46 protein-coding genes (1 of these 46 only partly in view) are annotated in these 57,671 nt (G+C 56.4%); 22 read left to right on the top strand and 24 right to left on the bottom strand.

Features of this window, described 5'->3' with window-relative positions:
• A protein-coding gene (locus tag AABO57_16290; GenBank protein MEK6287301.1) for a fumarate reductase/succinate dehydrogenase flavoprotein subunit crosses the window boundary here: on the bottom strand, positions 1 to 1,676 show its 5' portion. The gene continues 238 nt to the left of window position 1, outside the view; only the first 1,676 of its 1,914 coding nucleotides appear in the window; it begins with the start codon at positions 1,674 to 1,676; the stop codon falls past the left edge of the window.
• A gap of 83 nt (positions 1,677 to 1,759) precedes the next feature.
• The gene (locus AABO57_16285; GenBank protein MEK6287300.1) at positions 1,760 to 2,434 is read right to left on the bottom strand and encodes a succinate dehydrogenase cytochrome b subunit; all 675 of its coding nucleotides are present in this window, start codon (positions 2,432 to 2,434) and stop codon (positions 1,760 to 1,762) included.
• A gap of 490 nt (positions 2,435 to 2,924) precedes the next feature.
• Between AABO57_16285 and AABO57_16280 the strand changes: the two genes are divergently transcribed.
• The 3 genes from AABO57_16280 to AABO57_16270 are packed head-to-tail and all read left to right on the top strand — an operon-like array spanning position 2,925 to position 4,452.
• Positions 2,925 to 3,665, top strand: coding sequence for a Calx-beta domain-containing protein (locus tag AABO57_16280; protein MEK6287299.1), 741 nt, complete (start codon positions 2,925 to 2,927; stop codon positions 3,663 to 3,665).
• A 13-nt stretch (positions 3,666 to 3,678) separates the two neighbouring features.
• On the top strand, positions 3,679 to 4,197 hold the full coding sequence (locus tag AABO57_16275) for a hypothetical protein (protein ID MEK6287298.1): 519 nt from the start codon (positions 3,679 to 3,681) through the stop codon (positions 4,195 to 4,197).
• Positions 4,198 to 4,215: 18 nt separating this feature from the next.
• Positions 4,216 to 4,452, top strand: coding sequence for a hypothetical protein (locus AABO57_16270; GenBank protein MEK6287297.1), 237 nt, complete (start codon positions 4,216 to 4,218; stop codon positions 4,450 to 4,452).
• Positions 4,453 to 4,753: 301 nt separating this feature from the next.
• Here the strand turns inward: AABO57_16270 and AABO57_16265 are convergent, their stop codons facing one another.
• A complete protein-coding gene (locus AABO57_16265; GenBank protein ID MEK6287296.1) occupies positions 4,754 to 5,563 on the bottom strand; it encodes a hypothetical protein in 810 nt (269 codons plus the stop codon).
• A 293-nt stretch (positions 5,564 to 5,856) separates the two neighbouring features.
• On the opposite strand from AABO57_16265, the gene AABO57_16260 reads away from it, so the two are divergent.
• Positions 5,857 to 6,756, top strand: a complete 900-nt coding sequence (locus tag AABO57_16260; GenBank protein ID MEK6287295.1) for a DNA-formamidopyrimidine glycosylase family protein — start codon at positions 5,857 to 5,859, stop codon at positions 6,754 to 6,756.
• Positions 6,757 to 6,999: 243 nt separating this feature from the next.
• Positions 7,000 to 8,796: a serine hydrolase gene (locus tag AABO57_16255; GenBank protein ID MEK6287294.1), complete on the top strand. Its 1,797-nt coding sequence runs from the start codon at positions 7,000 to 7,002 to the stop codon at positions 8,794 to 8,796.
• A gap of 54 nt (positions 8,797 to 8,850) precedes the next feature.
• On the opposite strand, the gene AABO57_16250 is transcribed toward AABO57_16255, so the two are convergent.
• Positions 8,851 to 9,225, bottom strand: a complete 375-nt coding sequence (locus AABO57_16250) for a hypothetical protein (protein ID MEK6287293.1) — start codon at positions 9,223 to 9,225, stop codon at positions 8,851 to 8,853.
• A gap of 174 nt (positions 9,226 to 9,399) precedes the next feature.
• On the opposite strand from AABO57_16250, the gene AABO57_16245 reads away from it, so the two are divergent.
• Positions 9,400 to 10,260: a YihY/virulence factor BrkB family protein gene (locus AABO57_16245; protein MEK6287292.1), complete on the top strand. Its 861-nt coding sequence runs from the start codon at positions 9,400 to 9,402 to the stop codon at positions 10,258 to 10,260.
• A gap of 10 nt (positions 10,261 to 10,270) precedes the next feature.
• On the opposite strand, the gene AABO57_16240 is transcribed toward AABO57_16245, so the two are convergent.
• Entirely contained in the window at positions 10,271 to 11,044 is a 774-nt protein-coding gene (locus AABO57_16240) for a DUF2461 family protein (protein MEK6287291.1), read from the bottom strand.
• Between the two features lie 184 nt (positions 11,045 to 11,228).
• Between AABO57_16240 and AABO57_16235 the strand changes: the two genes are divergently transcribed.
• On the top strand, positions 11,229 to 12,242 hold the full coding sequence (locus AABO57_16235) for a radical SAM protein (protein MEK6287290.1): 1,014 nt from the start codon (positions 11,229 to 11,231) through the stop codon (positions 12,240 to 12,242).
• Positions 12,243 to 12,254: 12 nt separating this feature from the next.
• On the opposite strand, the gene AABO57_16230 is transcribed toward AABO57_16235, so the two are convergent.
• The 3 genes from AABO57_16230 to AABO57_16220 all read right to left on the bottom strand — a co-directional run bounded on the left by AABO57_16230 (position 12,255) and on the right by AABO57_16220 (position 14,893).
• The gene (locus tag AABO57_16230; GenBank protein MEK6287289.1) at positions 12,255 to 12,728 is read right to left on the bottom strand and encodes a rhodanese-like domain-containing protein; all 474 of its coding nucleotides are present in this window, start codon (positions 12,726 to 12,728) and stop codon (positions 12,255 to 12,257) included.
• Positions 12,729 to 12,749: 21 nt separating this feature from the next.
• On the bottom strand, positions 12,750 to 13,373 hold the full coding sequence (locus AABO57_16225; GenBank protein ID MEK6287288.1) for a hypothetical protein: 624 nt from the start codon (positions 13,371 to 13,373) through the stop codon (positions 12,750 to 12,752).
• A 254-nt stretch (positions 13,374 to 13,627) separates the two neighbouring features.
• The gene (locus AABO57_16220; GenBank protein MEK6287287.1) at positions 13,628 to 14,893 is read right to left on the bottom strand and encodes a di-heme oxidoredictase family protein; all 1,266 of its coding nucleotides are present in this window, start codon (positions 14,891 to 14,893) and stop codon (positions 13,628 to 13,630) included.
• Positions 14,894 to 16,396: 1,503 nt separating this feature from the next.
• Here AABO57_16220 and AABO57_16215 point away from each other — a divergent pair.
• A complete protein-coding gene (locus tag AABO57_16215) occupies positions 16,397 to 17,812 on the top strand; it encodes a tetratricopeptide repeat protein (protein ID MEK6287286.1) in 1,416 nt (471 codons plus the stop codon).
• Here AABO57_16215 and AABO57_16210 read toward each other — a convergent pair.
• The 6 genes from AABO57_16210 to AABO57_16185 all read right to left on the bottom strand — a co-directional run bounded on the left by AABO57_16210 (position 17,809) and on the right by AABO57_16185 (position 25,050).
• On the bottom strand, positions 17,809 to 19,536 hold the full coding sequence (locus AABO57_16210; GenBank protein MEK6287285.1) for a hypothetical protein: 1,728 nt from the start codon (positions 19,534 to 19,536) through the stop codon (positions 17,809 to 17,811). The two genes, AABO57_16215 and AABO57_16210, sit on opposite strands and share 4 nt — an antisense overlap.
• Before the next feature lie 203 nt (positions 19,537 to 19,739).
• The gene (locus AABO57_16205) at positions 19,740 to 20,978 is read right to left on the bottom strand and encodes a competence/damage-inducible protein A (GenBank protein MEK6287284.1); all 1,239 of its coding nucleotides are present in this window, start codon (positions 20,976 to 20,978) and stop codon (positions 19,740 to 19,742) included.
• Between the two features lie 64 nt (positions 20,979 to 21,042).
• Positions 21,043 to 21,792: a nicotinate-nicotinamide nucleotide adenylyltransferase gene (locus tag AABO57_16200; protein MEK6287283.1), complete on the bottom strand. Its 750-nt coding sequence runs from the start codon at positions 21,790 to 21,792 to the stop codon at positions 21,043 to 21,045.
• A gap of 10 nt (positions 21,793 to 21,802) precedes the next feature.
• Positions 21,803 to 22,336 carry a phosphatidylglycerophosphatase A gene (locus AABO57_16195; protein ID MEK6287282.1) on the bottom strand — a complete coding sequence of 178 codons (534 nt, stop codon included), beginning with the start codon at positions 22,334 to 22,336 and terminating at the stop codon, positions 21,803 to 21,805.
• A 45-nt stretch (positions 22,337 to 22,381) separates the two neighbouring features.
• Positions 22,382 to 23,740 (bottom strand): 30S ribosomal protein S12 methylthiotransferase RimO, encoded by a 1,359-nt coding sequence (gene rimO, locus AABO57_16190; GenBank protein MEK6287281.1) that lies wholly within the window; start codon positions 23,738 to 23,740, stop codon positions 22,382 to 22,384.
• A 488-nt stretch (positions 23,741 to 24,228) separates the two neighbouring features.
• Positions 24,229 to 25,050, bottom strand: coding sequence for an IS1 family transposase (locus AABO57_16185; GenBank protein ID MEK6287280.1), 822 nt, complete (start codon positions 25,048 to 25,050; stop codon positions 24,229 to 24,231).
• Positions 25,051 to 25,073: 23 nt separating this feature from the next.
• Here AABO57_16185 and AABO57_16180 point away from each other — a divergent pair, with 23 nt between their 5' ends.
• Entirely contained in the window at positions 25,074 to 25,460 is a 387-nt protein-coding gene (locus AABO57_16180) for a type II toxin-antitoxin system RelE/ParE family toxin (protein MEK6287279.1), read from the top strand.
• Positions 25,461 to 25,476: 16 nt separating this feature from the next.
• Positions 25,477 to 26,715 (top strand): XRE family transcriptional regulator, encoded by a 1,239-nt coding sequence (locus AABO57_16175; protein ID MEK6287278.1) that lies wholly within the window; start codon positions 25,477 to 25,479, stop codon positions 26,713 to 26,715.
• A 265-nt stretch (positions 26,716 to 26,980) separates the two neighbouring features.
• Here AABO57_16175 and AABO57_16170 read toward each other — a convergent pair whose 3' ends face one another.
• From AABO57_16170 to AABO57_16160, 3 genes are all read right to left on the bottom strand, one after another.
• Positions 26,981 to 27,205 (bottom strand): hypothetical protein, encoded by a 225-nt coding sequence (locus tag AABO57_16170; GenBank protein MEK6287277.1) that lies wholly within the window; start codon positions 27,203 to 27,205, stop codon positions 26,981 to 26,983.
• Positions 27,206 to 27,390: 185 nt separating this feature from the next.
• Positions 27,391 to 28,350: a VWA domain-containing protein gene (locus AABO57_16165; protein ID MEK6287276.1), complete on the bottom strand. Its 960-nt coding sequence runs from the start codon at positions 28,348 to 28,350 to the stop codon at positions 27,391 to 27,393.
• Positions 28,351 to 29,001: 651 nt separating this feature from the next.
• On the bottom strand, positions 29,002 to 29,679 hold the full coding sequence (locus AABO57_16160) for a hypothetical protein (GenBank protein MEK6287275.1): 678 nt from the start codon (positions 29,677 to 29,679) through the stop codon (positions 29,002 to 29,004).
• Positions 29,680 to 29,916: 237 nt separating this feature from the next.
• On the opposite strand from AABO57_16160, the gene AABO57_16155 reads away from it, so the two are divergent.
• Positions 29,917 to 30,432 (top strand): GNAT family N-acetyltransferase, encoded by a 516-nt coding sequence (locus AABO57_16155; protein MEK6287274.1) that lies wholly within the window; start codon positions 29,917 to 29,919, stop codon positions 30,430 to 30,432.
• An 86-nt stretch (positions 30,433 to 30,518) separates the two neighbouring features.
• Here AABO57_16155 and AABO57_16150 read toward each other — a convergent pair whose 3' ends face one another.
• Complete coding sequence (locus tag AABO57_16150; GenBank protein ID MEK6287273.1) at positions 30,519 to 31,250, bottom strand: TRAP transporter TatT component family protein; 732 nt, start codon at positions 31,248 to 31,250, stop codon at positions 30,519 to 30,521.
• A gap of 2 nt (positions 31,251 to 31,252) precedes the next feature.
• Entirely contained in the window at positions 31,253 to 33,058 is a 1,806-nt protein-coding gene (locus tag AABO57_16145) for a glycosyltransferase family 39 protein (protein ID MEK6287272.1), read from the bottom strand.
• A gap of 421 nt (positions 33,059 to 33,479) precedes the next feature.
• Between AABO57_16145 and AABO57_16140 the strand changes: the two genes are divergently transcribed.
• The 10 genes from AABO57_16140 to AABO57_16095 all read left to right on the top strand — a co-directional run bounded on the left by AABO57_16140 (position 33,480) and on the right by AABO57_16095 (position 45,726).
• Positions 33,480 to 35,879, top strand: coding sequence for a TonB-dependent receptor (locus AABO57_16140; GenBank protein MEK6287271.1), 2,400 nt, complete (start codon positions 33,480 to 33,482; stop codon positions 35,877 to 35,879).
• Between the two features lie 97 nt (positions 35,880 to 35,976).
• Complete coding sequence (locus AABO57_16135; GenBank protein ID MEK6287270.1) at positions 35,977 to 37,635, top strand: hypothetical protein; 1,659 nt, start codon at positions 35,977 to 35,979, stop codon at positions 37,633 to 37,635.
• 191 nt (positions 37,636 to 37,826) lie between these two features.
• Entirely contained in the window at positions 37,827 to 38,198 is a 372-nt protein-coding gene (locus AABO57_16130; GenBank protein MEK6287269.1) for an RNA-binding protein, read from the top strand.
• 170 nt (positions 38,199 to 38,368) lie between these two features.
• Complete coding sequence (locus AABO57_16125; GenBank protein ID MEK6287268.1) at positions 38,369 to 38,911, top strand: hypothetical protein; 543 nt, start codon at positions 38,369 to 38,371, stop codon at positions 38,909 to 38,911.
• Between the two features lie 68 nt (positions 38,912 to 38,979).
• A complete protein-coding gene (locus AABO57_16120) occupies positions 38,980 to 39,192 on the top strand; it encodes a hypothetical protein (protein ID MEK6287267.1) in 213 nt (70 codons plus the stop codon).
• Positions 39,193 to 39,444: 252 nt separating this feature from the next.
• A complete protein-coding gene (xdh, locus tag AABO57_16115; GenBank protein ID MEK6287266.1) occupies positions 39,445 to 42,066 on the top strand; it encodes a selenium-dependent xanthine dehydrogenase in 2,622 nt (873 codons plus the stop codon).
• Complete coding sequence (locus tag AABO57_16110; protein MEK6287265.1) at positions 42,056 to 42,262, top strand: hypothetical protein; 207 nt, start codon at positions 42,056 to 42,058, stop codon at positions 42,260 to 42,262. The genes xdh and AABO57_16110 overlap by 11 nt, the downstream gene beginning before the upstream one ends.
• A gap of 251 nt (positions 42,263 to 42,513) precedes the next feature.
• The gene (locus AABO57_16105) at positions 42,514 to 43,692 is read left to right on the top strand and encodes a PilZ domain-containing protein (protein ID MEK6287264.1); all 1,179 of its coding nucleotides are present in this window, start codon (positions 42,514 to 42,516) and stop codon (positions 43,690 to 43,692) included.
• Positions 43,693 to 43,904: 212 nt separating this feature from the next.
• Positions 43,905 to 44,288 (top strand): nuclear transport factor 2 family protein, encoded by a 384-nt coding sequence (locus tag AABO57_16100; GenBank protein ID MEK6287263.1) that lies wholly within the window; start codon positions 43,905 to 43,907, stop codon positions 44,286 to 44,288.
• A gap of 100 nt (positions 44,289 to 44,388) precedes the next feature.
• The gene (locus tag AABO57_16095) at positions 44,389 to 45,726 is read left to right on the top strand and encodes a 5'-deoxyadenosine deaminase (GenBank protein ID MEK6287262.1); all 1,338 of its coding nucleotides are present in this window, start codon (positions 44,389 to 44,391) and stop codon (positions 45,724 to 45,726) included.
• A 36-nt stretch (positions 45,727 to 45,762) separates the two neighbouring features.
• On the opposite strand, the gene AABO57_16090 is transcribed toward AABO57_16095, so the two are convergent.
• Genes AABO57_16090 through AABO57_16070 form a run of 5 tightly spaced genes read right to left on the bottom strand, consistent with a single transcriptional unit; the run spans position 45,763 to position 53,479 of the window.
• Positions 45,763 to 47,478, bottom strand: a complete 1,716-nt coding sequence (locus AABO57_16090) for a hypothetical protein (protein ID MEK6287261.1) — start codon at positions 47,476 to 47,478, stop codon at positions 45,763 to 45,765.
• 12 nt (positions 47,479 to 47,490) lie between these two features.
• Positions 47,491 to 49,395, bottom strand: a complete 1,905-nt coding sequence (locus AABO57_16085) for a pentapeptide repeat-containing protein (GenBank protein ID MEK6287260.1) — start codon at positions 49,393 to 49,395, stop codon at positions 47,491 to 47,493.
• A gap of 10 nt (positions 49,396 to 49,405) precedes the next feature.
• The gene (locus AABO57_16080; protein MEK6287259.1) at positions 49,406 to 50,983 is read right to left on the bottom strand and encodes a hypothetical protein; all 1,578 of its coding nucleotides are present in this window, start codon (positions 50,981 to 50,983) and stop codon (positions 49,406 to 49,408) included.
• Positions 50,984 to 50,995: 12 nt separating this feature from the next.
• Positions 50,996 to 53,224, bottom strand: a complete 2,229-nt coding sequence (locus AABO57_16075) for a TIR domain-containing protein (protein MEK6287258.1) — start codon at positions 53,222 to 53,224, stop codon at positions 50,996 to 50,998.
• 3 nt (positions 53,225 to 53,227) lie between these two features.
• A complete protein-coding gene (locus tag AABO57_16070) occupies positions 53,228 to 53,479 on the bottom strand; it encodes a hypothetical protein (protein ID MEK6287257.1) in 252 nt (83 codons plus the stop codon).
• Positions 53,480 to 53,911: 432 nt separating this feature from the next.
• On the opposite strand from AABO57_16070, the gene AABO57_16065 reads away from it, so the two are divergent.
• The coding region (locus AABO57_16065) for a HEAT repeat domain-containing protein (GenBank protein MEK6287256.1) at positions 53,912 to 57,671 on the top strand (3,760 nt) is incomplete at its 3' end.

Raw genomic sequence — 57,671 nt, 5'->3', positions numbered from 1 at the left:
ACCCGGCCGGCGTACTCGAGCGACTGGTTCAACTCATTTCCATCGCCAAGCACGTTCAAGTCTTCCCAGAACTCCCGCCTCATCGCCGGAATCGTATCTAAAGCCTCTTTCAATCCCGCTTCGTTGCGAGCCATCCCGCATTTGTCCCACATCAGCTTTCCGAGCTCTCGATGAAACTCTGTAACCGTTCGGCGGCCCCTAATGGACAGCAACTTCTTCGTGCGCTCGGCAACCTCCGATTCGACCTTTTTGAATTCGGGATCATCGACTGATGGTTTGGCCGGCCGTTCAGCCGCAAAGTAGTCGCCGATTGTGTAGGGCAAAATGAAGTAGCCGTCGGCCAGCCCTTGCATCAACGCGCTTGCCCCGAGCCGATTCGCGCCGTGGTCTGAGAAGTTCGCTTCGCCAATCACGTAAAGGCCGGGGATGTTGCTCATCAAGTTGTAATCGACCCATAACCCGCCCATCGTGTAGTGGCTCGCGGGATAGATCCGCATCGGAATCTTGTAAGCGTCTTCGCCGGTTATGCGTTCGTACATCTCGAACAGATTGCCGTAGCGCTCGCGAATCACGTTCAGGCCAAGCCGCTCGATCGCGTCGGCAAAGTCGAGGTACACACCTCGGCCGCCCGGCCCCACTCCTCTGCCTTCGTCGCAGACTTCTTTAGCGGCTCTGGATGATATGTCGCGCGGCGCGAGATTCCCGTAAGCTGGATACTTGCGCTCGAGGAAGTAGTCGCGCTCTTCCTTCGGGATCTCGTTAGGCGGGCGGTTATCACCCTTTGTCTTCGGCACCCACACGCGGCCATCGTTCCGCAGGGACTCCGACATTAGTGTCAGCTTCGATTGATGTTCGCCGGTTACCGGAATGCAGGTTGGATGAATCTGGGTGAAACAAGGATTGGCCATCAGCGCGCCCCGTTTGTAGGCGCGCCAGATCGCGGTCACGTTGCAGCCCTTGGCGTTGGTTGAAAGAAAGAACACGTTGCCGTAGCCGCCGGTCGCCAGCACCACCGCATCCGCCGCGTGCGAGCTGATCTCGCCGGTCACCAGATCGCGGACCACGATTCCTTTCGCCTGTCCGTTGATCAGCACCAGGTCGAGCATCTCGGTGCGCGGATACATCTTCACTCCGCCGGCCTCGATCTGCTTTGCGAGCGCTTGATAAGCGCCAAGCAACAACTGCTGGCCCGTCTGACCCCGCGCGTAAAAAGTACGCGAAACCTGAGCTCCACCAAATGACCGGTTCGCGAGGTAGCCGGAGTACTCGCGCGCAAACGGAACTCCTTGCGCTACGCACTGGTCGATGATGTTGACGCTGACCTCGGCCAGCCGGTAGACGTTAGCTTCACGCGAGCGAAAGTCACCGCCCTTGATCGTGTCGTAGAACAAGCGGTAGACGCTATCGCCGTCGTTCTGATAATTCTTCGCGGCGTTGATACCGCCCTGCGCCGCGATCGAGTGTGCGCGCCGAGGGCTGTCCTGAAAGCAAAAGCATTCCACCTTATAGCCCAGTTCCGACAGCGTCGCCGCGGCAGACCCGCCCGCAAGCCCCGAGCCAACCACGATCACATCAAACTTCCGCTTGTTGGCCGGGTTGATCAGCTTGATGTCGTGGCGATGCTTGCTCCACTTCTGAGCGAGCGGCCCCGAAGGTATTTTGGCATCGAGTTTCATAGTGATTGTTTTTCAGAAGTATCTCTGCGCTCCTCCGCGTCCTCTGCGGTTAGTCTCCCGGTCTTCTGCGGTTAACCCATCTCTTACTTCACGACTCCCGCGAGAATCGATATGGGAATCGAACAATTGCCGATGAAAATCACGATCGCCGAAATCCGTGCGAAGCGATTGAACGCGGCGACCGTCGCCTTGCGTCTGATTCCCAGCGACTGGAACAGGCTCGATACACCGTGGCTAAGGTGCAAAAAGAGCAGGCCCATCGAAATGATGTAGAAAGCGGAAACCCATGGATTGCGGAAGCCCTCGACCGTCATCCGGTAGACATCATGCTGTCCCAACGGATCGTGCAGCTCCATGAAATCGGGATTCGTGACTCCCAGCGTGAAATGCATGAGGTGATAGATGATGAAGGCGAAGATAATCAAACCACTGACCAGTATCGTACGAGATGCAAGAGTCGCGATGGGCTTGCCTTCGTCATAGGGCTCGGGCCGCGCAGCTCGATTCTCGGCGGCGAGCTGAAGGGCCGACCAGATATGCAGCACACCGGTGATGAACAGTCCCACGCGCGCGGTCCACAGCAGCGCCGGCTTAGACTTGAGCAGCGCCGCGTAAGCATTCATCGGCTCGGGCCCAAGATAGACCTGAAGATTGCCTAGCATGTGAACGATCACGAATAAGAACAGAAGGAACCCGGTGATCGCCATGATGTATTTTTTGCCGAGTGAAGAACGGTAAGCGCGAGCAAGCAGGTTCATCGAAAGATCCTTGAGATATTCCCAACGCAATTATTAGAAGGTGACAATAACAAGGAGGGGTCGAGATGTAAAATTCAAAAGATTCACGATCGTCATAAGCAGACCTTCACACCTGACGCGAAAGCCTGTTGGCTGGTTGTCACCCGTTATCACGCGGCGAAGTTCATTCGCGTGAATGCTCGCTCAATGCGCCGCCCGACCGAGGTATGTCACCTTGCGCTGACCCAAAGCGGGTAAGCAATTCGTGATGTTGAATTCATTGACATGAGTTGAGCTCCATCTGTACTCTTCGATCGACGCTCTTTGGGTCGTTGCGCTCTACAAAAAGCGTTTCTAGACAGGAAGAGGAACTTCAAGATTAGCTGCCTTTGTGCAAAGCTAGTTGCCTGTCAGATTCTTGACACTAATAGGATTCGCTAGAATGGCTTGGCGGACTTGCAACCGCAACCAGCTGTCTCCGTGGCGCTTGCTCGTCATTTAGAGGGAATCAGTGACTTCAACTCCTTCCAAAATAGCGTTCAGCTCACCTGACTATTGCGTCCGCTACAGCACCAAGGCAGCCAGCACGGTAACCGTTGCTGTAAATCGATTAGAAAACCTGACTGAGGCCGTAACAGCGGACTACACGATAACTGATCAGACAGCAGTCGCGGGAACTGATTACGCCCCGCTGCCAACAGGAACGCTGAGCTTCGCTGCTCTCGAGACCACTAAGACATTCGACGTCTCAATCCTCCATAGAGTCAGGTCCCGGGAAAACAAGGTCGCCATCCTCGAGCTGAGCAACGCCGCGCCAGTGGGCAAATGCGAGCTGGGTAGCCCACAAAAGGCAGCGCTTATCATCAGTCCGCCTAAAATCAGTATGCCTCCGAGAGTCCATTTGGCCATTGGGCTTGTAGCCCTTGGGGTCGTTGGACTCGCACTAATTTTCTGGATTGCCGCCAAGAGCCCACTACATTTGGATGGTAAAACCGTGGTGGCAACGACTGACTCTACAGTTGACCATCAATGCACTAGAATACGCGCCAGCTTTGACAAGGAGAAGGTACTGATCTTTACCGAAGATGCGCCCTTGAGGCTACGGGACGACCTCGTGATTCAGCCACATAGCTTTATCACTACCGTTCTCGCTAACCGAACCATCGATAATCGAGAGTGTATTCCTGTTTTAGAAACGCAGCATAATGCTTTTCTATGCTTGAATGTAGTAAGAACCGATTGCCCGGAATGAGGAGAACCACATCATGCCTACCGATTACAAGTTAACGATAGATTCCATACCTCCGATTGTGGTCAAAGAGGGAGACGCGGCAACGCCTGAGGACACGCGAAACAAGTTATTCGAGCACAACCTGAACGTCGAAGAACATGCCGATAAATTCTTCGAGATGAAACATAAGATTACTTTCTTTCTGATAACTGCGGCGGCAGGAAGTATCGCGTACACCTTGAATTTCGCGATAGGAAGACTGGCAGAGATCGCAAGTTTTCCGGAGCGCAAAGTTTGTCTAATCGTTGCGGCAGTCGCAGCGCTGATTACAGTCGCTTTTTCCCTACTATCAATGCACTATGATGTTGGCCTAAATGCGCTCAATCTTAGCGCATATTTTGATCGTAAGTTGTATACCGAACTCGACCCTGACACGCAGGCGAGTTGGGAGTCAAAGGGCAAGAGAGGAGCCGACTGCCAAGTTTTAGCCTTCACCTTTCTCGGAATCAGCATAGCCTATCAAGCCGCTCTCTTTGTGCTTTTCATAATCTAGACAGGAGGACTTACTACAATGCATCACGTTCGCAAGTATCGGATACTCGAAAAACCGGATGGGTTTGATGTGATCTACTCGGTCGATTCATCACGCGAAAAAATCACATTGAACATTCCTCGCCGGGGCGTTTTGGAGGACCCGGAGAGGACCGTCAATCGCGAGCAAGTAGAGAATGTGGCCCGTAAGATCGGCGAAACACTGAGCCACGATCTTACCTCCGAATTAGACCTACTCGGACTGACAAATTCGTAAGTGTCACTTTCCGAGCAGCAGTCCAAGATCACCAGCATTGGAAGTCGTGCGCGGCCGGCTCGAAGTCGGCCCGGCGCGGAAGAGCGGTGTAGCTGTAATCCTATTCGGCTAGTTGGCATTGCCTTGCATCGAGAGATCGCCGGCAGTTCGCATAGGTTGGAACGAGAGCGAGCTTCAGAAGATATTTGGGAAAGGTTCTCGCCTCAGGGCTTTGGCTCGGAACGCTTTGATAATGGTCACATCACGCATCCCCAGCCTCTTGAGCGTAATAGCGTTTCGTCGGGACTCGGGACTTGCGAGACTATCGGTTGATAATCCGGTAATACGGTTCGGGAACTATGCGCCATTCGCCTTTCACTCTCCGAAGCTGAAACACCATCTCGAATGGACCATACAGCCCGACCATCACGACTTCATCTCCCGTAGCGCTCTTCTTCACCAGCCTGCCCGACAAGAGCAGGTAGACTTCGTCCGCTTCCGCCTCCACTAACGGCATCTCGATCGCAAGCGAGGGGAGCACATCAGACGGTTCGGGGACCCGGGGGGCGCCCTCAAAAGCGATGTCGATGTCAGCGGCGGGAACGAGACTCTCACTGACCGCGCGTCGATTCAGACGCAAGAGATTCAGGAAGAATTTCTTGATGACTAACTCTTTCTCGTCCGGCCGGGTTTTCTCATCCCGCAACGACATCTCCCTGAGCTTGAGCCACCAGCGCACGTCAACAAGCCAGCGGCCTTCCTTCTTCACCAGGCTTATCACGGTGTGGTCGGTCTCGAAGGAAGTCTTATAACGAGTCGTGGTCCCCTCCGGATACGCCCCGCCCGGTCCAGGGGTGACGACAACGCCTCGTTGTCGAAACGGCTGAAGCTGCTTTGGCTGGAGCGCCTTTGCCGCAGTCTCTATCTCCTTGAGCCTCTCTTTGGAGACCTGCTCCTTGCCTAAGAGCACGCTGGCGCCGCTGGCCGGGAAGGTCAAAGCATTGAACTGTGTTGCATCGTGGGAGTAGGCCGCGACGACGAACGCTCTTACAACAGCTTCAGGGTCGTCGCCAGCCATCGGGGAGCCTGACAGGACCAACATCAGTACAAGTACAGCCGTCGTGTTAATCATCGGTCGCTCCTAACAGAACTAAAACTGCTGAGATTCTCCCGTGAAAAGACCATAATACCACCAAGGCAGTTTGATGGATGGTCACTCCAGAGGAGTGACCTGTTCTATGAACACGACGCAGACGATTCGTCCCAACTCCGGAGGAGCGACCTTAGCCTTTCGGTCTCAGATAACAGGTCGCTCCTGACGAGCTACGGCATAACTCACCAACTCGCGTTCTATAAACATGTCACTCCGCTGGAGTGAGCCAGGTCAGATAATGGCTTGCTCGCGCCCTCTGCTAAAATACTCTCGTGCCTGAACTGCCTGACATAGTCGCTTACATCGAAGCGCTCGAACCCAGAGTCCTAAACCAGCCAATCCAGGACATTCGCCTTTCAAGTCCATTTGTTCTCCGTTCCGTGGATCCACCCCTGGACCAGGCAACAGGAAAAAAAGTTACCAATCTCCGCCGGCTTGGAAAGCGAATCGTGTTTGGCCTCGAAGACGAACTCTTTCTGATCATTCACTTGATGATTGCCGGCCGCTTTCACTGGAAGGAGAATCGTGCCAAACCCAACCGGCAGACGCTGGCTAGCTTTGTCTTTCCTTCGGGAACGTTGATGCTGACCGAAGCCGGCTCGAAGAAGCGCGCTTCAATTTATTTTGTGCGAGGAGAATCGGCCTTAGCCGGGCATGACCCGGGAGGTCTCGAAGTCCTCGAGGCTGATCTCAAGAGTTTCGAAGGTCGCTTGACCGCGGAGAATCACACGCTCAAGCGCGCCTTGACCGATCCGCATTTTTTCAGCGGGATCGGCAATGCTTATTCAGATGAGATACTGCACGCGGCGGGACTGTCCCCGCTAAAACTAACCAAACGGCTTGACGACTCAGAAGTGCGGCGTCTGTATGAAGCCACCCAGGGAACGCTGCGGTTCTGGATGGAGAAACTGCGCCGCGAAGCCAGGGAGAGTTTTCCTGAGAAGGTTACTGCCTTCAGAAAGGAGATGTCTGTCCACGGCCGCTACGGCCAACCCTGTCCAAGATGCGGGACGCCGGTCCAGCGAATTGTTTATGCGCAGAACGAGGCCAATTACTGCCCCGCGTGTCAGACAGGCGGGCGGCTCCTCGCTGACCGCGCGCTTTCCCGCCTCCTCAAACAAGACTGGCCGCGTACCCTCGAGGAAATGGAGCAGAGACTTTCGGATAGTTGAGCGGTTGACTAAAGAGACCGGTGGATACCGCCGGGCTTTTGGCTGATGGGGCCCCGGCTGGTTTTGCATACCTCGTCGGCGCGTTAACCGATCCTGCGCAAGGCCCTGGAGTGCCAGGAATCGCTTTGATATTCTTGAGCGGCGCGGTTTGATCACAAGCTGAGCAACTTCTTTGGCGAGTGGTCGTATTCTGTTTCGCGAACGCATGTGCCCAACTTCTTTGCCTGCTGACTTGGAGTAATAATGAAAAGAACCTCGGCCAGAATACTCTTGTTGGTGCTTGTTCTCTCGCAAGGCGCGCTCGGACAGTCGCCTGTTGGATCTCGTATTGAGCGCGTAGAAAGAGGATTGCTTCCCTCCGTGCTTTTGAAAGGCGTTCCGGGTTGGACCATTCAAGAGCGAATGAAGCAATACAAAGTGCCGGGCGTCAGCATCGCGGTCATCAATGACTTCAAGATCGATTGGGCGAAAGCCTACGGCGTGAAAGATATCGAGACCAACGAACCTGCCGGCATGGAAACTCTCTTTCAAGCCGGGTCGATCAGCAAGCCGGTGGCGGCGATGGTGGCTCTCAAAAAGGTCGAGCAGGGAAAGATCGCGCTCGATGAGAACATCAACAATAAGCTGACCTCGTGGAAGCTGCCCGACAATGATTTTACCGCCAAACGAAAAGTCACACTCGCCAATCTGCTTAGTCACACGGGCGGGCTGACTGTTCACGGATTCCCGGGTTATGCAATCGGCGAAAAGATACCGACCCTGCCTCAGGTGCTCGATGGAACTGTCCCCGCGAATACGGCCGCGGTTCGAGTCGATATGGAGCCGGGCACGAAACACAGATATTCGGGCGGCGGCACAACCATCGCTCAGCTCGCGATAATGGACATCGAGAAGAAGCCCTATCCTCAGATCGCACAGGAAACAGTTTTGGGACCGCTCGGCATGACCAACAGCAGCTACAATCAGCCGCTGCCCGATCAGACCAGGAAGAAAGCGGCTTCAGGACACAAAACCGGCGGGAGGCTGGTTGAAGGTAAGATCCATGTCTATCCGGAGATGGCCGCCGCCGGGCTTTGGACGAACCCGACGGACCTTGCGAAGTTCGCGATTGAAGTACAGCTCTCGCTGGTTGGCAAATCCAACAAAGTCCTTTCGAAAGAGACGACGGCAAAGATGGTCACGCCTTTCATAGCAGACTTCGTTGGACTCGGCTTCTTTATCGAGAAACATGGCGCGGCGACGTATTTCGGGCACGGCGGCGCGGATGAAGGATTCAGAGCGCTGCTCCTGGTGCATAAAGAGAAGGGCTACGGAGCGGCCATCATGGTGAACTCGGACAACGGGCAGATCATGAACGAAATCCTCAGAGGCATCGCCAGAGAGTATCAGTGGGAGGACTTCCTGCCGCAGCCCGTCGACGTGGTTTCGGTCGATTCGAAGAAGCTTGATGATTATGTTGGCCGCTTTCAAGTGAACCCGGACAGGGTGCTGACGATAATCAAAGAGAACGGTAAGCTCTACGCCCAGCCAACGCAGTCTCCGAGACTCGACCTGTTTCCCATCTCTGAAACCGAGTTTTTGAGAACCGATGCAAATGTCCGCTATACCTTCGTCAGGAGCGCTGAAGGAAATGTCGATCTGGTACGCATACGCTTCGATGGAGGCGGATCGGAAGCACCTCGAATCTCGAAGGACGTGATGATTCCGTATGAGTTATTGATGGCGGGAAAAGTTGCCGAAGCAATCGAAGCGTATAAAAAGATAAAGAGGGAACAGCCGGCCAACGTCGCGGTAGCGGAGGCTCGACTCAACGACCTGGGCTACTCTCTACTGCGGGAGAAAAAGCTGGTTGAGGCAATTGCAGTCTTAAAGGTCAACGCGGAGCTTTATCCACAATCGTCAAACGCCTATGACAGTCTTGGCGAAGCTTATATGGAAAACGGAGACAAAGAGCTGGCCAAAGCTAACTACAAGAAGTCGCTCGAGCTCAATCCGGGTAACAAGAATGCGGTTGGTATGCTCGAAAAGCTTCAGCGATGAGCGAGGTACGCGTCACCAATTGGCGGCGCCGGTTTCAGTCGCTAACGACGAAGATCAAAAAGTGAAATCTATGCTGCCTCCCGAGAGCTTCCGGGCGAGAGCTACACCTACCCCGACGATTTGCTCTGAGGCTTCAAGCGGACGCTTTCCAGACCGGGTCTCCAGAAAACCGGGTTCTGCAAGCACCCCGAGTCTCACGCGGCCTTCCTGTTCGATCAGGACGATGTCGCCTGCAAGTGGCACACGGCCTTCGGCGCAGAGAACAATGTCTCCTTCAAGCAGGCTCTTCTCCGCCCAAGAGCCGTTGACCGTCACGCATTCGTAGTCTGCTTCGGGAATGCTCAGCACTCTTACGAGCACGTCTTCATCATCGGCGTAAAACCGCACGCGGCGCTTCTCGTGCGCCGGTATGTTTTCGTCTTTTTCCATTGCGCTATTTCCTGGCCACCCGAGCAGCGCAATACGCGAAAGCACGGCGGCTCCCTCGAGTGGGAGTGTCAATTGAATCGAGCAGCGTTGCAGTTGTCAATCTCGCGCAGGCGAGGGTTGTTTGTTGCGACTTCAGTGCAAAGGAGTTTAACCTGAACATCGAGGGAAGCGGCGATGAAAGCGAGCAACAAAGACAGCAAGAAGGGGAGACGACTTACTGTTGGTGAGCTCGCGCCGAGAGTCTGGCGCGAATCGCTTGACGACAATGTGCTTGGCACCGCCGCCGAGCTCTCTTACTACTTCTTGCTGGCGCTGTTCCCGCTGCTGATCTTCATGACGAGCATCATCGGATTCCTTCCGGGGGCGGATAACAGCCTTCTCATCGGACTCCAGAGAGCACTGCCGCCGGACGCGATGAAGCTTGTGCGCGAGGTGTTGGACGATGTGGTGAGTCATCGAAGCGGCGGTCTTCTCTCTTTCGCTTTGATCGGAACTGTGTGGGCGGCATCGAGCGGAGTGGGTTCGCTGATGGACGCGCTCAACAAAGCATACGAAACCACCGAGAATCGACCGTTTTGGAAACAGCGGCTGGTGGCGATCGCGTTGACTCTCATATTCGCGTTGCTGGTCGTCGGCGGATCAGGGCTGATAATGATTGGCCACCGGCTGGGCGGGTGGCTTGATCGCGCTCTTGAGCTTAGCGCTGCGCTCAAATTTGCCTCAACGGTACTGGGCTACGTTACGGGGCTCGGTCTTCTGCTGGCGGGAATAGCGGCGCTCTACTACTTCGGTCCAAACATCAAGCCGGCGGAGCGGCGAGTTTTGCCGGGCGCGCTATTTGCCTCGATGGGCGTCGTAATCGGCTCGCTGTTGTTTTCTGTGTATCTGCGCGTGGCCCCGAGCGCGAGCGCAACGTACGGGAGCCTGGGCGCTGTAGTTACGTTGATGCTATGGCTGTACCTTATAGGACTGCTGCTACTGGTCGGAGGAGAAATCAATTCAGAAGTGGCGCGGGCTGCGAAGCCTGATGCTTGATCCGAAGAGTTCACTTCACAGCGGCCTTCGTGAGTGGACGAGCGAGCAACTCCGCGTTCTCGCGATAAAGTTCCAGATCAGCTTTGAGGTCGCCCTTGAGGTCAGCGCTCGCAGCAAACCGCCACAGCGGGTACAGGTCAAGAAAGATTTCTTGCGCGACATCCAGGAAGGAACGCCTCGAAAGGGCTCGGTCGGTAGCCGGGAAGTACTCGCCGACCGTAAAGCCATCGAGATTCACCCATCGCCGGGCGGTCTTTGGAAGCGGCCATTTGGTTACCTTGCCATCTTCTCCGCCAGCCAATTCCCAATACGAGTCAGGTATGCCGCGTTCGTCCAGATAGCGCTGAAACAGCCGCGAGTTTCTCTTTATCGTTTCCTGAATGGGCCCGGTTCGCAGTTCCTTGTGGCCGCCCGAATAGAACCCGATTGAGACACCGCTTGGATAGATGCCGGCGTAGAGCAAAGCGGAGTTCCACCACTTCTGGCCGCGGCGCGAAAAACCAACGTAGATAACCGGGCGATACGGCGGACGATTCTTGTGGAAGCGCATGTCATTGCTGATCCGGCTCAGGGTGCGGCCCACACGCGGTTCGGTCTCGAATTCTTCGTTGAGCATATGCAGGATCGGACCCAGTTCTGCGACGAAGGCCTTCACCGGCGCGAGCACTGCCGATTCGTACTCACGGCGGTGGTCATCGAACCAGGGTTTATTGTTGTTTTCAGCAAGTCCCGATAGGAATCGGAACAACTCAGCCGAGAAGCCTTCAAAACGGACGCGATTCATGCTGCGCCTCTTAAGTCGCAAAAACTACACTGATGGAGATTTGCCGTCTTCGGGCTGAGCTTAAGGGCTGAATACGGCGACTGTCAACCGGCCTCGCCCGGCCTGGTTTTTATCCAGCCAAAGTCTTGCAGACCAAGGCCTTGCGTCTTGCGTTTCCGTCCGGCCGTTGCGTACACTGCATCGCATGCGCGAGCCTTCCTACCTCAAGCTACTCGAAACGGGAGAACTCGACTCGCGAGTCGAGCAATTGATGGAGATGCTTCGCGTGTGCCGAATATGCCCGCGCGACTGCGACGTCGATCGGCTCAACAATGAGGTCGCCGCGTGCTACTCGGGCCTCCTGCCCATCGTTTCCAGCTATACGGCTCACTTCGGAGAAGAGCCCGCGCTTGTTGGCGTTCGCGGAGCAGGCAACGTCTTTCTGGGCTTGTGCAATCTGCGGTGCGTTTACTGCCAGAACTACCAGATCAGTCAAACATTCAAAGAACAACGCCGTAACGAAATCTCATTCGAGCGGCTGGCGGAAATCTTTCTCGAGCTTCAAGAGCAAGGCTGCCATAACATCAACTGGGTTTCGCCGACTCACTTCGCTCCCCAGTTGGCGAAGTCGCTGCTGATCGCCGCGCGCGGCGGGCTGCGCTTGCCCGTCGTCTACAACACCAACGCGTACGATTCGGTTGAAGTATTGAAGCTGCTCGACGGGGTCGTCGACGTCTATCTGCCCGATCTCAAGTACAGCGATGAAGAAGCCGGCCGCGAGTACTCAAAGGTGACCGAGTATGTGCGTCACTCCCGGACTGCTATCACTGAGATGTACCGGCAGACGGGCGGCGAGCTTGAGTACGACCAGAGCGGGTTGCTGCAGCGCGGCTTGATCATTCGATTGCTGGTGCTGCCCAATGACATCGCGGGCATACTCGAGTCGCTGCGCTGGATAAGCAGTGAGTTATCGCCGAAAGTGGCCGTTAGCTTGATGGCGCAGTACTTCCCGACAAACAAAGTCGCGCTGGAGCGCTATCCGCTGATCTCACGCAAGATTCGCTGGAGCGAATGGCTGACGGCGATCGAACAAATGGAGTCGTTGGGGATGGATGAAGGCTGGCAGCAGGATTTCGACTCGGCTGCTGAATACTACCGTCCTGACTTTGGCGACGCGAAGGTGCCGTTTAACGACATCGAAGATTTTATCAGTCCTTAACGGGGAAGGGTTCTAACTTTTTCCAATACCTGGTCTCGGTTGAACCTGGCCGCCCACCTGGAGCCAGGCATTCCATCCGCCCTTTAGCACCCGGACCCGTCTAAAACCATTGGCTAGAAGGGCCCGAGCAGCGATAATCGCGGCTTCATCGGCCGGGCAAGCGCAGTAGGTTATGACTTCCCTATCGCGAGGGATCTCTCTTAGTCGGTGGGCAACTCGGCGAACTTTGGTGTGTACCGAACCCTTGATCGTCTTGTCGCTTTCCGCGTACAGATTCGAGGCGCGTAAATCAACGATAGCCATGGGCTCGTTCTTCGTGATCTTTGTCTTCAACTCGTCGGGGGTTATGAATTCTACCTGGACGAGCTGCTCCTGTTTAGTTTGCGGCTTAGTCGCCGGGACGTCGGCTTTCTGATACGCGAAGGTCATGGTCTCCGAGGCTGCAAGAACCGCTGCGAGAACAGTAATCCACTTCTTGAATTTCATAAGCATACCTTGGAGTTCGCGCTATCTCATCCCGGACATCCCTGCGTGGGCCGGCGCGGATACGGCCCTGTAGTTCTTGGGATCATACCAACCGTACATTCCCCCAGTGAAATGCAGAAACCCCGATTGCCCAATGAGCGTTTGTTGGATCAAATCCCCATAGATGTTGGGGAACGGTTTGATTCCTTTGTAAGCCTTAACCGCACTCTTGAACGGCAGTATTGTCATGTGAGCGCCTACGACGTCTCTGAGCAGGTGTGTCTGGGTGGCCTCGGGATCGCGCCAACCATTAGGCCCATACCCGTGGATAATGGCCAGCAATACATCGCTTTGTTCGAAGCGTATGGTTTGCCCTGCCGCCGGATTCGCTGAGGGTCTTGCGGCGACAGGATGAGCCAACATTTTAGATTTGGGCAGCAGCACCTCCTTCAACGGCTCACGGGCTAACCAGTTTGGGAATTCCTGATTGAGCTCTGAAAGTTTCCCTTCCGCCGGTTTCACAACAATCGCTAGATCTTGTGACAGGTCGCCGTTGAAATCGCCCACTAGAAAACTGGGGTTGCGGCTCGGATCGATCACCACGGCGTCTTTGAAGATGCGTTTGACGGCTATTTGAACTTCTTCCAACTTTGGCGGAGGAAGCACCGGCAATTCCGCCGGCTGCGGTGGTGGGGTTGTCGCTGCGCTTGCTTGAGGTGGCGGCGGCTGCTCTACATTTGGCTGGGCGGGCGGTTTTGCGCATCCGGATAGAGCCCCAGAGCCTATGACTACAACTAGCCATGATGATGCTAGGACTGCTTTTCTGGTCAACATCTCAGCCCCCTCAACGTGAAAGCAGAGACTCGTCAGGCAGTTGCCTGACGAGTCTCTGAACTGGTTCGGAAACTCCCAGATACAGTTTACAGCGACAACACGAACGCAATGAGCTGATTCTTCTGAGTAGTGCTCAGCCCGTTGAAGTTGTTCCTTGACGTTGCTCCCTGCCCTCCGTGGACCTGAATGCTGTCGAAGATGGTCATCGTGTTACCCTGCATCATGAAGCGGTTTTTGGTACGCACACCCCACAGGGCTATCGTGGTTGTCGCGAACCTGTCGTTGACCCCGGCTTCGCCGCCGATTCCCGCGCTGGTTCCGATATTGTGCAGCGCGAAGTCGCTGAACGGACGGATGATCTTGTTGCCAAGCGCCGCTGGCACGGTGAACGCTCCGCCGTTGATTACCGTCCCTGTTGCCGAGGTTGTGAATTGGGGAGTGTGGCAAACAGCGCAGCCGATCGAAGTGAAGAGCGTCTCTCCAGCGGTGACAGTGGAGTTGATCGGCCCGCGGCCAGGAACCCTCAAAGCCCTCTGGAAAGCGGCGAAGGCTTCGACGTCAAGTCCATCGTCCTCGGGATCGGCTACCGTGTCAAACGGAGCGGCTGACTGCCCCAGAATGTTATTCTCGTTGGGCTGCAACGGGCTGGTTATACCCATCTCGTTGAGATAAGCATCAGCCGAAAATGACACCAGACTGGCGTGTTGGGATTTGTGGCCAAAGCGGCCGATCCGAGTAGCGGGGGCAGCCTCCAGCACAACCACGGTACGGAGCTGACCGCGCTGGGCTGCGGGCTGAGCGTTGACAGTGGCGACGAGCGTGTTGCTGTTTATGGCTTCGACAAAGCCATCACCCAGTAAGGTCCGGGTGGAGCGGAATTCGTGGAGGTTTAGACCCGTGTTGATGTGTTCCTGTGCCTCGGCATCGATCGCCCGGTCCTGGATCAGCGTTTGCCCACCCGGCGGGGCAACAAAGTTGCCGAAGCCGTCGGTACCCCCGGCCCTGAACTCGTTGATCTGACTAATGTGTCCGGTGACCGGGGCCTGGTGGCAGGCCACGCAAGCGACATCGTTATAGGTGGGCCCGAGACCGTCGTCTACTACCTCCCGTTCCTCGAATATGAATTTGTTGTCGCGGAACGAGCGTAAAGGTACCGGCGGGTTGTCGCACTCATCGACGACAGCGCCAAGCGTCCCGAAATTGTTGAACAGATCGGTGTCCGGCAGGCGACCGTCCATCTGAGTTGCTAGAGCTGCGGTTGCAGCTTGACCTTCGACGGTACTCGTAAAGGTGAAAGGCAAAACGAGAGCCGCCGCGAACAACAGCAGTGCTGAAATCTTCAGGGTTTTCATCTCAAAGGTTCTCCTTTTACGGCTTGGATCGTAGACCCAAGACTCTGTTCAAGTTATCTGCCCACGCAGATGTTTTGCTTTACCCTAAAACCCGATTGGCTCGTTCTCTCCAGCCTTCGACTGGCCAGAGCTACCGCATAGTGAGGTCGCGCACGTTGGAACTTCGAGCAAAAGAAAAGGCGAGGCCTCAAAGTAACTGACCATCCCACCGTGGCAACTTCTTTGAAGCAGCGCGACTGTATGCTGGATCGTTTTCAATGTCAACAAAAAAATCGCCCGCCGGAAGAAAAAACACAAGTCCGGTGTACGATGATCTCAAGATTCATGGGAGCGCAACCTTTCTTAGATTGAGCACGCGCTCCATTCGACGACCGTCGATGTCATCGGAGCGAGAAACGCCTACGTATTTTGAGCCGCTAAGAAGTCATCGAAGGCGATCGGCCGGCTGTAACAGAACCAGCTTCCAGGCCGCTAGAGGCATACACACCGCAATTGAGCCCGCGGTCAGATGGAGCGATAGCACGACGACCGTACCCGGGGTAAACCTTACCTAACCAATTCCCGGGATCATATCGCCGACTGACCCGCGGAAACGGGGAAATCGCATATAAAAAACCCCCACAGAATCCAAAACCCATGCTAGAATACGGTTATGAAATGCCCAAAGTGCTTTAACCCCCTCCGACGGGTAGCCTCCACCGAGGACTCGGTGTGGTTCACTTGCCCGTTAGGTCATAGGTTCCATTCAGAGACAGGCAGCGGCATAAGCGATTCAGAAGGCCACCGCTACGCTGTCTCAGAGTAAGAAGAGCGGCTACCCCCGGCCTCAGAACCGGGGGTAACCGTAGGGAATGCGTCGTTAATCGAACCCCAGTCTGTACCCGCCTCGTCTTGATGTCGCTGTTCTGATGTACCGAGTAGTGATTCTTCTATCTTTTGCCTCGGCAGCAAAAAGGTTTTCGGTGTCGGCCTGAACTCCAAAGTAGACTTGCCAAACGAACCGCTACCATCGGTCCTGTGACGGTTCCCTAAGCCTCGGGGCTGGCGGCAAGAGAAGAGTCTCGAGCGTTGCTTTCGTCGGGGAGAGTCAAGAACAATGAACAGCCTTGGTCGCTCCACCAATGACGGCAACACACTTCTCGCTCTAAGAGACCCCATCGAGTTCGAGCCTAGAAGATCATAGTCAATATATTCAGCTTAAACGGAACGGATTAGACCTGTTGTTGCTTGGAATCCCAGCTGGCGACTCCAAGATGAGCTTACTCTCAACTTTTTGTTCCAGATCCGCTTTTCGCTCTGTGAAATAACTGTTAGAATTCCGTCAACCCGACGAAGGGGGTGGATTCGGTTTAAAACTTCGCCGGGTTGCGATTCAGGCAAGAATTAGAAAAGTGGGAAGGATAGCGGCGGTCATTGTGCTGGACCACAGAGGTCATGTGTACCCCTGTGCGATTGCTGCGCACCAATTGGCACAACGTGCAACGCCAGGTAAGGGGTTAAAAAATGGAAAGGCGAGCATCGCAAGAGAGTCTGGTTGAGCTGATCGATAGTGGTCAGTTCCTGGCAGCAGAGGAAATATTCTCCGAACGACGGACCAATGAACCGATGGAGATGGTAGTTCGCTCAGAGGTCGCGATGTACTTCGATAGGCTTGAGGACGCATCAGCCTTGCTGGAAGAGGTCGCCCCGCGAATTGCCGACATCAACGTTGCCGCGCGTTTCTCACTCACGAAAGGACGGCTGGCACATTGGCGCGGAGACAACCAGCAAGCGGAGACGCAGCTTCAATCGGCCTACCACTTCTACTTGTTCCTAAACGACACCTTTGGCATCAGCCGGGCTTTGCTCAACCTGGCCCGATTTGCTCGTCGACGAGGCGAGTTGGACGATGCCGCGATCAAACTCGAAGCAGCCCAGAATGGAATCAAGGGACGCACCAGCAAACGTACCGAGTATCTGCGCGGGATAATCTTAACCGAGCAGGCGGCGCTGGCCGCAGAACGTGGGGAGATCGAACCAGCCACCGAGATGTATTCAGAAGCGATGCGGCTGCTCAAGAATAGTGAGCGCGGTCGCTTCTACGCACGCGCGTTGATGGGGATGGCCGACCTCAAATGCTCTCTGGGCAATTTCCAGGACTCCCTGGAAATCTACAAGGAAGCCGACACCGTCCTCGAGCGGTACGACCTCAAAAAAGATCTCGCAGACGGCCAGCTTAAACTCGCGCGCGCACTAATAAAACTGAAGCGTTTCGAGCGGGCGGAAAAGCTCGCCGAGGAGAGCCGCGAGCTGCGCCGTGGAGATCCTTCAGGTGAGAGCGAAGCGATGTCTACCCTTGCCCTGATCGTGCTTCAGCGAGACGAGCCCGAGGTTAGCGCTGAACACGCGAGGATCGCCGTCGAGCTTAGCGACCAGGGTTCCGCAACAGAAACTCGCGTGCGCGCGCGCATCGCGCTCGGCCTCGTGAAACTGGCCGCGCGCGAGTTTAAGGAGGCGACCGAGGTGCTTGGTGAGGCGGCAGAACTGGCTCAGGCCTGTGTTGGATCTTCCGCACGGCGGGTCGAGCTCGAGGCCACAATTTACCTGGCTGAGGCGTTTCATAGCTTGGACACGCGCGCGGGAAGAACGCAGCTTGTCCGAGCGAGCGAGTTACTCAACCGGATCGAGGATGCCTTCCTTGGCGAGGAGTTCAACCGAGTGTCCGCGAAGTATGAAGAGCAGATAATCTTCACGGATGACAATCGCCTCGTCTTTGACGGCAATCAGTTGCCGCGGTGGCAAGAGGCGAAGCGCACGCTTGAAGGGTTCCTGCTTCGCAACGCGTTGCGCCAGACGAACAATAGCCTCACGCGGGCAGCCCGCAAGCTGGGCGTGTCAAAGGTTCACGTGCACAACCTGAAAAAGAAACACGGCCTTTAGAACGGCTTTTCCTCTGGCTCACCTAAGCCGATAAGTGCAGCCCGCAGCTTTGCATGACGCTGAAGCAACCGCGCGTACCGGGATTCATCCGCGCCCATCTTTGCGCGAATTGTCTGAACGACTTTTCTTTTTTCAGGCTCGGTCCATTGAGCGAGATCAGGGATCAAGGCCAGCACTAGCGCAAGGTCTTGGAATGCCTGGCGCTCCGATCCGCTTAAGCTCTTCGGCGTCATTCCGAGAGATCGAGCGACTTCATTGGCGGACATGGTTCGAATCATCTCAGCGTCGCCGTTGAACTCCCCGGCCATGCGCCGCTGAACGGCTAGCCCGAGGTTGCGAATTGCAAACCGGTCCCAGTCGCCGCGCGGCGACCCTGGCGCCTCGTAAACAACATTTCCCGCCGACAGCTTCCGCAGCACCCGCGCGGGTGTGCGGTACTCCGGATCCGCCGCGATCTTCTTCTCTTCTGATTCCATCAGCCTGGCCAACTCACGCCGCGTCGGTCTGAAGCCCAGCTTCCGATAGAACCAGAATGCGCCCGACTCGATCGCCTCGTCGTTGTTGAAGCCGATCTGATATGGGTCGATCGATATACAGGTCACCCCCACGACCTGATGCAGCAGCCTGAGCACCGTCGCATACACCCACGCCGACTCTCCCTCGCGAAACGTGTAGAACGTGTTGAAACCAATCTCCATCCGATCGCAGATCGTGATGCCTTCGATATAGTTGATCGGAACGCCGTTCTTCAACGTGAACCCGGCGTGATAAGCACGCAGCGGCAAGCGGCGCTCGGGCGGCAGGCCCCAAAGAAACATTTCGACCCCTCGGCCCACGTCGGCTCGCACCACGCCGTCGGGATCGCCGTGGGTGATCCCGTACAATTCCCTGTAGCGGACCGTCGTTGTGTCGCGAAGCATGTCTTGCATCGCTTTGCCCTGCTTGCGAGAAAGCTTTTTCAGCTCGATCGGCGGGGCCTGAAACTCTTTGTCGAGAGAAACCTCGCTGCGTCGAATAAGCGGGCCGGTGTGATAGACGACTTTCCCGACCCGCCGCATGTTTCTCGTGCGAGAAGCTCGCGAGTCGCCGAGATCCCATTGAGTGCGGATCTCTAGCGAATCGAAGAGCTCCGCCTTTTGCCTTTCAGAAATCTCTAATCGCTCGAATCGACGTACAAGCCACTCCAGATCTCGCCGCTTCTTGCGGCCCATTGCCGCGTGAAGCGCCGCGCGAAGCCAAGCCAGGTACGGAATGTTCGCTTCAACCAGAGACTCCTCGTAAAGCAGCGGGAGGAATCGCGGCAGCGTTGCGCCCAGCCGCTCGGACTTCTTGTACCCGTTCCAGTCCCCTTCGACGCTTGTAGGATGGCGGTCAACGAGGAAGCGGTTGATGTCATAGCTGAAGGCCCCGGATATCACCGTACCGGCAATGCCGGAATACTCGATGTAGTCGAAGGGTGTCAGGTCCGCGCCCGACGATTGAAGCTCGCGTACTCGGCCGGAAAAAGTTGAAAGAAGCTGGTTGGAAATGCGGTACGCGGCCTCGCTCTGAGGATGGGAGCGGACGAACAGAAGCGCTTCGTGAAAGCGAATAAGAGAATCGACATCCCGAAACCGCCGTTGGCCGAGCAAAGCAAGAAGCTTTTCCGTGCGCCCTCCGTTGTCCGCGCCAAATTGGCGCTTCGATTCTTCGAGTCGAAATAGAAGATGGTTGAGTGAGGGCATGGTTAGAGTTTCTGGTTTCTGGCTTCTGGTTTCTGGCCTGTTGGATGCTCAGAGTTCCTTGTTTCTGGTTTCTGGTTTCTGGTTTCTAGTTCTGTTGGACGAGAATTTTTCATCAGTCAACCAGGGACTCGAGGACCAGAAACCAGAAACGTCCAACCACGGACTCGGGGACCAGAAACAAGAAACCAGAAACAAAAAACTTACTAAAGGAGGTATCGGCGCCGTACCATCTCGAGCGCGGCTGTTGAAGCTCTCCAGCGAACGAGGTGACGATCTCCCGGCAGCACCAGCCGCCTGTTCGAAGTCACCACGTCGTCGGCCAATCCAATATAGACCGTTCCGACCGGCACGGCGTCCGTACCGCCGCCCGGGCCAGCGGTGCCGGTTACGCTGACGCCGATGGTCGCGCCGACTCGCGCTTTGACGCCTCGCGCCATCGCCTCGGCAACCTCGCCACTCACCGGCCCGAGACGCTCGAGCATCTCTTCGGGTACATCGAGAAGCCGGGCCTTCGCCTCGTTGGTGTAGCTGATGACGCTTCCGGCAAAGTAGTCGCTCGAACCTGGCACGCGAGTCAAGCGTTCGGCGACCAGACCGCCGGTGCAGCTTTCGGCTGTGGCGATGGTGAACTGCTTCACTCGAAGCCGGTGACCAACCACTTCTTCAAGCGACTCACCCGTGGTCGAGTAAACATAGTACCCGAGCTTCTCTTCAAGTTTGCCGGTCAGCTCTTCGGCGATTTCTTCAGCTCGAGCGGCGGTCTCGGCCGTTGCAGTCAGATGTATTTCTATCTCCGAATCCGTGAACAGAATGGTAGTGGAGGGGTTCGTGTACTCCTTATAGATAGGCGCGATCATATCGTCGAGCGCCGATTCACCGAGCCCGGTAACTTTCAGCACTCGCTTGGCAATGCGCACCCCGCGGGACATCCGTTCGAGGTCGGACATCACGTAGTCATCGAACATTGGCTGGTTCTCGCGCGGCGGCCCGGGAAGCAAAACCATCAGCTTGCCCTCCTGCTCGATCTTTATTCCGGGCGCGGTGCCGTTCGGATTTGGCAGCACCTTGGCGCCCTGTGGAATGAGCGCTTGCCGTTCGTTGTTCGGGGTCATTTGATGACCGCGGCTCAAGAAGCGCTCGCGTATACCCTTGAGCACTTCGTAATCGAGCGTGAGTTGCCGGCCGGTGACTCTTGCGAAGACTTTTCGCGTGATGTCGTCTTCGGTCGGCCCCAGCCCCCCGGTCGAGATTATTACCTCTGAACGCTTAAGAGCGTCGCGCACGCTTTCTTCGAGAATGGCTTCATCGTCACCGACAATTGTCTTGAGCTGAACTTCGATGCCGACGGAGTTCAACCGTTCGGTCAGCCACAACGAGTTCGTGTCCGTGCGATAAGGCGTCAGCAACTCGGATCCGATGGCTATTATTTCGGCTCTCAGCATAAATGTCCGTTCGACTCGAAGGGCGAACACACGCGCGCCGAGGCTGACAGACGCGCAGGTCTGCTTACGTCGTATAGAGTCCGTGCTTCTTTATGTACTCCTCCACCTCTTCCGGCACTAGCTCTTTGATCGGCCTGCGTAAGCGTTGGCGGTTGCGCACATCGGTCGCCGAAAGCTCGCCGAGGTCAGCCGGAAAATCCAGATACAAGACTCGCTCGGATGGCACATCCGGCTCGCGCTCGACCAGCGCCGCGATGCTGTCCAATCCCGTTCCCGCCCGCCCTGCTACGATAAAACGGCTCCGGGCAAACAGATACTGAAGCGCTTCAATTCGGCTGTTGAATGCCCGGTAGTATCTCTGCGTGTAGCGGTTGTCCGGATCAAGCACGCGCTCGAATGTATCGAAGCCGACGATGAAGTGCAAATCGGTTTCCGGCGGATAGACACGCTCCAGAGCGTCAATCATGTCCGCGTAGAAGCCGTGCGACGATAAGCCGATCGATGTGCGAGGCTGGTCTGCAAACGCGAGCGTAAGCATCGCAAGCCGCTCTTCAAGAGTGCATTCGTAATCAACCTTGTCGGCGTTGGTCTTACCCGCAAGCGCAATGATTTCGTCGAGTGAGAAGGCTTCAGCGGATCGTTGCATCAATTCGACGTGCGCGATAGTTGGCGGGTTGAATGACGAGGCGAACGCCCCGAGGCGCTTGCCCCTTCGTTCTGCTCGCTTGATTATCTCGATGCGAGGCTCGCCGCTCGAATCACCGCGCTGGACGATCTCTTTGAGCCGCTCAAGATCCATGTCAAACTGAATCATTCACGCAAGATTAGGCAGAGAACATCAAATCGACCAGAAGCCCGAGGCATATCAGCGTAGCCGCGTAGACTCCCGCGAGTGCGTCGTCAGCCATCACCCCGAGTCCGCCATGAAGCCGCTCGAGCTTGCGGATCGGATATGGCTTGAAGATATCGAACAAGCGAAAGAGCAAGAACCCGAAGACGACCGCTTTGATCGAGAATGGCGCCCAGAATGCGAGCGGCGTTAGCGAGATCAACTGACCGCTTACTTCGTCGATTACTATCAAGCGCGGGTCTTTGAGTTGAGTGATTTCGCAAGTCCTGCTCGAAGCCCACACTCCAACGGCAAAGAGCACGATGTTCAGAATCACCAACACGAACACCGAGGGCCATTCTCCTAAACGCAGCGCCAGGACCGCGAGAAAAATCGCCACACCTTCGGCGGCGCCGGCAGTCCCGGGGGCAACAGGCACGAAGCCCGCTCCCAGTCCCGTCGCTATCGCATATGCGACGCGGTCGCTCGCCGTGATGCGTTCTTTTTTGATGGGTGAAGAGGGATTCAAGCGATGAGATCCCGCAAGGCTCTTGTGTCTTACCGGCCTGGGCGATCAGACAACGCGGCCAATTAGATCGTACTCATGCGCCTCGGTTATTTCGACGGTTACGAAATCACCGGGTCGCGGCTCAACGCCGTCAGGCACGTCGTTTATCAACACAGACCCGTCGATCTCCGGAGCTTGCGATTGCATGCGGCCTTCAAGCAGCAAGTCGCTTTCTTTGGACTTGCCCTCGAGCAACACTCTTACGCGGCTGCCGACCAGGCGGCGATTCTTACGATGTGATATTCGAGCCTGCGCTTTCATCAACCGGCTCTCGCGTTTCTTCGCAACGGCGCCGTCGACTTTTTCGTCAAGCTCGAACGCCGCGGAGTTCTCTTCATCCGAGTAAGTGAATACGCCAACCCGATCGAACTCCGCGGCGCGCACAAAGTCCAGAAGCTCCTCGAAGTCTTCTTCGCGCTCGCCAGGGAATCCAACTATGAAGGTCGTGCGAAGGGCGACGCCGGGCACTCGCGCACGTATGCGCTCGATCATCCGTTCATAAGCCGCCCGGCCGCCACCTCGCCGCATACGACCGAGCACCCGGCGGCTCGCATGTTGAAGCGGGATGTCGAAATACTTGCAGACGTTTGGGCGCTCGGCCACTACGCGCAGTAACTCGTCGGTAATCGCCGTCGGATAACAGTAAAGAAACCTCACCCACTCGACGCTTGGAACACCCGCTATCGAATCCACAAGCCGGGCGAGGCCGTCCTTGAGCCCAAGATCCGAGCCGTAAGTCGTCGTGTCTTGCGAGATCAACACGAACTCTTTCACGCCCTGCGCCGCAAGCATTTCGACTTCCCTTAAGATGGACTCGGGTGAACGGCTGCGAAAGACGCCGCGCAATTTTGGGATAATGCAGAACGCGCAAGTATGGTCGCAGCCCTCGGCGATCTTCACGTAAGAAGTGTACGGGGCCGTGGCGCGCAAACGCGGAGTGGTCTCATCGTACAGATAAAGCTCAGGCGCGGAGGCGCCGTCGCTATAAACCGGCAAGACCCGGTGGCCGTTAGGCTCGACGACCGATTCGATTTCCTTTAGCTGATTGACTCCGATGCAAGCGTCGATCTCCGGTATCTCGCGCTGAAGCTCATCGCGGTAGCGCTCGACCAAACAGCCGGCGACTATCAAGCGCTTCAGATTGCCCGACTGTTTGAGTTGGGCCATTTCGAGAATAGTCTCGACCGACTCTTGCCTCGCGGAGTCGATGAAGCCGCAGGTGTTGACCACAAGCACGTCGGCCGCGCGCGAGTCAGTAGTCAACTCGTAACCCTGTCGCGCGAGCAGGCCCATCATCACCTCGCTGTCCACGAGGTTCTTAGGACAGCCCAGGCTCACCATTCCGACTTTTTTCTTCTCGATCATTAAATCCCTGGCAATCCCTGGTTCTCTCAGGCGTCTATCCGCATGCAAGCGTAAACCGTGATGTTAGCGGATGGATGGGGTTTTTACTAGCGAGTCCGCGGCTCGGTAGTGGGTCAGTTTGAGATTTCCCAATTAAAAAAGGCGACCGAAGTCGCCTTTTGCCCAACCGGGCACTTACCATTTTAATTTTCCACTTTTACAGATTCATAAGAAGTATCATTAGGTGTGCAATCGCTAGGATCAAATAGCCGCTAATGTGCAATCGTTTTGACCGCCTTACGGTGGCAACTACCAAGATGAAATAGGCAAATACAATTAAGCATTCTAATGCATCGTGCATTTAACCTCCTCTCATTAAATTTGCAAAGAGCAGCATCCCGGTTTCATTTTCTCGCCGGGCCAATCCTAGTAAATTGTGATTTGAGCCCTAGGCACTCATAAGAATATTCGCACGGGTTGGATTGATCGTCAACTCTCCTAGCGCAGCGTTAGTCCAGCAGCGCCACTATATCTTCAATCTCCCAAAGCTTGCTGGTGATTCCGGCTTCTTGTGCAGGACTGCATCGCAGCGTCTTGTGAATCCGAGCGAAATTGTAATGCATATAATGCAACGAAACCGAATGACGCAGGTTATCAAGCTTCTTACTGAAAGCGTTAGTTAGGCGGGTGAAACGCCTCATGCTCATTCTCATTGTGAGGTTCTGGCGCTCGATGTAGCTAGTTGAGATATGGTCAGCATCCGGGTTGCCCGTGATCGTCTTAACCTCACACCCGATGCAATCGCCAGGGCTGTATCCTCGGTCATCCGGGGGGTTCCCGTAGAGCTTAATAAGCATCGCATAATCAACCTCGCAGCCGAACGCACCTTCAATCGCCTGTAAGTAGGGTCGGTGGACGTCAGTCGTAAGCTGTACGCGATGACTGAGCCGACTAGCAAGGTCATTGATGAACTGCGAAGCCGCGATAGCATCGCGCCTTCCGTGATGCCAGCAGGGAACGAGTTTCGTGTCTGCGTCGATTGCAACCCAAGTCCAAACATCACCGTAACCAAAAACACCGCGTTTTTCTTCAGGAACGTTCTTGTCCTTGGCATAGCAGAACGACCAAATCTCATCGCACTGAATACGCCGACAAGGCAAATTGTGCAGTGCCCCATCCTGATACTGTGCGCAAGCCTCACCAAGATCAGCTAGTAACTTGAGAATGGTGTTCTTTGAAACCCCCGTCATCAGAACCGTAGCGTTGATGCCGGTTCCTTCCACCAGAGCCCGTACTATCTGAGCGCGCCTTTCTGTGTTCAATTTATTTATATTGACACTATGCTTGAGCGACTATGTACTTGTCAAGCTTAAACTGTCGCCCGATGACGTTTTCTGGAAATTGTACTTTACATATTTTTAGTGCTGTAGTAAAGTACCAAATCATGGAGGTTCGCTTCGGGGACAAGTCGCTAGATAGGTTGGAGACCGACCCGAAGTACGATGGAGGATTTGCTCAAGCCATAGTCACAGCGTTTAGGAAGCGAATGCAGATAATCCGAGCAGCACCGGACGAACGGACGTTCTACGCTTTGAAGTCACTACGATTTGAAAAGCTGAAGGGAAAGCGAAGTCATCAGTGTTCGATGAAACTGAACGATCAATGGCGGCTAATCGTGGAGCTTCAGGGACAAACGCCGAACAAAGTAGTACTCGTTGTTGGCATTGAAGATTATCACTGAAAGCTGAGGGGACGTTATGACAAACAGAAAGGTCGCAGAGGTGTTTTCTCCCGGTGAGATACTGAAGGAGGAGCTTGAGGCCAGGGGGTGGACTCAAAGTGATTTAGCTGAGATCCTTGGCAGGCCCGTCAACCTGGTGAATGACATTATTTCAGGCAAGCGCGGGGTTACGCCCGAAACCGCGCGGGGGCTAGGGGATGCATTTCCGGGAACTAGTGCACAGTTCTGGCTCAACCTAGAGAGCACATATCGGCTCTCGCGTACTGAACCCAAAGACGACACTGTTGCGAGACGATCAAAGCTATACGAGCGGTACCCCGTGAAGGAAATGATCCGTCGTCATTGGATTCACGCAACCGACAGCATTGATGACTTGGAAAGAAGGTTCTTGGAGTTTTTTGAACTCCCCTTCATTGATAGCGAGCCGACTTTTGCGCACGCCGCTAGGAAGTCCACGTCGTATGAAACCGTAACTTGGCCGCAGAGGGCGTGGATGTCTCGCGCCAAGCAACTTTCGCGAGCGCTATCTGTAAAAAAGTTTTCAGATAAGTCCTTCGTCGCTGCGGTCGATCGCTTGCGGCTGCTATTACCCAACGTCGAAGATACCAGACTAGTACCAAGGATTCTCGCGGAAGCTGGTATTCGATTCGTGGTCATCGAACCGCTATCACACACGAGGATTGATGGCGTGTGTTTCTGGCTCGATAAGACATCTCCGGTAATTGCTCTCTCACTGCGTTATGATCGTATCGATTGGTTCTGGCATACCCTCTGGCATGAACTTGGTCACATTAAGAACCGAGACGGGCTTCAGAATCCAGAGATTCTTGATACAGACATCGTAGGCGAGCAGGAGGAGTCAATGAAGGATAAGCCGGAAAACGAGCGAACGGCCGACCGTTTTGCTTGCGAATGTTCTATCGCTAGTTCAGAGCTTGAACGCTTTGTTGCAAGGGTGCGCCCGTTGTATTCAAAGCAGCAAATCAAAGGTTTCGCTAGTCGCATTGGTGTTCATCCAGGAATAGTCGTTGGACAACTACAGCATCGGGGGGAAATTCCGTATGCCCATAGCCGCGAGATGCTTATGAAGGTGCGACACGTTGTTACCTCATCGGCCCTGACGGACGGGTATGGGTATGCACCAGTCGCCTCAAAGGCTTCCAAGCTTTTGAGCAACCCTAATCCTAAGAGCGTCAAGAGCGTGGCGGGTTCGGCTTTGACCCAGAGGCCGGATAAGCCGAACCGGAAGCGCTAGACGTTCTCTTGATCAGCGGGGGGCATGGCGATGCTCAAATCAGCAATTCGCAAGATGGCAGATGAGGGTATCGTCATGTCGCCGCATCCCTGTTGCGATGTGGTCGGATGATCTGGCTGCGAGATGTGCGGAACGATGACCTTGCAACGCTCGTCATCATGTACTAACCAACCGACAGACTGACACACCATAAGCTCTGGTTCACAATTACTAAGATTCTGCTACGTAGCCGATGCCCCGTAGGAATCCACCCACGCTATGAGCACTAGTCGGCGCTCTTGTTCTTCCATCGTGCTTGAGCCGCCTTTGTAGCAATCTCTTTTCGCTTCTTGGCTGACAGCTTCTCTGCTCGACTCTTGCCGCCCTTTGAACCGCCCAACTTGCCTAGCGCGACAGCCGCAGGGTTCTTTTCGGGGACTTCTTCCGGCTCTATAGCGCCGGTGGTAAGATCGACAATCGCTTTCCCTAGTTGATTCCAGTCACGGGGCATTCGTTTCAGCCGCTTCGCCATGAGCCCACTATACTCGATGAACCTTTGCGGGTTAAAGCAGAATCGACCGCTGGCTGAAGTCAAATTGAACCACTACCCGCGGCTCGCAGGATAAAGCAGTCGCGTATGGATTCTAGCGCGTACATCGCCGCGGCGGGGTACGCAAAGTCCAACTCTCGTGACGCTCAACTTTGTTTGCCTTCCTTCGGCGCGTGATAGCTAGTGCGATTTGTCCTGATGATTGCGCCCGTCTGGCGAACCTCGACACGTATCTGATGAACGCGCCCGTCGCGGCGTTTTTTTTCCGGATAGTAGGCGAGCGTGTAGCTGGACCTGATCTCTTCGGCGATGGCTTTGAACACCGGCGTGAAGTCCTTCGCGTCGGCGGAAAAATCCGAACCGCCGGTCATCGGAACGATGCGTGAGACGTCCAACAGCGTCATGCTTCTGCCGCTTACGGACCCGGCCATGTACGAAGGCAGCGTGATCGAATAGACCGTCACCTCCGCATCGTTAGCGCGGCGTATCAAGTCCTGCTGGTCGGTCGAGTCCAGGTTGTCGAAGCCGTCGGTTATCACAATGACAACACGACGGAGTCGGCGTCCGCCTCGAAAACGAGGCGCGCGTTTGAGCATCGAGACTGCGCGGTCAATTGTGCCGAATATCCGCGACAAGCCTGTGGCCTCGCCGATCTTTCGGAAAGCCCGGCTGATTTTTTGTGGCTCACTGGTGAAATCCTGAAGCACTTCCATTTCGCTGCTGAAGGTGACGACTGCAAACAGCGATTCAGGCCGGACTAACTTAACGAAACTCTCGGTTGCCTCGCGTTGCTTGGCGATTTCTTCCGGCTTGATGCTGCCTGACCTGTCGAGCGCAAAGACGACCGCCACCGAGCGGGTGAGCGCGGCTTCCTCGTTGGCTTCGAAGAACTCGAACTTCTGGGGCTGATTGTCTTCATAGACGACGAAGTCTTCCGCCTTGAGCTTGCGTATGAAGTTGCCGTTCTTGTCGGTGACCGTCGCGTCAATTGTGACCAGATCGGCTTCGAGTTTGATCACTTGATCGGCTTGCTGTGCGAGCGCCGGCGCGATGAGCGCCGTTGCCAAAACGATGCATAGCAAAGCTATCGCGAACCTGGTTGTCACAGCTTGGCTCCGTCTGGGTCGGTCACCTTCTTACAAGGAGAGGCTAGCACGCGAGATGGGGCGTTTCAATTGGTGAAGACCTGGCTTGACGGAACGGAGGGCTTCAAATCCATTGCGCACCCGCAGCGCCCGCGACGTTAACGTCTCAACCCCCTTTGCCGCTTGACGCTCATACCCGGATCTCCGTGGGTCGCAGCATTATTTTGAGGCTAGCCCGTCAAAATACTGTTTGACACCGTGTTTCATCTTAAACTACTATCACCGGCGGCGATAATCGCAATCTTGTTTTTTTGAGCACAGCGCTGAGCTACCGAGTTTGTTTAGCGTGTGGCCCGCTCTCTCATCCGCCGGACGTCTTGGAAGCGGGGGCGTTGCGAGATATGAGCGGGCGCCGGTTCAGCGCTTCAATCGAATCCATCACGACGATCGGGTTTTGTAGTGCACTGAGGTTTGATTTCTCCTTTAGCGGCTAAGAAGGGTGCGTTTGCAGTGAGGTTTGAACGACCCAGGGATAACCGACTTGCAGCGTGCCCTCTTTTTTTTGGTTCCCGCCCTTTGATAACGAGATCGAATACTACATAGCAAAATTCAAGAGACAGGCATTAGGAATGAACCTGACGCCTGCCCCTCATCGAATGCGTCACGTCAGTCTTAACTCGAGATCTCGCCAGATGCGCGGCCGCGACGCGATCGGGCAACGAAACCGATCGTAAACACGGACGCACCCATCCCAGCCAGGAGCAAAGTGATCGGCGAGAGGATAGAGCTATTCTCTTCGCCCGGCGCCTGGCTGGTGATACCGGCCGCTGTCTGAAGCGCCGAGTCGATGTCCGCGGCAATCCACTTTCTTCGTGCTCCTTTCGCGTGCACACCTTTCAGATTCCCTTCTTCGAGCCTCGTGCCTGGGAGTACTTTTCCGTTCGGTCCCAGTTCAACGAGCACGCTGCTTGTCATTCCGTTGTAAGCGCCGGTGAGCGCAAGCACCCAGTTCCCTTCAGACGGCCACTGTTGCTTGATCGCATAGACTCCCGATCCGATCGAGCGCAACTCCAGCGGCAGCGACTGGCGCTTGCTGTTGACGAATCCCTCAGCGGTCGCCGACAGCCTCGCGTCCGCCGGCTGATGGCAGCCGTAGGTGCGCGCGATCAGCACAGCATCTTTCAATTGAGGGTCGGCCGACCCGGCGGGCGTCTCTACTGAAAGCTGGAAACCTCCCGCAAGCGCAGGCGACGCGATCGCCAGCAGCAGCGCGCTGCCGAGCGATACAAGTGTTATCAACGTTCTGGCCGACTTCCGGCTCAATCGCTTCACTAATGATCTTTGTGACATTGTAGACTCCTTCCTTTGCACGGTTGCTCAATGGTTATGGTGTTTGACCTCTCCGACTCTTCATCGCCAAATTCGTTAGTTAGACGGCGGTGGCTACGGCTTTCTTCCATCGCTCTCATTGGTGTCCTCGAAATCACTTAAGCCGTATAATCCTGCATAAAGCACAGCGCTGGTGAAGGAAGAAGTTGCTTTCGATAGTTGCGCCGAAAACTCTTCGCCATTAGCCGTGGAGGCACTATGGAGCTCAAGCTGAGCAAGTTCACGCTTCGACCGTGGATGCCCAGAGACGAGGAGGCCCTCGTTCGGCATGCGAATAGCAGGAAGATCTGGCTCAACCTTCGAGATGCGTTCCCGCATCCGTACACACCTGCGGATGCGATGCACTGGATTCAGATCGCAAACCCAACGACTCCCATAACCAATTTCGCCATCGTTGTCGATGGCGCCGCCGTCGGGGGGATCGGACTAGTCTTGAAAGACGACGTGTTCAGGCGATCGGCCGAGATCGGCTACTGGCTGGGTGAAGAGTTTTGGGGGCGAGGGATCGTGACAGAAGCTGTGCGCGCAGTGACCGATTACGCGTTCGCCACGTTCGATCTGTGCAGAGTCTATGCCGGTGTGTTCGAGTGGAATCCAGCGTCAATGCGAGTGCTGGAGAAAGCCGGCTACGAGTTTGAATGTCGAATGCGGAAAAGCGTCACGAAGGACGGTCAAACCATCGATGAGCTGATCTATGCGATCGTTCGTCTCTGAGCAGCATAGACTTCAGTGCTGATATTTCCCTCAGCGGAAGGTCCGCGCTTCGCGGACGTGATCTACGCAGTTAGCCGCACACGTCTCTATTTCAACTTATCGAGTAATGTGCGAGCCTTGGCTCTCAACTCCTCCATTTCGATGGGACTTCGCGCCTGATCATTCACGCTCAACACGCTTTCGACCAACCTCTTCGCTTCGTCTCTTCTCCCCTTCTTCAGGTAGATCTCCGCCAGTGTCACCTTTAGCTCGGCGTTGTTGGGCCCTACTTTCAAGCCTTCTTCCAACCTTTCGATGCCGCGCCGTTCATTTCCGCCAAGCAGTCGCGGTAGATTCCAGTCGATCTGACCAAGCGCCGAATAGATTGCGCCGTTTTCGTAAGCCGGATTGATCGCAAGCGCCGCCTCGAACTCCTTGCGGATGGTTTTCACCAGACCAAGGCTCTGAAGCGCGCCTTTGAGATCGGCGTACTCGCCTTCATTGGCTGCGAACCAGAAATGTCCCTCGACGCGTGTGCCATCGAGCGCGACTGCCTTCTTCCCGGCGTCGACTCCAGCCTGAAACAGCCTGGTCTTCTTGGTCTGATCTTTCTCGCGGTCTCCTAAGTAGTATCTGAGCCTTGCCAGCCGCCACCACGCTTCGTAGTTCGAAGGCTCGCGCGCGGTGAGTTGTTCCATCAGCGAGACGCCTTGCTTCAAATTGTCCGCGTAGTCGCGCGCGGCAAACAACTCATCGGCTCGCGAGGCCGGGTCTTTCTGCGCCGAGTACGCCAGGACCGGCGAAAGAAAAAGCATTAAGACCAGGATCAGGTTTCTCATAGTCATTTTGATTGTTGGTTCGTCAGTATGAGTTTGCCTCCGCTTTCGGCCAACCCATAAATCGGACCTCTCGCGGCGCGAGTCACCTCCTCCAGCGTTGATGAATCCGTGAAAAGGAAAACGCGGTTTGTACCGCCCCACATCTTAGCAAGCCCTTCATCGTCGATGAAAATCATGGGCGCGTCTTCGAAGTAGGAGCCGTACTCCAGATTCGCGGAGCGGCCGTTAAGAATGTAGACCATCTTCCCGGTGTAGAAGTTTATCGACGATCCGCCCTCATATTGGCCGTTGATCACTATCAGATCGCCTTCCTTGTGCTCGCGATCAATCTCTTCGGCCAGCGAGCGCGAGGAGAGGTAAGGGCCGAATGCGGCAAGGCTCATGTGAGCAAAGAAAAAGAATGCTGACATCATCAACGCCAGCGACACGTTGGACGTCAGATGCTTGCCCCGCTTCCTTAGATACAGCGCCCCCACGGTCCCCAGCAGAAACGTCAACGCTGTCCCCACTATCGGAGTACGAAGCGCGGCAAGCGAGCGCGGTGTCAAATCAAGCACGTGGCCGAGCGACAACGCATACGCTTCCGGGTTGCGAGTCAGCGTCGAGGAGATGCCGCCTTCAACGGCAATGTCTCTGGTCAACCAGACCGCAATCGCGCCGGCTACGAACACAACCAGCCCCAGGCCCGTGAGCGCAATCTGCGTCGTGTTCAACAGCGACTTGCCCTTACTTTCCCGCCATGTTCTTTCCGCCTTCGCCAGCGCGCAACCGATCAACAGCGCGAACGCCGGATACGACGGCATCGTGTAATACTCTTGTGTAGTCGAGAAGCAAAAGAAGACGATAACCAGCACGGCCCAGACTGCGAAGAAGAGTGTGGCTCGCTCCTCGCGATTCAAGTTCCTTACGCGCCTCGGGATCTCTTTGATCGCCAGCGGCAGGAAGAAGCTCCACGGAAAGAGCCACACAACGTGCAAGCCTAGAAACAACGGCAGCGGTACCGTGTCGTAATCAGCCGGATAGCGCTTGCCGATGTAGCGCAGCAGATGCTCGTTCATGAAGTAGAACCAGAAGAACCCGCGGCCCTGACCGGGAGCCGGCGTGCCCACCATCATGCTTCCGGGATTGCTCAACCCGGCCGCGATGTGCCAGGGGGCAGCGACCGCCAGGAAAAGCAGTGTCCCGGTGAAAAGCTTCAGCCGAGCAAGCTTTCGAGCCTCTCCGGTGACCAGCAAGTAAGCAAAAATGATGATCGCCGGGAACGCAGCTCCGATCAGTCCTTTCGTCAGCACCCCCAGCGCGCCGAAAAAGTAGATGCCGTAAGCGTAACGCGAAGAGCCCGGATCCTCGGTCGCACGGAGAAAGCAGTAGAAGGCCATCGTGATGAACAACGTCAATATCACGTCCGGCCACAGGACGCGCGTGAATAGATAAATGCCAACGCACGTGCCGATGCATAACGCCGAATAGAATCCGGCCTTCTCACCGAAGGCGAAGTTGCCCAACATCATCGTCGCCAGCATCAGACCGAGAGCCGCCAGCGCTATTGGAAGCCGCGACGAGAACTCGCTCACGCCGAATAGCTTGTATGAAAGCGCTACCGACCAGTACATCAGCGGAGCCTTTTCAAGATAGCGCATCTTGTTAACATTGAGCGTGACCCAATCACCCGACTCAGCCATTTCCCGGGCGGCCTCTGCATGAACGGTGTCGGCGTCATCAAGCAGGGCGGGAGGAAAGCCGCAACTCGCCACGTAGATGATTCCCCACAGCCCAACCAGCGCGAGAATTTGTTTCCGGTTTCGCATCGAAGGACTTGTTATAACAAAGTGCTTTCGGCTAACTCCAATTGTTTTTCTCGGCGAGCGACGAGGCTCTTGCCTTGTTCGTAATACTTTGCGGGAAAAAACACGACATTCAAACGGTCTTGAAGCAAATCCAAGTTGAGGAGAGGACGTAATAGGTAGGTCACGCTTCAGCCTCTCGGAACACGGCGAGCAAGTTTGAAGCGTTGTCAACGGTAGTAAATTCAGGTTGGCTGAGATATCATTAACGAGGGTTTTGGAGCAGCAACCAAATAAGGAAAGAACCAGGATTATGCAGTGGACTTGTGGACCCCGCCGAATCAGAAACCTCCTGCCGCTATCGGCTATCGCTTTAACATTGCTCTTAACAATGAGTATTTCGGCCAGTGTTCCTGCTCAGATAGGACGCTCTGCCGTTATTCGAGTGAGTGCGTTTGACGAGTCTGACAAGCCCGTCTCTGGTGTGCTCGTCGAGGCAAAACTCAAAGGCTCGGTCGTAGCGGCGGCGGCTACGAACGAAAAGGGAGAAGCGGAGCTCGCCAAACTCGCGCCCGGGACCTACGAGATTGTCGTCTCCAAAGAATCCTTCGAGCCGTTGACTCAAGGGGACGTGGTACTGACAGCCGGGGCTCCCGTCGAGATCAGGTTCACGATGATTCCGAAGGTCCAGCTCAAGGACGTCGTCGTAAACGTGCAAGCAGGCGCGGACACGTCAATCGAGAAAGGCGCTTCCCCTGCGGCCGCGCTCAGGCGCGGGGAGATCAAAGACATTCCAGCCAGGCCTGCGACCGTCAAGGATACGCTGCCGTTGGTACCCGGCGTTGTGCGCTCAACTGAGGGAGAGATAAAGATCGCCGGCACCGGAGAGCACCGGAGCGCGCTTGTCGTCAACGCGGCCGACGTCACCGATCCGGCTACCGGCCAATTCGGCGTGACCGTTCCCGTCGATAGCGTCGAGACGATTGAAGTTTTCAAGACGCCTTACCTAGCTCAGTTCGGACGTTTCACCGCAGGAGTGGTTTCTGTCGAAACGCGGCGCGGCGGCGACAAGTGGAATTTCGAGCTCAACGACCCGCTGCCTGAGTTTCGTATTCGCAGCGGCCATCTACGCGGAATACGTGAAGCTTCGCCGCGCGTGACGTTCAATGGACCGTTGATCGCGAACAAGTTTTACTTCTCTGAAGGCCTCGAGTACGACCTTCAGAAGCGGCCGGATCGAACGCTGCCGTTTCCGTTCAACGAGAGCAAGCAACAGTCAGTGAATTCGTTTACGCAGTTTGACTATGTTTTGTCACCGGTGAACCAGCTGACGGGGACGTTCCACATTGCGCCGCGACAGATGGAATTCGTCAACCTCAACTTCTTCGACCCGCAGCCGGTCACGCCCACTTTTAGCGCTCATGACTACACCGGAACCGTGATTAACCGCTGGACGATAGGCAGCAGCTTGCTTGAAAGCACTCTGGCGATCAAGCGCTTCAGTGGGAATGTCTGGGGGCAGGGCGAGCAGGACATGGTCCTTACCCCGACCGGCAATTCAGGGAATTATTTCAGCAGCCAGAGCCGCCGTGCTTCGCGCGCCGAGTGGCTCGAAACATATTCGCTTCCCCCGATCGCTTTCTACGGCGCTCACAATTTGAAGTTCGGCTCGTCCATCGCGCACACCGGCAATCGCGGCGAGTTCGCGGCGCGGCCGGTGTTGATCGAGGACAATGAAGGGCGATTAGTGAAGCGAATAGATTGGGTCGGAGGGGAAACCTTCGATCGTACCGATCTCGAGACGGCGTTCTTCGGGCAGGACCATTGGGTCATCACGCCGAAGCTCGCAATGGATGTAGGCACGCGCTTCGAGCGGCAAGGTATCACCGATACGATTCGGGTAGCCCCCCGTGTTGGCCTGGCGTGGACCCCTTTTGCCAATCAACAGACGACACTCCGCGGCGGCTTCGGTCTGTTCTACGATCGGGTGCCCCTAAGCGTCTTCGCTTTCAACGGCTATCCGGAGCAAGTCGTTACTACCTTTGGTCCAAAGGGTGAAATCATCGACGGCCCGCGCCATTTTATCAACATAACCGATCGCGCGATATCGACGTTCCCGCTCCTCTTTAGCAGGAATGTCATAGGCAATTTCTCGCCCTACAGCGAAACGTGGAACGTCGAGATCGAGCATCCAGTCACAAAGATGCTTCGCGTCCGGGCGAACTACCTTCAGAGCAACTCCTTCGGTCTGGTGATCTTCACGCCAAGGGTCTTGCAGGGACAGGATGCGCTGGTGCTGGGGGGCAGCGGCAGGTCGGGCTACAACCAATTGGAGCTGACCGCGCGGCTTTCGCTGAGGGACAATCAGCAATTGTTCTTTTCCTACGTGCACAGCCGTTCGCGCGGGGACCTGAACGAGTTCAACAACTACCTCGGGAACTTTCCGTTTCCGGTTGTGAGGCCAAACACGTTCACGAACCTTTCGGGCGATTTGCCGAACCGTTTTCTGGCCTGGGGTCTGGTGCGCCTGCCGTGGAAGATGCGAATCGCTCCGATGATCGAATGGCGGAACGGCTTTCCTTACGCGTCAACCGATGTAACCCAGAACTACGCCGGGATACCCAACCAGAATCGCTTCAGGAACTTCTTCTCGCTGGACTCGCGAATCTCCAAGGATTTCAAGCTGAGCGACAAGTACACGGTGCGCTTCTCGGTGAGCGGGTTCAACGTGACCAATCATTTCAATCCGCTTCAGGTGCATTCCAACATTGAAGACCCGGCTTACGGCGTGTTCTTCGGGAATCACAAGCGTCGCTTCCGGCTTGATTTCGACGTTATCTTCTAGCATCTTAGCTTTCATCGCTCACAGTCAACTTCTGCCGAATCAAACCACGGACGAAGAACTGTGCCGACGATCCTTATACGAAAACCACGAGGTCAATATGAAACTCTCATTTGCGCTCACTCTCTTGTTGTTGGCGACCAGTACGGCGGCGCAGCACGTGCACACTCCTGCCAGTGAAGCGAAGCCGGCCACGCTGATCCCGGGCCTGGGCGACGTTCATCATCCGGTTTCAACCAGCAATCCCGACGCTCAGCGATTCTTCGATCAAGGCCTCGCGCTCGTCTACGGATTCAATCACGATGAAGCAATCCGTTCATTCAAGCGCGCGGCCGAGCTCGATCCTCAACTGGCGATGGCTCATTGGGGAATCGCGTTGGCCCTTGGTCCGAACATCAACATGGACATCGATGCTCAACGCGAGAAAGCCGCCTTTGAGGCCGTGCAGAAAGCCCTGTCGATGGCTTCGAAAGCTTCCGAGCCCGAGCGCGCTTATATAGACGCTCTGGCGACGAGATATTCGAACGATCCGAAAGCCGACTTGAAGAAGCTCGGCGTGAATTACAAGAACGCGATGGCTGATGTAGCCCGGCGCTTCCCCGATGATCTGGACGCGGCGACGCTTTACGCGGAAAGCATAATGGTCCTGCGGCCGTGGCAATTCTGGACAAGCGACGGGAAACCAGCCGAAGGCACCGAAGAAATCGTTTCAGTTCTCGAGTCGGTTCTGCGGCGCGACCCTCAACACACGGGCGCGAACCACTACTACATTCACGCGGTCGAGGCGTCTCCTCACCCCGAGTGGGCGCTGCCCAGCGCTCAAAGGCTCAAGGTATTGGCGCCGGCTGCCGGCCACCTGGTGCACATGCCCGCTCACATTGACATCCGATCCGGTAACTACGAGGCTGCTGCGCGTAGCAATGCCTACGCGGCCGAAGCGGACCGCGAGTATTTCAAGACTACGGGCCAGCAAGGTATGTATCCGATGATGTACTACAGCCACAATCTGCATTTTCTGGCTGTAGCCCATAGCATGCAGGGACGGTATCAAGATGCGAAGAGAGCGGGCGATCAACTGTATGCGCACCTCAGCCAGTTCCTTCAAGGGGATGGTCCGATGCTCGAAGCTGTCTTGCCGATACTCGATGCGTTTATGCCGACCCCAACGCTCTTAATGGTCCGCTTCGGCAAGTGGGATGACATTCTGAAAGCGCCCGCGCCTGATCAGAAGCTAGTCATCACAACCGCTCTATGGCATTTCGGTCGCGCGATGGCTTATGCATCGACGGGCAAGCTTGATAGCGCGGGGAAGGAGCGGAGTCTTTTGGTCACTGCCACTAAGGCAGTTCCTGCCGACAGGCCGTACGGTTTCAACACCCCCGGCAGCGTCTTTAGCATAGCCGACAACGTTCTGAGTGCAAGGATCGCGATGGCCAGGAAAGACAAGCGGGCCGCCATCGAGTTCCTGAAAAAAGCGGTCGAGCTTGAAGACTCCTTGAACTACGATGAGCCAGAGGACTGGTACATTCCGGTCAGAGAGTCGCTCGGTGGCATTCTGATTCTGAACGGCGAATATCCCGAGGCTGAACGAGTGTTCAGGGCGGAGCTCAAGAAGCACCCTCGCAACGGGCGCGCGCTATTCGGATTGCTGGAAAGCCTGAAATCGCAGGGCAAAACGGCGGCCGCGAAGTTTGTTCAGCGAGAGTTTGAAGCTGCCTGGAAGAACGCCGACATCAAGCTTCGTGTAGAAGATCTGTGAAGCCAAATGACATTCTGGACTTGGATAGCCTCACCTGATAGACTCAACACGTTCTGTGGCAGCCCGAGCGCTGCCATTCGGTTTTGTTTTTTCGGGAGCGTCTTGTCTTAGCTCGGAGAGCGTTTGATTCTGCTTTTCACCCTCTTCCCGCAAGGTCTTGGAAGTTCCTCTTAGCCAATTTCAGGAGAGATATGGGTAAAAGAATGTACGTAGGAAACCTGTCGTACCAGACGACAGAGGCGGATCTGACTAACCTGTTCGAACAGGTTGGACCGGTCGAGTCGGCTAATATCATCACGGATCGTGACACTGGACGTTCGAAGGGCTTCGGCTTTGTGGAAATGAGCAACGAGGATGCTGAGAAGGCAATCGCGCAGTTCAACGGAACCGAAATGAACGGCCGTGCGCTTACGGTCAATGAAGCGCGTCCCCGTGAGGAGCGTTCTGGCGGCGGCGGTCGCGGCGGCTACGGCGGAGGTGGCGGCGGTGGCCGCGGCGGTCGTGGTGGTGGCGGCGGCGGCGGCGGCGGCGGCCGCGGGGGATACGGCGGAAACCGATACTGAATCGGCGAGGGACCTGCCACGGCGACTCTGCTCGCCGTGGCTCCCCAAAAGCGACACCAGGCCAGCGTTTTGAGCGGTGGTCGATGGGTCGTTTTTTTAGTTAACGAATAGAGCCCTCCGGGCGAACTCGCAATTTGTTCCAGGTTAGCAACTGAGAACTGAGGGATTGGATGGCTGTCCGTCTTTTTGTTGGAAACCTCCCCTACAGCGCGACTGAGGCGGCGCTGCGTGAGCTGTTCTCGGCAATCGCTCCTCTTTCATACATCTACTTTCCAATTGATCGCGAGTCAGGCAAGCCGCGCGGCTTTGCGTTTGTCGAATTCAACGAACGCTCTCAAGCCGAAGAGGCGATTCGGAGATTCAACAACCAGCTTTTCATGGGTCGACCGCTTGCAGTCAATGAAGCTCGCGAGCGCGAAGATCGACCGCAATCAGCTGGGCCCCCCAGGTCCCCGTCCTTGGGCCGTATGTCGCCCGAGCCGCCGGGCACGACCGAAAGAGGCGGCCGAAGCTTTGGGCCCGACGCGGCGCCGCGTCGAAGCCGCAAGCCCGGAGGACGCGGCGGCAAGTCGTCAGACCGCAACGCGCCGAAACAGCCGATACGTGAACGGCCGGGAGGCCGGTTCTTTGGCGACGACAGCGAAGAGAGCGCCGAGGACGATCTGAGCGGCGACAATTTCGCTAGCCGCGTTGATGAGTTGGAAGACGAGTAGGGTTAACTTTCCGGTTTACTGCTGAACGAACCCGAAACCGAAGCTGGGCGACAACCAAGGAGAAATCAATGGCGAAGAAATCAAGGCCGACTTTTCAGAAACGCGAAAAGGAAAAGGCTCGTCAGCAGAAACAGAAAGAAAAGGAGCAGCGACGCATCGAATCAAAAGAGCGGCCGCGCGCCCCGCGAATCGAAGGCGAAGACCCGGATATCGCCGGCATTCGTCCCGGTCCGCAAGCTTTGCCAGAGCAGTGGGAGTATTCCAACAGCAGCAACGAATAAAATACCTGCCGCATCCGCGAACCTGCCGCGCTGAACCTATACATCCGGACAACACGCTTAATAAAGTTCCCGTGAGGCGAACCTTTTTGACAGGGCGTGCGCCCGTCGTTGAATCGGCACGCGATGAGATTACTAATTATCTACAACCTCGGACGTGCTAAAATATCGCCGCTACAGATGCGAACTCAGAGCATGAACGAGACCGTTGCCGCCTCAGGGATCGCAGGCTCTCGCATTTCGAGGTAATAGGCCATGGCTAACCGAATCGAGTTCACCTTGAACGCAAGCGCGCGCGCGGTCGAGGTTGAAGACGGAACGTCGCTACTGGAAGTATTGCGTGAGCGCTGCGGAGTAATCTCGCCGAAGGATGGCTGCAGTCCCCAAGGTCAGTGCGGATGCTGCACGGTGATCGTCGACGGCAAAGCGCTCGTCGCGTGCGCGGTGCCCGCCAAAAGCGTCGCCGGCAAGACCGTGCTGACCCTCGAAGGGTTCAGCGAGCTCGAGCGTGACACCTTCGCTGACAGTTTCATCGCTGCCGGCGGATTGCAGTGCGGATTCTGCACGCCCGGCATCGTAGTCCGAGCCAAGAACCTGATCGATAAGACCCCAGATCCGAGTGACGATCAAATCAATCGCATCTTGAGCATGCATCACTGCCGGTGTACCGGCTACGTGAAGATCGTCGACTCAATCAAGCTGGCGGCGAAAGGGCTGAGAGGCGAAGCCGTCGCGCAGTCGAATGGCCATCACGGGCGAATCGGAACCAGCACGCCGCGCTACGAAGCTCGCGAGCTTGCGTTGGGCGACCGGCCGTATATCGACGACATGAGCTTCCCGGGAATGCTTCACGGCGCCGTCCTGTTGTCCGAGCATCCGCGCGCGCTTGTAAAACGCATCGACACCAGCAAGGCGAAAGAGATCTCCGGGGTCGCTGCGATAGTCACCGCCGCCGACACGCCGGGGCAGAGACATCAGGGGCTGATCTATAACGACTGGCCAATGTTCGTCGCCGAAGGCGAAGAAACCCGCTACGTCGGCGACGTAATCGCCGCCGTTGCTGCAATCGATAGACGAACGGCTCGAATGGCGGCTCAGGCAATTGAGGTCGATTATGAAGTGCGCGAGCCGATTACGGACCCGGAAGCCGCGCTGAAACCCGGCGCGCCGAAGCTTCACAAGAAGGGTAACCTGCTCAGCAGGTCTGAAATCAATCGCGGCAACGTGGACGAGGCGCTGAAGAGTTCTGCTCACGTCGCGACGCACACATTTCAAACGCAATTCATCGAGCATATGTACCTCGAACCCGAGTCGTGCATCGCTATGCCGGAAGGCGACGGTCTGAGAGTGTACACACAGGGCCAGGGAGTCTTTGACGACCGGCGACAGATCGCCTCGTTCCTCGGGATGCCTGAAAGCAAGATCTTTGTCGCGCTGGTTTCAAACGGCGGCGCATTCGGCGGCAAGGAAGACATGAGCGTTCAAGCTCAGACCGCGCTGCTCGCCCGGATCACCGGCAGTCCCGTGAAGCTCACGCTGAGCCGCGAGGAAAGCCTGCGCCTTCACCCCAAGCGCCATCCTATTAAAATGACCTACACGGTTGGCTGCGACGCCGAGGGACGGCTTACCGCGGTGAAAGCCGACATGATCGGCGACAAAGGCGCCTATGCATCGGTCGGGTCAAAAGTCCTCGAGCGAGCCGCGGGTCACTGCACCGGGCCCTACAAGGTCGACAACGTACATGTCGTCTCGCTTGCGGCCTACACAAACAATCCGCCGTGCGGGGCGATGCGCGGGTTCGGCGCCAATCAAGCCGCATTCGCGATCGACTCGATGATCGACATCCTTGCCGAGAAGGTCGGCATCGACGGATGGGAAATTCGTTACCTCAACGCCCTGGATGTGGGCGGAACATTCTGTACCGGCCAGGTGATGGAATCGAGCGTCGGCTTGAAGAAGACTCTCGAGGCAGTGAAGGACATTTACAAGAGCGCGAAGTACGCGGGGATCGCTTGCGGCATCAAGAACGTGGGCATCGGCAACGGCATGCCGGAATACGGCAGGGCGATGCTCGAAGTGCGCGACGACGAAACGGTCGGCATATACACGGGATTCACCGAGATGGGGCAGGGGCTGTTCACCGTACTGCAGCAGACCGCTTGCGAAGAGACCGGGCTTTCACCGGGCGTTTTCAATTTTGTGTCGGCCGACACGAAGTACGAGTTGGATTGCGGGCAAACGACCGGGTCGCGCGGGACCTTCCTTGGTTGCCGAGGGGTGCAGGAAGCCGCGCGCAAGCTCAAGGCTGACCTCGATCAGCAGAAGACGTTGAGGGACCTGGCGGGCAAGACTTACTACGGCGAGGTTCTGATAGACGACACGGTCTCACTCGAAACGAAAGTTGAAAAGCCCAGGACGCATTTCGCATACGGCTTTGCGACACAGGTTGTGATTCTGGACGACGACGGCCGCGTCAAGAAAGTCGTCGCGGCGCATGACGTCGGCAAAGTGATGAACCCCGCGCTGCTCGAAGGCCAGATAGAAGGTTCCATACACATGGGTCTGGGCTACGCGCTGACCGAGGAGTTCAGAGTTGAGAACGGAATACCGCAGACGTTGACCGTTAACTCGCAAGGCTTGCTGCGCGCGAGACACATGCCCGAAGTGCAGTTAATCATGATTGAAGATACACATCCGCAGGGACCGTTCGGCGCGAAGGGCGTTGGCGAGATCGGACTCGTACCCACAGCTCCTGCGGTCGCCGGAGCACTGTACAAGTACGATGGCATTCGCAGGTACACGCTTCCGATGAAGGATTCTCCGGCGGCGCGATTCATTCGCGGCGCCGCCAGAAAGGAAAGAACCGATGCTGAGTAAGAGGCAAGTTGAAGAGATAATAAGCGCTCTTAGTGCTCTCCCCCCGGAGAGAGTATCTGAAGCGCAGGATTTCATCTTCTTTTTGAAGGAACGTTATGGCTACGATAAGTCGACCGACGACAGTGAGGCTTGGAGCGACGAAGATCTGAATGATCTGACCAGTGCGGTATTGGTAAACGCCGATCAGTCGCTCTAATGCAAAGCGGAATGGTCAAGCCAGGCGATGTCGTAACAGTTAATTTCCCTAGAAGAGACTCTCTGACCTTATGGCTGCGCACGATCTGGATTAGTGACGCCGTGTGCGTGCCCGCACGGGGCAGCGTACTCCGTTCGCCCCAACAAAACCGTTGACGAATAGGACAATGCGTTCATAATGGCTTCATCTTCCAAGTAATCTTGGCTTCTACCCCCGCAGAAGAAACTCACTTTTACCGATCTGAGACGCGGATGAGCAACTCCGGCGGACTAATCCATCGGTCGGCGCCGTTGAACACCGGCAAGCTGATTAGTGCTTACTACCTCGAGATCGAATACCTGCTCGAGCGAGTCGAAGGCGCGAACACTCTCTATCAAACACTAGGCCTCGAACGCTCGGCCAACAACGAAGAAGTGATTCTGGCTTATCAGAAGGCGGTCACGGTACTTCATCCGTCTTACCACAAAGTCAGAGCCGCAGTGCCCGATGAGATGCTGGTGAGGGTCGATCAGGCATTTAAGAAAGTGTCGCAAGCATTCTCGGTGCTGACCAACACCGACAAGCGCGCGCAATACGACGGGCAGCGCAGTCCCCGCGCGTATGCAACACTGCCGCTCAACGCCGCCGAAGCGCAGACTCAAAAACGCGCCGGCGCGGCACAACCGGGAGACGGCGAATCGGTTCGCACTCCCAAAGTGAAAGCCGAGGCCGTGGAGATCAATGTCTCGCCCGAGATGCGCCCGGTTTTCACCAAGGCGCACGCTTCCGAGGCTCCCGTCGAACGACGGCGCTGTGAACGTTTCAAACTCTCCGTCCCGGTGCTTGTGGCCGGCTACGACGGCACGGGCGGAAAATGGCAAGAGGTAAGCAAGACCATTGATGTCAGCCGCATGGGTGTTGCGGTTCGAATGCGCAGCCGCGTCAAACACGGGCTGGTCGTCCACATAACCTTACCGTTGCCTACCAAACTGCGCAGCCATGGTTTTTCGGAGGCCGGCTACAATATGTACGCGATCGTGCGTCGAGTCGAGCCTCTCATCGATGGCTTTCGCGTTGTTGGACTCGAGTTTATCGGCGCCCATCCGCCTACCGACTATCTTTACAAGCCGTGGGCGACATTTCGGACTCAGAAGTGGAACGGCGCCGATCGTCGCAGAGAGCCGCGTGAGGAACGAACCGAGCCCGTCGCCGTGGAATATCTCGATGGGTCGATGCAACGAGTCGCGCGTGAAGCAGCGGTCACCGAAAACGTCAGCCCGAGCGGCGCTCGAGTATGCGTCAGGGCCGCGCCGCCTGAGTTTGAATTCGTTAGAATCACCAGCCCGAATCGCAGCTTTAATAGCATCGCATTGGTGCGCAACCAATGGACTGGCACTGACGGCTTCGAGCGCCTGTGCCTGCAGTTTGTCGACAATAAGTGGCCGATGTAGACCCGCCGCGACTCCAACAAGAAGGGTTTCTCCCCAAACGGCATCCGCTTCTCAAGCGTTCTCGGCTCTCGTTTCTCTTTCAATCTACCTTTGGCATAAGTAAAATCGCTGAACGGATACGGACAGCGCGAGGCTTTCCAGCAAACGGATGACGCGCCGTTGTTGCGGGGAAGTTCGTCGCAGGCGACACTTTGCCGAAAAGGAGTCCGACGATGGCGGCCACCGATAGCAAGATCGAACACGACCTTAGGCGAATGAACACCGAGTGGGTCGCCGCGTTGCTCCAGCGCGACACTGCGACGCTCGCGCGCATCATGGCTCCGGACTGCACCTTCACCTATCCGCTTGAAGGCGACGGCACGGACCAGTTTATCGCGGACGTAGGGTCCGGCGATCTCACCATGGAGTCTATGACCCGCGACAACGTTGAAGTGCGTATCTTCGGACAAACGGCTGTGCTGACGGCCGTCGATACTGCGAAGTGGATATACAACGGCCACGTCATCGAAGGATACTATCGAACGATTCACGTCTATGCCGAGCGGGACGGCCGATGGCAACTCGTCGCCATTCAAGCGTGCCCGATAGCGCAATGACCAGCTCGTAGCTGACAACGCTGAGGCTGTTCACGGGCGCGCAACAGTTCCTGGCGCCGCGGATGCGGGATAAAATCGGCCTCGAGTATTCTCGATACTAATGAACGATTCATTGCTCATAAAAGGGGCTACCGTCATAACACTCGACGGCGAGAACAACATCTTCGACGGAGATGTGTTTGTCGAGCACGGCCGCATCGTTGCTTTGGGCCGCTTCCTTACTGCCGGCGGGTACAAAGCCGCCGAGGTGATTGATGGCCGCGGCTGCGTGTTGTTGCCGGGGTTTGTCCAGACTCACATCCATCTCTGCCAGACGCTGTTTCGAGGCGCGGCCGATGACCTTTCTCTGATCGAATGGCTCACGAAGCGAATCTGGCCGATGGAAGCCGCTCACACCGTTGAGTCTATTTACGCATCCGCGCGGCTGGGGATAGCTGAGTTGATTCGCGGCGGAACCACCTGCGCGTTAACGATGGAAACTGTCCGCCACACTGACGCTGTTTTCGCGGCAGTCGAGGAGTCCGGTTTTCGCGCCACCATAGGCAAGTGCATGATGGACAAGGGCGACGACATTCCGGCAGCGTTGCGTGAACAGACTGAAGCTTCGATCGCGGAATCGCTGACGCTCCTGGATCGCTGGCACGGCCGCGCCGATGGCCGAATACGTTACTGCTTCGCTCCGCGCTTCGCCGTAAGCTGCACCCGTAAGCTGCTCGAACGCGTTGCGCAACTGTCGCGAGAACGCGGGGTGATGGTCCACACTCACGCCTCCGAGAACAAAGATGAGATCGAAATGGTCGAACGCGAGACTGGCCGCCGGAACATCGAGTATCTGAACGATGTCGGGCTGGCGGCGCCGAATGTCATGCTCGCGCATTGCGTTCATTTGAACTCCGCCGAGATGAAAGTCTTAAAGCAAACCGGAACTCATGTCGCGCACTGCCCATCGTCAAATCTGAAACTCGGCTCCGGCTTCGCCCCTGTTCTCGAGATGCTCGATCAGGGGATTTCGGTCTCGCTTGGAGCGGACGGCGCGCCGTGCAACAACCGCCTGGATATGTTCACCGAGATGCGCACGGCGGCGCTCATTCAAAAGGCGCTTCACGGAGCGGAGGCTTTGCCGTCACTTCGGGTGTTGAGAATGGCGACGATCGACGGCGCGCGCGCGCTGGGTCTGGGTAGCGAGATCGGCAGCATTGAAACCGGCAAGCGTGCTGATCTGACCTTGGTTTCGGTGAATCGACCGCATATGACTCCTCATCCCGATCCGGTTTCTGCGATGGTGTATGCCGCCCAAGCAAGCGACGTGGAAACGGTGCTCATCGACGGCCGTGTGCTGATGCGTGCAGGCGAATTGACGACGCTGGATGAGCACGAGGTAGTTCGCGACGCGGCAGAGATGTGCAAACGGTTAAGCGAAGTGTTACCGGGCGACTGAAATCTGAACCAAAGACGCCGGAGAGAAGCCCAATGGTTATCGATCATCCTCCGGGAACGTTTCCGCCAACGAATTCTCCTGCGTAGGAAAGATCCAGTTCCAGGTTTGAAGCTGTCGCTCTTCCGAGTAACGCGTGGGCATCGGGCCGATCACCGCCCAAGCCAGCCTCGATTGGCTGCGCAGCGCGCGGGTCATTTCATACAGGTGAAACCTGCCGCAAACCAGCGCCGCCACCGGAATACCCACCAGGTCCGATTTGAGCACATTCTCAATAAGCTTCTCCGACCGGCGTGCTGCAAGAGTGTAGAAGTCTCTGGTCAACGGCAAAGCGTCGTCGATGTACGGCGCGGCATTCTGCGCCATTGTTTTCTTGTCCGGAGGCGATGCGGCTCCGATTGATTGCTCGAGCCGGTATGCGTCTGCAAGCCATTGACCTACGCTCGGCGAGGCGGCAAGGAACGATTGAACGCGGGAAGCCGGGAGACGCAGCAGAACGTACTTATACAGGTTCTCGATCTCCGCGCCGAGCTTGAGGATCCCTCGCTCGGTTGCCGACGTGGTGTAGATGTCGGCGAGCTCATCGTGAAGCGACCACAGCTCGGATGAAACCAGCGCGTTGGCATCGAACTGCTCAGCAAGGACGATGTACCGAATGTATTTCCCCAGGTGGGAGGTTTCCGGGCAATCAATGCCGAGGCTGTCCATCAATTCCCTCAGCCTCACGTGGTACTGCGCGTAAGAGTATTTCTTGTCCTTGTACGCCTGCGAGATGGTTATCAGCCTTGTGAGCCACGTCATGCCGAGGTCTTCCTGTGGCGCTTCGCCGTATACTTCCGCAAGCGCCTTTTCATGCGAAGGCGCGAATTCGAGCCAGCGCCGAACCGCGGTTGCGCGTTCATAGTCCAACTGCTCGTCCGAACGCCGCGCGAGTGTCTGGACCAGCTCCATCCGTTCCTCTTCGACTGCGTCGAAATCAAGCGATCGCTCCATCTCCAACGCGTCGGTCAACGACTGGATCGCCGGGTAGCCGTCCAGGTCGATCTCTTCGCTTTTTGCAAGCTCAGCCAGCGACGACGCATAGCCTGACGGCCGCGCGTCGCGGGAAAACTGATTGCGCAGATCGATCAGTTGTTTCAGTTGATCGTTGAGCCGGCCCTCGAGTCTTTCGACGAGAGGATAGAAGATGCTGGTGAAGGTGCTGACGAAGAACGTACCGGTTGGCATCTTGATGCGGCCCGCGAGTGAGGCCTGAATCCGCGCGTCGATCGCTTTGAGCTTTGACTGTTGTTCCTCCAGAAGGCTCATCTCCTCGGCTCCGAAAAGCGCCGCGTACTCGGGGAGAACTTGAGGCAGGACCTCGGAGGCGAGCGTGCCCTTTTGATTGAGAAGCTGGCGGGCTCGGCTTACTCTCCAGCTCGGGTCGTTTCGTGGGTCCGGTTTTTCCGCGGGTTTGGAGAATCGTTGAAACAGCTTTCGCATGCCGGTGGGTTTGGGTCCTTCTTCAGCTTGCGAACCCGGCCAGGCTGATCTCGGGCCGTAGAATCCCTCCAGGAATATGGGCATTGCCGGGTCGCGCTGAACGAGATGTTCAAGCTCCAGATACAGATTCTCCTGCTGCTCGGGGGCTCTGTATTCGTGGCCAAAAACGATCAGCGCACCGCTGGCGTTTTTGGGAAAAGATTCGGAAATGATTTTGGCGTAACGCGGGTCGAGCATTGCTTCGAGGTCTGTTTTGGTGATTGAAGGGGCCATAAGAGTCTCCTGTCACGCGGGGTCAAGTTGGGCGCCGGTCAAATCGCTTCCGTCGAATGTTGCGCCGGTCAGGTCGCAGCCCAGGAACCTGGCTCCGCGGAGATCTGTGTTTCGAAAGTTGGCGCCGGCGAGGATCGAATTGCTGAAGTCCGCGTGATTCAAATCCAGGTCGCTGAAATCGGCGTCGGTTAGATCTAGCGATCTCGCGTCGTTCTTGATCATCAACCGAACGAGCGCGAGATTTCTGACGAAAGTCGGCACATCCGCGCCGCGAAAAAGACTGCGTCTCTGGCGCTTCATCCGCAGCCACTCTTCCAGCAGCATCGAGTGCTTGTCGGAGTGCATTACGAGCTCGCCCAGAAAGATGGCCGTATTCAGATCGAGACACCTCGAACCGGCGAGCTTGAAGTCGGGCTTCTCGTCGTCAAACAGACGTCTGAACAAATGTCTTGCAAGAAAGTATTCCTCGAAGGACTTATGACCAAAGCCCAGTTCTTGGCCGGACTCGATCAGCATCGGGCACGCCCATATGTATTCTCTCAGTGCCCCGGCCCACTCTTCGAGCGGCGCGTGCCCGGGTACGGTTTCATTCAGCAGGCGGGCGAGCTCATCTACACTAAGTGAGGCGCCTGTCTTGAGGCTCTCTAAGGCCGCGAGTCCCCCCGCCAGAAATGCGTCTTCGGATTCACCAAAGCAGGCGCGAATCCGCGTCGGACGAAGGAAGCACTCGCCGGCATACAGATCGAACAAGCCCGTCAGGTCAAGGTCCGCTTTTTCAGCGACCGCTTGTCCCATCTCAACCAGCATCTGGGCGGAAAGAGAATAAGCCGTCAGCTCCGGACCTCGTGGAAGTTTCCAGACGCGACCGGCGAACGAATCGGCGTCGAGGGATTTCAGCCCTCCGGCGTTTCGGCATTGAATGACAAACTGCGTCCAATGTTCCTTATGCCAGGAGTCTTGCGGCAATCCGCTCAAGATTTGTTTCAGCGTATCAGGCGGGATCGAGGTGACCAGCTCACGCATCGGCGAACCCTCGAGATTCGGAGACCGGTGACACGACACAGCGCCTGGCTCGGGAGTTTGGGGCCGAGGAGCCGGCCTTTGCGCCGGAGCCCTGGTCTCGGCTTCGGCTGGACCGCTTACAGATGGCGCTAGGTCCGGCGCGATTTCCGCTATGAGCTTGGAGAGCGCATCCCGCACAAGCCTATCTTTACCCGCCGGGGCGGCTGTCCTGAGCGCGGAGAGAATCTCAGTCGAAAAAGTGTTTCTGGTTTGACTGTCCACTGAGTTGAGAGCGTTCAACTCACCGAGCCCTCGCGTGAGGCGGTCCTGACTTGACTGCAGAAACGTACGCAACGTTTCCCAGGCTTCATCAAATCGGTGGAGCTTTTCCAGAGCCCAGCGCCGCATCAACAACGCATTGACGTGGTTCGGTAATAATCCAAGAAGGTTCGAGCTGATGTCGAGGGCCGCCTGGCGCTGGTCTGCCGCGTAAGCACCGAACGCTTGCTCGAGCAATTGCAGAATCGTTATGGCTTCCGGAGAGTCATCTCTCCAGACGACGCCGCGAGAAAAAGCCTCGCTTACCAGTTGGTCGTTTGGGGGACCGGTGGAACGGCAGATCGACTCCGCGGCGCCGCCAAAGATGATCCAATCGTCGCCCCGCCCGAGCGTTTGGCCCTCAAGCGGGCAAAGCAACTCCCACGGATCGAAAGCGCAAGTCCCGGGTCCCGTCTCGTGAGGCCGGCGCGAAGCACAGCGGTTGCAGACGAAACCTTCGCAATGGTAACAGCGGCCTACCAAAAGCGGGCGGTTCGTTCCGATCTCCAACAAGCGCTCGGGAAAAAAAGGCGCAATCGAGGAACAGTAGCGATTCCACTCGCAGCGCTTTTTGACTGTTACCGTGGCCGGATTCATCCCCCGCTCCTTAACCGACGCTGAACCTGGGAAACAGAAATGTGTAAGACACATCGTGGGACTGAAACCATCGCGCCAGGTTGTCGTGCAGGTAAGCATCGCAATAGAGCACGCCTCGTCCCAGGTTTCGTCCCGCCATCGCCGCACAAAGCGAGCCGGCCAGATCTTTTCCCCGCAATACCGAGAGATCAAAGAAATCGCGAACCGACGCGAACTCTCGATCCGACTCCTCCGCTCTTGTTTCCCACGAGGTCGGCAGCGCAACCCCCAGATCGGATAGACTTCCGCAAATCTCGGAAGCGCTAAAACCGATGACGACTTTTTTCCATTCCTCTCCGTGGAGGATATGATACCGGCCCATCGCTTCCATGAACTCAATCGCGGGATCCATTTCTACCAGCGCCTGCTCGGCTGTGCTTTTTGCGAGGTGTTGCGCAATCTCGCGTTCGAGGTGAGCCATGCAGTCGCTTAACGCTCTGCCTTGCGCGTTATGAGTGATCGTCTTCAGCTTTTCATTGAAATAGAGGTAGTGCACATAGTTGCTTATCAAGGGAAAGGTCCGAGGTTCAATTCCGAGGACCGCGGCCAGCTCGAGCAGATTCGTTATCATGGCTCCCTGCTGACCCAGAAGGTCCTGTTTATCTTCACCCGGCCGTACGAGAAGCACATCGGTGAGGCATCGCTCTTTCACGAGCTCACAGGCCTTTTCGACCACCTTCCTGGGAGGCTCGGGGAGAGTGTCCTGCTGCAGCATCTGCTCGATTCTTTCGATCTCCGCTTCGGTGATTTCATCCAGCTCCCTGGTGGTGGCCATCCCCGTGGGAGCCTGAAGAAGATAGCGCTTAAGCTGCCATACGGCGCGGCGGTCGATGGTTTCCGGTTGGGAAAAGACGTAGATGGCTTGCGCGAGCGGTTCGACGAGCTCATTGAGCTTTTCGTTCTTGCTTTTCGCGACCTCCGATTCCAGGCGGCTGATGGATTCAAAAACCAGGAGCGGCTTATAGCGCGTCGCACCGAGATTGATCGACAGCGATCTCGCCTTCTTCAGAAGCTGAGAGACGTACGCATTCAGCCCTATCGAATGGTCTCGCCTGTAGGAAGCAACCAGCGACAAGAAGGACAAAAGCTCGGGTGAGTATTTCTTCTTTCCCTCGCCGTATGCCCGAGTCACAAGCTGAAAGAAGGAAGCGGAACGCGACATGAAGTCGATGGCTTGATTCTCGACCCGCCTGTATTCCTCGACGAAGCCGGCGGTTTCCAGGCCGACCGCGTCCGGGGGAGGCTTCGCTCGCGACAGGGCATAGACGATTCCCAACCCGCCGTTATCCAGGTAGTTGTCCGAAAGCCCAGCGGCAGTTCGGAGCTCTTTCATGAAATCTTCCTGCAAGCCCACGACGAGGCTTTCCTTGCCCGGAAGCCTGTCGAAGACGTTGTACATGTTTCGCTGTGCTTCTTGATAGGAATGAGGCGGGAGCGCATTTCGCGGCGGATCGAGAAGGCAAACAACCTGCGCCGGACCCGACCCTTCCCACGAGCTGTAAAGCTGGGCCCAGTCCTCGACGTTTCTTTGAACGTCAGCCTGCCACATCGAGCACTCCTGTTATGGGAAGAGGTAGCTTTTTTCGCGCGCCGTCATTCTGGCGCGGTCCACACCCTTGGAGTTCGCAAATACCGGAGGTAGATTCGGCTTCTCAACCCCGACCAGATCGGCGCCGGTCAAGTCTGCGTCCGTGAAATCGGCTCCATCAATTGTGGCGCCGAAGAAGGTGCACCCGCCAAGACTGCTCCCCCGAAACGAAGCTCGCGACAGGAGAGCATCGCTAAAATCCACCTTTTGGAAAGTGCAATTGCTCAGGTCGGCTTCGGCCAGGTTGGCGCTTTTCAGACAGAACCCATTCAGGAAGGGTTGGTCTTCTTTGTCGCTGCCTCGAACGAGACTCAAATAGACGCGAAACAGATTCGTCCTCGCGATCTGGGAAGCTTCGTCCGTCGAAAGTTCTTTTTGAAGGAAGAGCAGGATCTTTGAGTGCAGCTTCCTCCCTTCGGATGGCGGGACAATCTCAAGAGACTCCAGGATCCACGCTTCTTGAAGTACACCCGCCAGAAACACCGCCTGCTCGTCGCTCAGCGGCCGTTCACCGATGAAAGGGTCTCTTGTGGTGAACTCAGGCGGGCCCGACTGATATCCGGCACTTTGTTCGGCCATCCAGCGACCGATGCCCGTTGCGGTGAAGTAATCCTGGAAGGACTTGTGGCCGAAGTTGTATTTCTTGTCGCGGTCGCAGTTCAAGAAGGCGTAAGTGCGGACCTGTTTCGTGAGGAATTCTTTCAGCTCCTTGTGGCCGATGGCCTCAAAGAGCCTCGACAGGATAGTCAGCAATTGCGACTCATCGAGCGATGACTCTTGCTTGCGGGCGCATTCTTCAGCGAATCGCTCCATCGCGCAATACTGCCAGGCAAGCGTGAGGAGTGAGTCCATCAGCGGCCGTCGTTTCACAGCTCGGTCAAGAAACTGCTGATACAATCCGCTCAGTTGGAGATCCCGGAGCTTCGGGATTTCGTCTGCAATCGAGACGATCATGTAACACCAGAGCGGACGCGTGGTGAGAGTCGCAAGGTTCGACCTGTTAGCAACCGCGTTGAGGAGCAAGTCTTTGCCCCCAGCCGCCGCCAGCGCCTCTTTGGAGCATTCCAGATACTGATGCCATTCCCTGGCGCCCCATGCCAGCAGTTCGAAAACCGAGTACGGCGCCAATTCCTTATCGAAGGTCTGGATGTAAGACGTACGCGAAGTAATAACAAAGCCCGCCCGTTCAAGGTCCAATAGAGGTTGGACAACCTCAGTCCATGTCTTCGTACGCGGGATCAACAGCTCGTCCAGCCCGTCCAGAATGATCCCAACTACGCCGTCTTCGATCCAGCGAACAAACTGCTGTCGATCGACCCTGGGGAAATCAAAGTAGATGGCATGTTCCATTACCTGATCGACCAGGTCTTTCTTTTTTTGCTCTTGTTCCGCCGACGCGGTGTAGTTGAATTTTTTCAGCGGAAAAAGAATCGGAATCGTAGCTTCTCTTTCATTGTCGCAGCGGTCTGTCTGATCCAGCGTGGTCCGCCAGGTGAAGTAGGTCTTGCCCATCCCGTAGTTTCCAAGGACGGCAACGCGCCGCCCTCGATTTGTCCAGAATTCCTTCATCACATCTGAGAGATTGGCCTCGGCGGCCGGATCTCCGAACGGGCTTGCGAACTGCGGCACATAGACGCGATCAGGACGAACCAGCTCGCTGGAAAAAGTCTGACCGCATTCCTCCCTGATGCGATTCAAATAGGTGGTAAGCGTATTGGGCTTGTCTCCAGCCTTCTCAATGGCTGCCTGGGGCGGCGCCTGAATCGGCACATCGCCAGACGCGGACGATGTTGAGGCGGAGTGCTGAAGCAGCACCTCGACGACTTCCGCCAGCCTCTGCAAGTGCGCCTCAAGAGGTGGCGTCATGGCGTCGAGCCAATGAGTCGCCGACAAGAAATACTCCATGTCGTCTGTAGGAACGACCGTGTCGATGCGGAAGGGGAGTATGGGAATGGCTTTGCCTACCGCCCTTTCCACCTCTCTTGTTACGTGTGGAGAGATGTTGGAGTCGGCCGAGAATACCAGGATCATTGCCCGGCTCTCACCGATTGCGCGAACTATCGACGCGCCGTAGGCTGAACCTGGGAGGATATCCCGCGGCGCGATCCAGCAGCGGATGTGTCGTTCTTCAAGCTTTGCGCACACCGCGTCGGCGGTGGTCTTGTTGCGCGAAGAGTAACTGATGAAGACATCATGGGCCATACATCACTTACCGAACAAGCGTGAAAGGAACCCTCTCTTCCGCACAGGTTCCGCTTCGTTGCGCAAGGCTCCCGCTGCCAGCGCGGCCGCAATGAGATCGATATCTTTCTTGGCAAGCTCGTCGCTGATTCCTGACCCGAGATGGGCCGATTCGTTTAAGGTCCTGGAATAGCTCTCGTAGCCGCGCACCGCGAGGTCACGGCTAAGCCCATGTCGCGCGAAAATCTCCACAAAGTCTCTTTCGGTGATTGCCATTGTGGGTCCTCCTGTCGCCTGACGTGCAGATATCTCAGAATTGAGCTGAGTAGGCAAAACTCGCTCCAGTCAACGAGAGTCGGTTCCCCACTCAGCGTTCGTTTCGGCATTGTATCGACCTCCGAAACCGCTGTCCACTTGAACCGCGAGGAGATGCATCACTTGGTTTGCCGTGCATTCTTAGGGCCCACTGATAAACGGTTGCGCAACTTATCACCGCGATTTTGCTTTGTCTAGAATTGACGATGCGCCGTCCGTTTCTTTAGTCCGACGCTTCGTCTGGGTGATAGAATACGGCTCCAAGCAACTCGAGATGGTCGAGCGAGGGATTTCGGTATTGCTAAGCGTGCACAGCGCACCGTGCAAGAAGCGGCTGGGTCGTGTTACGAGGCGATCGAAATCTGAACCCCAAAGAAGCCGGAGCAGCCAAAAATGGTTATCGATTGGTTGATAGTGTGGGGAGTTACCCAGGCGGCCGGCGCACTGGTCAGGCCCGTGTTGGAAGACTTCGCCAAGGATGTGGTCAACGACTCGGCGAAAGCCTACGTCAAGAGCTGTTTCGGCAGCGTCTTCAAATCGCTGAAAAAAGATGAGCATGGAAAAGCACTAGGCAAGGCGCTCAAGGAACTGGTGCAACTAGTCGATGACCAGTTGCGCGACTCCGGCGTGCCCGCGCACGAAACAGTAGCTTGGGCCGATGACGTGAAAGAGTTCGTGCGCTCAGAGCACGCGCAGGCCGCGTTGGGTCAAGCCTTTGAATCCAGCATCTCGACTGTCGATCGCGTCTTACTCGAACAGGGTTGGCCGTCCAAAGTGACTGCCCGGCTGCCGGACGATTTCGATTGGGAGATTGTCGCCAGAACGTTCAGTAAGCGGCTGAAAAACTTGCGCGCCCAGGACGAGGACTTGCGCGAGATTTATGCGGCGCAAGCCGTAGCTGAAACCGCTGAAACCACTCGGCAGATGCTAGGCATCGTGCCTGGCTTTGACCTCGGCGCGTATCGACGAGCGCTGCTCCAACAATATCAGAAGCTCCAATTGCAGAGCCTCGATCCTTATTCCGACCGCATCGCAAAGCTGCACAGTATATTTGTTGAACAGAACGTTCGTGAATCCCAGGAGTACGCGCCACAATTACTGACCTTGCCTAAAGAGGTGCGGCGCCGGTTCTTGGAACAGAGCGGGACTGATACGCGGGACCCAGCCGATCTGGAATTGCGCGAAGAGATGACCCAGGAACGGCTGCGCGCCTTTCACAGTCAGGCTTCACACCCGGTGTTTGAAGTCGCCGGCGATCCGCGCAAGGAACGGCTCGTCATTCTGGGCGATCCAGGTTCGGGCAAATCTTCGCTGCTGCGCTACCTGGCGCTGCAATGGGCGGAAGAACGAGCCGACGCGGTCTTGCTGAATGCTCAGTTGGTCTTGCTGATCGAGTTGCGCGACTACGCACATTGGCCCTGCAACGAAGCGAAGAGCTTCCTTCTCTACCTGCACGAAGGTCCAACTTTTCACCGCATAAACGAGTTGGCATTACAGGAATACCTGAAGAGCACCGCCAATGTCGTGCTGTTGCTGGACGGGCTGGACGAGATCTTTGATGAGAACCAGCGAAAGTGGGCGCTCGCCGACATGCAACGCTTTGCGGACGAGTACCGCAATGTCCGGATCATCCTGACCTCGCGGGTCATCGGATACGAGAGATCACAGCAACGTCTGACCGACATGGGCTTCGGCCATTTCATGTTGCAGGACCTTGAAGACGGCCAGATCGAAACGTTCCTCGAACGCTGGCATCAGGAAACCTTCACCGACGAACGAGACCGCCAACGGAAACTGATGCAGCTTGAGGAGGCGATTGAGAGAACACGGGCCATCCGTGAGCTAGCCGGAAACCCGTTGTTGTTGACGCTGATGGCGATTCTCAATCGGCAACAGGAACTGCCCCGCGACCGTGCGCGCCTGTACGAGCGCTCGGCGCAATTACTGCTGCTGGATTGGAAGACGGAACTGCTGGAAGAACGTTTTCCGCAACTGAAAGAGGTTGGGATTGGGTTCGACGAGAAAGCGGCGATGTTGCGAGCCGTCGCCCTTCACATGCAGACCACTGCGTCAGGCGAACGCGGCAATATCATTGCGCGCCACGACCTTGAACGGATCTTGCGTGAGTACCTGACGAAAACCCTGTTCCCCAATCCGCACGGGTTGGCAGATGTACTCGTGGAACAATTGCGGGGGCAGAATTTCATTCTCTGTGACCTGGGAAATAATCATTATGCATTCGTCCATCGCACCTTCCTTGAATACTTTTGCGCTGAAGCCTTTGTTCAGCAGTTCGAAGCGAGCCTCGATCTTGCGTACCTGCGGGACCAGGTCTTCAGTGCTCATTGGCAAGATGAAGGCTGGCACGAAACGCTTTGTTTGATCGCGGGGCTCATCGGCAAAAAGTCCCCCGGCCACGTCAGGCAGATCGTCGAATTCCTGCTGGAGCAGACCGATCCAACCTACGAGTTTCACCACCTCTTTCTTGCCGCACGATGCTGCCAGGAGCTACGGAATCCTCGGACTCTTGGCGCAGTTTCTGTCGATGCGCGTACGGAGCTTGAAGGGCTTCTGCGTTTCGACTTTCCCTATTTTTATGAGGAGTGGGGAGAGGAGGCGGAGCGGTGCAATCGCTTGCATGCCAAAGCTGTGGCGGCGCTGGTCAACGCGCAGCTGCTCGACAAGCCAATAAGCTGGCTCAGTGATCGCGCCACGAAGGATGCCAATCCGGCTGTGCGGCGCGCAGCGGTGCAGGAACTCGCGCGCGGATGGAAGGACGATCCCGAGACGCAGACTCTAGTCAAAGACCGCGCCGAGCACGACGACGACAATGAGATGCGTGCAGCGGCGGTGCAGGAACTCGCGCGCAGATGGAAGAACGATCCCCACACCTTGCCATGGCTCAAAGACTTCGCTGTGAAGAAAGACAATGATGATTTGCGGCAGGTCGCAGTCCAAGAACTTGCGCGCGGGTGGAAAGACGACGCCAACACCTTGCTTTTGCTCAAAGAGCTGGCCACCAATGATACCGCAAGTGACGTGCGTTGGACTGCAATAGAGGAATTGGCGCGTGGATTGAAGCACGATCCCGGTACCTTACCGTGGCTTCGGCTGATTTGCGGAACGGACGGTGACGAATATGTTCGCTGGACCGCGGTGGAGGAACTGGCGTCCGGATGGAAGGATGACCTCGACACGCTGCCTTTGCTCAAAGAACTGGCTATGAACGATGAAAGTGGATCGGTGCGAAGGGTGGCGTTGCAGCAAGTGGTGCGCGGATGGAAGGACGATCCCGACACGTTGCCGTTGCTCAAAGACCGCGCTACGAATGATGTCGAGCATGTGCGGCTAACTGCGATCAGGGAACTGCCGCGCGTTCGGAAGGACGATCCCGCCACGCTACCGTGGCTCAAAGGTCTCTACGCGAACGAGCAGAATTGGTCTGTGCGGAACGCAGTGGTGGAAGCGCTCGCCCGTGGATGGAAGGACGATCCCGACACCTTGCCATGGCTCAAAGATCGCGCCATGAAGGATGACAATTCTAACGTTCATCAAGTGGCGGTGCAGGAAATCGCGCGCGGATGGAAGGACGATCCTGACACGATGCTGTTTCTCAAAGACCGCGCCTCGAAGCATGATACCCCGGATGTTCGGCAAGCGGCGGTGCAAGAACTCGCGCGCGGCTGGAAGGTTGATCCCGACACGCTGCCGTTGCTCAAAGACCGTGCCGCGAATGATGACGCACCGGAGGTTCGGCAAGCGGCGGTGCGAGAACTCGCGCGCGGCTGGAACGGCGAGCCCGACACCCTGCGGTTGCTCAAAGACCGCGCCGCGAATGATGCTCATCCGGAGGTTCGTCAAGCGGCGGCGCAGCAACTGGCGCGCGGGTGGAAGGACGATCCCGACACCTTGCCGTTGCTCAAAGACCGCGCCGCGAATGATGACAATTGGGCTGTGCGGCGTGCGGCGGTGCGGGAACTGGCGCGCGGGTGGAACGACGATCCCGACACCTTGCCGTTGCTCAAAGACCGCGCCACGAATGATGCCGACAATGATGTTCGGCAAGCGGCGGTGCAGGAACTGACGCGCGGGTGGAAGGACGATCCCGACACCTTGCCGTTGCTCAAAGACCGCGCCACGAATGATGCCGACA

This window comes from Acidobacteriota bacterium (assembly GCA_038040445.1).
Classification (GTDB): domain Bacteria; phylum Acidobacteriota; class Blastocatellia; order UBA7656; family UBA7656; genus Onstottus_A; species Onstottus_A frigus.
This window is presented reverse-complemented; position numbering and strand designations above follow the sequence as displayed.

Coding starts and splice junctions, on each gene's coding strand:
- AABO57_16285 (MEK6287300.1), bottom strand. CDS start 2,434: ATGAACCTGCTTGCTCGCGCTTACCGTTCTTCACTCGGCAAAAAATAC.
- AABO57_16275 (MEK6287298.1), top strand. CDS start 3,679: ATGCCTACCGATTACAAGTTAACGATAGATTCCATACCTCCGATTGTG.
- AABO57_16270 (MEK6287297.1), top strand. CDS start 4,216: ATGCATCACGTTCGCAAGTATCGGATACTCGAAAAACCGGATGGGTTT.
- AABO57_16265 (MEK6287296.1), bottom strand. CDS start 5,563: ATGATTAACACGACGGCTGTACTTGTACTGATGTTGGTCCTGTCAGGC.
- AABO57_16255 (MEK6287294.1), top strand. CDS start 7,000: ATGAAAAGAACCTCGGCCAGAATACTCTTGTTGGTGCTTGTTCTCTCG.
- AABO57_16250 (MEK6287293.1), bottom strand. CDS start 9,225: ATGGAAAAAGACGAAAACATACCGGCGCACGAGAAGCGCCGCGTGCGG.
- AABO57_16245 (MEK6287292.1), top strand. CDS start 9,400: ATGAAAGCGAGCAACAAAGACAGCAAGAAGGGGAGACGACTTACTGTT.
- AABO57_16240 (MEK6287291.1), bottom strand. CDS start 11,044: ATGAATCGCGTCCGTTTTGAAGGCTTCTCGGCTGAGTTGTTCCGATTC.
- AABO57_16235 (MEK6287290.1), top strand. CDS start 11,229: ATGCGCGAGCCTTCCTACCTCAAGCTACTCGAAACGGGAGAACTCGAC.
- AABO57_16230 (MEK6287289.1), bottom strand. CDS start 12,728: ATGAAATTCAAGAAGTGGATTACTGTTCTCGCAGCGGTTCTTGCAGCC.
- AABO57_16220 (MEK6287287.1), bottom strand. CDS start 14,893: ATGAAAACCCTGAAGATTTCAGCACTGCTGTTGTTCGCGGCGGCTCTC.
- AABO57_16215 (MEK6287286.1), top strand. CDS start 16,397: ATGGAAAGGCGAGCATCGCAAGAGAGTCTGGTTGAGCTGATCGATAGT.
- AABO57_16210 (MEK6287285.1), bottom strand. CDS start 19,536: ATGCCCTCACTCAACCATCTTCTATTTCGACTCGAAGAATCGAAGCGC.
- AABO57_16205 (MEK6287284.1), bottom strand. CDS start 20,978: ATGCTGAGAGCCGAAATAATAGCCATCGGATCCGAGTTGCTGACGCCT.
- AABO57_16200 (MEK6287283.1), bottom strand. CDS start 21,792: ATGATTCAGTTTGACATGGATCTTGAGCGGCTCAAAGAGATCGTCCAG.
- rimO (MEK6287281.1), bottom strand. CDS start 23,740: ATGATCGAGAAGAAAAAAGTCGGAATGGTGAGCCTGGGCTGTCCTAAG.
- AABO57_16180 (MEK6287279.1), top strand. CDS start 25,074: ATGTACTTGTCAAGCTTAAACTGTCGCCCGATGACGTTTTCTGGAAAT.
- AABO57_16175 (MEK6287278.1), top strand. CDS start 25,477: ATGACAAACAGAAAGGTCGCAGAGGTGTTTTCTCCCGGTGAGATACTG.
- AABO57_16170 (MEK6287277.1), bottom strand. CDS start 27,205: ATGCCCCGTGACTGGAATCAACTAGGGAAAGCGATTGTCGATCTTACC.
- AABO57_16160 (MEK6287275.1), bottom strand. CDS start 29,679: ATGTCACAAAGATCATTAGTGAAGCGATTGAGCCGGAAGTCGGCCAGA.
- AABO57_16155 (MEK6287274.1), top strand. CDS start 29,917: ATGGAGCTCAAGCTGAGCAAGTTCACGCTTCGACCGTGGATGCCCAGA.
- AABO57_16150 (MEK6287273.1), bottom strand. CDS start 31,250: ATGAGAAACCTGATCCTGGTCTTAATGCTTTTTCTTTCGCCGGTCCTG.
- AABO57_16145 (MEK6287272.1), bottom strand. CDS start 33,058: ATGCGAAACCGGAAACAAATTCTCGCGCTGGTTGGGCTGTGGGGAATC.
- AABO57_16135 (MEK6287270.1), top strand. CDS start 35,977: ATGAAACTCTCATTTGCGCTCACTCTCTTGTTGTTGGCGACCAGTACG.
- AABO57_16130 (MEK6287269.1), top strand. CDS start 37,827: ATGGGTAAAAGAATGTACGTAGGAAACCTGTCGTACCAGACGACAGAG.
- AABO57_16125 (MEK6287268.1), top strand. CDS start 38,369: ATGGCTGTCCGTCTTTTTGTTGGAAACCTCCCCTACAGCGCGACTGAG.
- AABO57_16120 (MEK6287267.1), top strand. CDS start 38,980: ATGGCGAAGAAATCAAGGCCGACTTTTCAGAAACGCGAAAAGGAAAAG.
- xdh (MEK6287266.1), top strand. CDS start 39,445: ATGGCTAACCGAATCGAGTTCACCTTGAACGCAAGCGCGCGCGCGGTC.
- AABO57_16110 (MEK6287265.1), top strand. CDS start 42,056: ATGCTGAGTAAGAGGCAAGTTGAAGAGATAATAAGCGCTCTTAGTGCT.
- AABO57_16105 (MEK6287264.1), top strand. CDS start 42,514: ATGAGCAACTCCGGCGGACTAATCCATCGGTCGGCGCCGTTGAACACC.
- AABO57_16100 (MEK6287263.1), top strand. CDS start 43,905: ATGGCGGCCACCGATAGCAAGATCGAACACGACCTTAGGCGAATGAAC.
- AABO57_16095 (MEK6287262.1), top strand. CDS start 44,389: ATGAACGATTCATTGCTCATAAAAGGGGCTACCGTCATAACACTCGAC.
- AABO57_16090 (MEK6287261.1), bottom strand. CDS start 47,478: ATGGCCCCTTCAATCACCAAAACAGACCTCGAAGCAATGCTCGACCCG.
- AABO57_16085 (MEK6287260.1), bottom strand. CDS start 49,395: ATGAATCCGGCCACGGTAACAGTCAAAAAGCGCTGCGAGTGGAATCGC.
- AABO57_16080 (MEK6287259.1), bottom strand. CDS start 50,983: ATGTGGCAGGCTGACGTTCAAAGAAACGTCGAGGACTGGGCCCAGCTT.
- AABO57_16075 (MEK6287258.1), bottom strand. CDS start 53,224: ATGGCCCATGATGTCTTCATCAGTTACTCTTCGCGCAACAAGACCACC.
- AABO57_16070 (MEK6287257.1), bottom strand. CDS start 53,479: ATGGCAATCACCGAAAGAGACTTTGTGGAGATTTTCGCGCGACATGGG.